The sequence below is a fragment of the Micromonospora taraxaci genome (assembly GCF_007830095.1).
GTDB lineage: Bacteria > Actinomycetota > Actinomycetes > Mycobacteriales > Micromonosporaceae > Micromonospora > Micromonospora taraxaci.
This window is the reverse complement of sequence record NZ_VIWZ01000001.1, coordinates 2,683,417-2,741,087: the sequence shown is the minus strand read 5'-3', so window position 1 is coordinate 2,741,087 and position 57,671 is coordinate 2,683,417. Positions and strand designations below refer to the sequence as shown.

Here is a 57,671-nt window from a genome sequence, read left to right as displayed (position 1 = left end):
AGCGTCCCGCCACCGAAGGGCACCATCGTGCTCATTCCCATCGGGAGGGCCTCCAGATCGTCGGCGAGGCCGGCCATACGCGCCGCATCCCAGACCTGGTCCAGGGGGAAGCTCCCGGCGCCGCAGATGTTGTCCCGTACCGAGCCGGCGAAGAGCTGGCCGTCCTGCAGAACCACCCCGCACTGTCGGCGGACCGCGTGCACGTCGAGTTCGGAGAGGTCCTGGCCGTCGTAGAGCACCGCGCCCTGCTGCTGGCGTTCGAAGCCGAGCAGCAGCCGCAGCAGGGTGGACTTCCCGCAGCCGCTCGGCCCGACGATGGCGACGAACTCACCGGGGCGGACGTGCAGGTCGATGTCGACGAGCACCGGCGGCTCGTCCGGCTGGTAGGCGAAGGTGACCCGGTGCAGCGCGATCTCGCCGCGCAGCTCGCCCGGGTCCACCTTGTCCGGCCGCGCCTCGGGGTCGGCGCGCAGGATGTCGTTCAGGCTGCGCAGCCGGGGCACTGCGGCGATCACCTCGACCCCCGCCGACACCAGCACCAGCAGCGCGCCGAGCAGCATCGCGAAGCCGACGTTGAGGATGAAGAAGTCGGCCGGTGCGATCCGGCCGGCCAACGGCCCCATCAGCACGGCGAAGAGGACCAGTTGCCCCGCGATCGGCAGCACGGTGGCGAAGGCGACCAGACCCGCCTGGCTTTGCCGGACCCGTTGCAGCGCCGCCCGGGCCGTCGCGGCCACCTCCGACCAGCGGGCGTGGGCCCGGGCTTCGGCAGCCGCCACCTTGATCTTGACGATGCCGCCGAGCAACTGGTTGGTCATCGCCGCCGCACGGTGCTCCGCCGGCAGCGCGGACCGTTGCTGGCGGATGATCAACACGGCGAACGCGCCGAAGGTGAGCAGTGTGACGGCGACGATCCCCGCCCCCCACAGCCCGAGCACGGGCTCGACCACGAGGAGCATGCCGAGGGTCACCGCGACGGTCGCCGCCGCCGAGACGAGCTGTGGCAGCAGCGCGCTCACCGCCTCACCGACGAACGAGATTCCCAACATCGAGTTCGCGATCTCGCCGCTGCTGCGGCCGGTGAAGAACCGGGCCGGCAGGCGCAGGAGCCGGTCCCAGATCGCCAACTGCGCGCCGGACTGCAACCGGCCGTCCAACCGCAGCAGCCGTAGGTTCTGCACCACGCCGACCAGCCCGGCGACCACCGCGGCGCTGAGCATCAGGGCGACGAAACCGACCAGGCCGTCCACCTCACCCTGCCGGGCCAACTGGCCGAGCACCTCGCCGGTGGCCAGCGGCACCCCCAGGCCGAGCAGCGCCACGCAGGCGGCGGCGAACAGCAGGCCGCGCACGTCGCGGCCCGCGCCGACGAGCCCGGCCCGGAGCAGGTGACGCATCCGGGCGCTCGGCGGCAGTGGCGCCTGCACCTGGGTCGCCTCGACGGCGAACGTCGCCGCGACCGCCGGGCTGATCGGACTGTGCGCGCGGGTGTCCGGGTCGACCTGGTGGTAGCGACGTCGCCGAAACACCAACGGCACCGCGACGGCCTGCTCCGGGTCGGCGCCGACCCGCCACCCCACCAGCGGCCCGAGGTCCCGCCGCCACCACCGGTCCGGCAGTCGCACCTCACGCAGGAACAGGCTGGACGCTCGGGACACCGCGTGCACCGCGGCGCGGTCGCTCAGCAGCGCGCCACTACGGTCGGCCGGCTCGTTGACCGGGCTGCCCATGCCCTCGGTGACCACCCGGACCACCGAGGCGGCCCGCCCGTACCTGTCGAATCCGGCCTCGGTGTCCGGCACCGGCACCGCTCCGCCCGCGCCGATCACCCCGATCGACCGGCGGGCCGCCGCGGCGAGCACCGCGGCGTCGACCTGCCGGCGCCGCTGCACCCCGCTCAGCAGGGCGGCGTCGGCCTCCTCGATCCGGCTCTCCACCATGCGCAGGAGCCGGGCAACGTGCTGGTCGACCGCCGGGCGGAGCTGGCCGGCGACCAGCAGGTCCCAGCTGCCGTGGCTCTCCACCGCGCACGGCGACTCGGCCACCACCCAGTCGCGTTCGGCGATCAGCAGCAGTTCGTGCTCCCCCGACATCTCCACCGGGCCACCGTCGTTGCGTCGCAGCTGTCCACCGGCGCTACGCAGCCACCAGGCGCCCCCGGTGGAGGTGAGGGCGCTCCCCTGCGCCAGCGAGACGATCTCGCGCCCGCTCAGGGTGGAGGCCTCCCGGGGCGCCTGCCCCCGACGCAGCGCGTCGGCGATGGTGACCAACACCAGGTCCACCGCCGCGACCATCTCAATCGCGGCAGTCCGCGCCCGAGGCGACGGCCCCTCGTCCGCCGGCCGGTCGAGCCGCACATGCCGCTCCAGCAGGGACAGGTGTCGCTGGGACAGCCCGCGCAACTCCGCGCCGGGCAACGGCACCAGGATCAACTGCCACGCACCGAGTGCTGTGGACGTCGGCGCCAGGCCACCCGCCGGCAGCCGGGCCACATGGTGGCGGCGCGACGGGCTCATCCCGGCCCGGCGCACCGCGAACAGGTCGGCCTCGCCGCCGGTCACCAGCCAGCCGGCCACCGGGCCGTCCAGGCGGCAGACCTGGCGTACGCCGTCGGCGCAGTAGCCGATCAGGCCGCCTACCGGGTCCTCCTCCACCGCGCCGCTCATCAGTGTCTCCTCGGATCGTCGTGGTCACTGGTCCCGGACCAGTCGCGCGTACGCGCCGTCGCGGGCGACCAGTTGCTCGTGGGTGCCGCGCTCCACCTCCCGACCGCCGTCCAGCACGACGATCAGGTCGCAGTCGCGGACCGTGGACAGGCGGTGGGCGACGATGAGGCAGGTCGCCCCCCGCCGGCGCAGATGCAGGTCGATCCGGCGTTCGGTCTCGGCGTCCAGTGCGCTGGTCGCCTCGTCGAGCACCAGCACCCGGGGGTTGCGGACGAGCGCGCGGGCGATCTCGAGTCGCTGCCGTTGGCCACCGGAGAAGTTGCGGGCGTTCTCCCGTACCGGACTGGCCAGGCCGCCCGGGCGGGCCGCGACCTCGTCGTAGAAACACGCGTCGGTCAGCGCGGTGACGACGTCCTCGTCGGCAACGGTGAGGTCCCACATGGTGACGTTGTCCCGGACCGTCCCCTCGAACAGCCGTTGGTCCTGGTCCACCATGGCGACAGTGGCCGCCCAGAGACCGTCGTCGGTGCCCGGACGGTCGAGGCCATCCACTGTGATCCGACCGGTCCACGGGCGGTAGAGCCCGGCGACCAGCCGGCCCACCGTCGACTTGCCGCTGCCCGACCGCCCGACGAGCGCCACCCGGGCACCCGGGGGCAGGTCCAGGCTGAAGTCCTCCAGCAGTGGGCGGCCCAGCGGGTTGTAGCCGAAGGTGACCTTCTCGATGCGCAGATGCCCCTCCATCGGCGTCAGCGGTCGGGCGGGTCGTTCCTCGGCGGACGGCAGTGGGTAGTGCTCCACGTCACGCAGCCGGTTGAGGTCGGCGCTCATGTCCTGCAACCGGGAACCCAGGGCGGTGAGGTTGCCCAACGGTCGGTTCATCGCGACGGCCAGGCTCTGCATGGCGACCAGCACGCCGACCGTCAGCGACTCCGCCACGACCTGTCGGCTGCCCAACCCGAGCAGCACCGCGGTCGTCCCCGAGGCGAGGAACGCGGGCAGGACGGAGAGCACCGCGGTGGGCACTCCCAGTCGCTGCTGCCGTGAGGCGACGGTGGCGTGCCGCGCCGCGAACCGGGCCACCGCCCGCTCCTCCTCGCCGCCCGCCTTCACCGTCTCGATCAGCTGGACCGTGGTGTACACGGTGGTCACCAGCTTGCTGCGATCCGCCTGGAGACCGGCGACGGCGATCGACCTGGTCGAGGCGACGTAGCGCAGCACGCTGACGTTCAACCCGGCGAGGACCACCGCGCACAGTCCGAGGAGAAGGTCGTACTGACAGAGCAGCGCCCCGTACGCCAGCACCAGGCCGGTGTCCACCACTGTGGTCGCCGCGCGACGGGTGAGCACCTCGGCGACCACGTCGTTGCCGCGGACCCGCTGGCCGAGGTCGGCGGCCTGGCGCTGGTCGAAGAACGACGGTGGCAGCCGGAGCAGATGTCGGAAGAACCGGGCGGCGCTGGCGAGGGCGAGCGCTGTCTCCGCGCGTACGGTCAGGCGTTGCTGGAGCAGGCTGGCCAGGAAGGTCAGCACGGTGGCCACCGCCACCGCCGCCACCAGGCCGGCGAACGCGGCCTGGTCCTCCTGCAACAGCACCCGGTCGACGAAGACCTGGGCCATCACCGGGATGGTCAGACCGACCACGGCGATCAGCAGCCCGAGCAGCAGCATCTGCGCGATCGCCGAGCCCGGGCCGCGCCACCGCTGGGCCAACGCCCGGACCATCCGGTAACGGGTGCCACCCGGACGGAACTCCGGCCCGGGTTCCATGGTGAGCACGATGCCGGTGAAGGCGCCGTCAAACTCCTCCCAGCTCACCGCCCGGGGGCCGGTCGCCGGATCGTTGATGAAGACCTTGTTCCGGCCGAGTCCTTCCAGCACGACGAAGTGCTCGAAGCGCCAGAACAGCACCGCCGGCAGCGCCACAGTGGCCAGGCCAGCCAGGTCCATTTGGAAACCCTTGGCCACCATCCCGTACCGGCGGGCACCCTTGAGCACTGTGGCGGCGGTGGAGCCGTCCCGGCTCACGCCGCACACCCGGCGCAACTCCTCCAGCGGCACATGCCGGCCGTGGTGGGCGAGCAGGATTCCGAGCGCGGCGGCGCCGCACTCCACCGCCTCCATCTGGATCAGGGTGGGCGTGCGGACCCGTCGACGCCGGATCCTGGGCAGCTCCGGTGCGTTCGGGACCGCTGTCGACGGCGCGCTCATCGCCGCAGCAACCAGTCGATCGGGTGTTCCTGGTCCACTGTGAACCAGGCGGTGACCTCGCTCGCCGAGTTGAGCTGGAACGGCGGCGGCGTCTTCGTCCAGCGCAGACCGCCCGGAGCTGCCGGGTCGGGCTCCAGGGCGACGGTCACCCGGATCACGCTGCCGTGCGCCAGCAGCCGCCGTACGTCCGGCCCGGTGCCCAGGAAGGCACGCAGCGACGCCTCGGTCTCCGGGAACGCGCCGACGGTGGCCACCTGACCGGCCAGGGTGCCGAACACGTTGCGCGGTGCCGCCGCGGCGGCCACTTCGACGGGTACACCGGGTTGCAGTAGCGGAGCGGCGACGGCCGGGGCGTACACGACGGCCTGCAACGCGTCCCCTGCGGTGTCGAGCCGCTCCAGATCCGCCAGGTGTGTGCCCGGGGTGACGATCTCCCCCTCCGACACCAGCCAGGCCACGACGTACGCGTCACCCGGCGCGTTCTCCACCACCACCTTGCCCTCCATCGTGCGCAGGCTGTAGAGAGGGGTGCCCTTGGCCACCCGTTGGTGTGGCGACGCCCAGACCTTGGTGACCTGACCACTGTCGATCGCGTCGAGGGCGGAGATCCCGTTGGAGTGGATCAGCACCCCGGCGGCCTCGACGGTGCGGGGGATCACGGTGCGTACCGACCAGACGCCCGCGGCGACCACGACGATGACCAGCGCGGCGGTGGCCAGCCAGTGCGGCACGGTGGTCAGCCGGACCGCCCGGTCCAACTGCTCGGGGGCCTCCAACTGGCGCAGCGCCTGCCGCCGGAACTTCATGACCGGCCCCCCGTTGCGGGCGGGCCGGCGGCGCGGCGCGAGCCGAGCAGGAAGTCGGCCACGCTCGGCTCGACCAGCGGATCGAGCCCGGACAACTCGGCGAAGGCCTGGGAGTCCCCGGCACCGAGGGCGCACGGCGCCAGCTCCATGGCGGTGGCGACGAGATACATCTGCTGGGTCAGCACTCCCGCGTCCTTGAGGATCATGGCGTAGCTCATCCCTTCGTACTTCCACATCAGCCGCTGGACCCGGGCGGTGACCACCAGGACCGTCTGCGGCGGCCGGGGCATGGCGCCGGCCGCCCGGGCGTACGCCAGCAACCGGTCGGCGGCCGCCCCCCAGGCGGCGACCGGTTCCAGCCGGTGCCCGACCGCGTCGTAGTGGTAGAGCCCGGGGTCGAGTCCGGCGCACCGCGCGACCAGCGGGTAGATCTCCAGCTCGTAGACCCCGCCGCCGCCCGGGTAGGGCCGATGACCGACCTCCTGCCCGCCGGCCTCGCCGGCGGCGCTGGTGTGCTGCGACCGGTACAGGAACTCCGCCAGTCGCTCCAGCGGCAGCGGCGCCCCGTCGTCGTGTTCGCGCACGCTGCGCCGCTCCGCCACGATCTGGCTGAAGGCGGGTTCAACCTTGGCGATCGTCGCCAGGTCCGGTAGTGGCAGGTCGATCGCGCGACCGCCGTCGTAGGGGCGGCGCAGCGGTTGTGGGGCGAAGCGTTCCCGCATCCGGTAGGTGCCTCCCACCGGCAGCGCGTGCCGGCCGGCCCGGGAGCGGTGGTGCAGCCGCAGTTCCTCGGGCGACCAGTAGGCCAGTGGCGCGTCGTCGCACTCCGCCTCGAACTCGGCTTCGGTGACCAGGATTCGGGCGGTGACCAACTCGTCGAGCACCCGGCCGGCGGCCGCCGGTCGCACACCGAGCGTGCGGGCCACCGTGTCGGGTCCGACGCCGGGCACGGCGGCGACCAACACCGCGCCGAGGGCGACGTCGGCGCAGCCGACGGTGAGGGTGCTCAGCGGCGAGGCGGCCACCAGCCTGCCTTCTTCGTGCTGGAGGGTGGCGAAGCGGGAGAGCCGGTGGCGCACCCCGGGTGTGTGCGGGCGGCTCTCCGGCAGGCTGCCCCGACCCAGTCCGGTGGGCACCAGGTCGAGCAGCGCGCGGTCGTCGACCTGGAGGCGGCGCTCCAGCCAGGAGTGGGCGAGCAAACGGCGCAGCAGCAACTGGGCGGCCAGCACCCGGCTCTCCCCCTCCAGGCCGCTGATCAGACGGCCGACCTCGACGTCGCTGACCCAGTCGGCGGCGAGTTGCAGGAGCAGTGCCCGTCGGCCCATGCCGGGTCGTTCCAGGGTGAGCTGGAAGCGGGTCTGCCGCAGGGTCAGCGAGCCGTCCTCGCCGAGGCGCAGTTCCGCGTCACGGCGCAGCCGGTACGCCTCCTGGATGGGCGGGCCGCCGACGGTGCCGCTCACGACGACCGCCGGCCGGCCGGTCTCACCACGGTGGTCATCTACGCACCCCTCGCTAGAAGAAGACGTTCAGCGGATTGGCCGCCGTCTCGTCGGCGGCCAGCGGGCCCCGGCCGAGGTGGGCCGGCACGTCCCACAGCCGACCGGGGCCGAGCCGGCGCCAGAAGTGCCGCAGACCCGGCACCACGACCTTCACCACCGCCAGGTCGACGTCCGGACGGGACTGGTCGACGACGATCACCTCCAGGCCGGCCCGCTCCGCCCGGCGTACGCAGTGCCGCACGTCGTCTCCGACGTCCCCGGTGGTCAGCGGCGGGTGGTCGGCGGCGGTGCGGGGCGCTCGGGTGTGGTCCGGGGAGAGCCACTGTTGATCGGCCACCCGTACGGTGCCGAACCACCGTGCGGTGTCCGGATCGTCGACGCCGTACCTGTTGCGCGCGGAGGTGGGCCCGGGAACGGCGGGCAGGAACTGGTTGACCTCGGTAAGCGCCCGGGTCAGCGCGACCCGGGCGTCCAAATGCGCGCCGAAGCCGACCAGGACGTCCTCCGGCCCGCCGTCGGATCGCCGGGACACCGCGGCGAACGTGGGCACACCGAGGTCGGCGGTCAGGTCGAGGGCCCACAGTTCACGGCCCAGGACGGTGGCATGGTGGTCGACGCAGGCGGCCGTCCACGGGTCGGCGAACGAGGCGAGGTCCACCCCGGGCATCCGCGAGCGGTGGTACCACCACAGGGCGACGCTGTCCCGCTCCACGAGTTCGCAGAAGCCCTGCAGGATCGCCTCGGACAGGTTGCCGCCGGCGGCGCAGCCGTTCGAGTCGGCCGAGCACACCCCGAGCCCGGTCAGCTCCGGATGCCCGTACCAGCAGTACGCGGCGGGCAGCTCGCGTGGCGTCCGCCGGGTCAGAGACCAGCCCGTGGTCCAGTCCAGCTCCACCTCGTCACCCAGCGGGCGGGGTACGCGGTGCAGGTGGCCGAGGTCGGCGTTGAGCCGGTCCCGATCGGCGTACTGGCGTTCCGAGAACAGCAGCAGCTCCCGCAGGTGCACGGCTCGGTCCGGACCCAGCTGGCGGTACGTCGCCCGGTGCACCGGGCGGTCGCCGCGCCACACCCCGCAGTAGCGCTCCACCGCCTCCCCGATCGCGCTCATCCGCGCCTGGAGGTCGGTGCGGCCCTTGCCGCCGCTCTGCCCGCGCAGGTTGCGCCGCAACCCGGCGAGCTGGCGGGGCTGGGCGAAATTGTGCCCAGCCGAGTAGGTGTGGGTGACGCCGTTGTCGGTCGCCTCCAACGGGGTCAGTCGGCTCACCACGCCCAGGTACCGGCTGACGTGGTGGGCCAGAGCGGCGTACGCCTCTGCCGGTTCCCGGGTGCGGGAGTCCTCGCCCCGGCTGGGCTGGGCGCCGCTCGGCGGCAGGTCGATCCGTGGCTCGGCCTTGCCGACGAGGTCCGGGTCGCCGCACGCGGGGCACTGCGGCTGGCGTACCAACTGGTGGCTTTCCATGCTCAGGTCCCGGGTGTCCAGGGCCACCATCCGGCCGGTGAGGCGGGGTGACGAGCCCCGGACGGCGAGCACGGCGAGTTCGGTGGCGAGCAGCCCGGCGGCCGCTGTGGCCAGTCCGGGCAGGACCGCCCGGCCCGGCTGCGGCAGGGGGTCGCTCAGGTCCTGCCCGTCCAGGAAGGCGTTCACCTGTTCGTTCTCCTGCCACCGTTGCCGCAGGCAGGCCCAGCAGCCGGTGCGACCCGGCACCAGGTGCGGGCCGAGGAAGACGACGTTGCCGTGTGGCCGGGCCAGGGTCCACGCACGACCGGCCGCCAGGTGGCGGTCGTTGACCAACGCCAGTCGGGGGTCGAGCATCGACGACGGCAGCACCAGCACCTGGGCGGTGACCGGCACGTCGTCGGTCTCGTCCGGTCCGACCACTGTGACGGCGAGCCCGAGGGCGCGCAGCGCGTCGGCGGTCTCCGTCACCCGGGGCGCCCCGAGGTCCACGATGGTGACGGATCCCTCGGCCATCCACCGGTGCCCTGCTTCGGGCGGGACACCGCGGGCATCCCATCCGGCGGCCTCCGCCGGTGCGGTGCCCGCCGGACCGGACACCAGTAGGCCGTGGTCGCGTAGCCGGGCGAGGGCGGCGGCGACGGCGGTGACCGGGTGCCGGGTGGCCAGCCGGTTCACCACGTCGGCCAACGGCTCGACGCCGTCGAGCTGGTCGGCCAGGTCCGCGGCGACCGGGTCGTCGATGATCAGGCTGCGGGTCTCCCCCAGCACCACCAGCGGGCCGTCGGGCAGCCGTACCTGCGCGTAGTCCGATCGGAAGCGCGGATGCCACATGGTTCCTCCCGAGCCTGGTGGCCGGACCGTGGCACCGCCGGCGCTCTGCCGGCGATCACGGCTGCTGCCATCGTCGCGGTCCACTGGTGCCTGGTCCGAGTGATGCCACCGGTTTCTGCCGTTGGCGGCCGACCGGGACGGTCGCGGTCGGGTCAGCCGGCGGTGACGGTCAGCGCGGTGTCGTTGAGCCCCAGCACCGATGTGCCGGTGGCCTGTGCCGGTACGAGCAGCAGGAAGGTCTCCACCCGGGTCACCCGGATCGACTTTCCGCTGATCGGCGTGCGATGACCGGTGGCGATCAGATCCGGGCTCTGCGGCACCATCTGGACGGTGGTCGGGCCGCCGGGGGCAGGGCGCAGCGTGTCGGTGGCGTGGATCGTCAGGAAGGCCAGCGTGCCGGTCGGCACGGCTACCGCGCAGTCGGACCATTCGGCCCGGTCCATCGTCCGCTGGACCGCCGCTCCGACACCGGCGAGCTGCTGTCCGTAGACCTCCCACCCGCCGGCGAACTGGCCGTCGAGCAGCGGACTCGACGCGACGAGGGACCGGTTGCTCGTCGTGGACCCGATGCTGCGGGCGAAGACCTCGGCGGCGACGGCCCGACGGCTGGTCTCGTCCAGGGCCGTACCGCCCTGCGTGGCGGGCCGGCCGTCGATGCTCCGGGCGACCACCAGCGAGGGTTGGGTGACCTGCACGTTGTGGCTGAGCTTCCACTGGCCGTCGTCGCCGAGCACGAACTGGCTGACGTCGGTGGGGGCCAGTTCCGAGCCGCTCAACTTGAGGGTGGCCGTGGCCAGGAAGCAGGCCGGGTCGCCGGGCGGCACGGCGAACGCCGGGTTGATGTGCTGGAACGACGGTTGCGGACGCTGGTTGTAGGTGGCCCGGCGGACCGCGGCGATGCTGAGGTCGAGCGAGGGCGACACCTCCTGGGTCCGCAGCGCCTCGACGTCACCGGCCACCGAGGCGGCCGAGTCGGCCTGGTCGAAGGCGGTGAGCACCAGCGCGGCGCGCTCGCGGCCGAACGTAGCCGGACCGTCGGTCGAAGGGGTGGCCGCGTCCACCGGCTCGCCACCACAGCCGGCCAGCACGAGCAGCGCCACCACGGCGGCGGCGAGCGGCACCGGCGCGGCGAGGGTACGCGGGCTCCTGACGGATCTTCTGCCCAGCATCTCGTCCTCCATCCACCACCGGTCGACGGGATTCGCGCCCGATGGAGTCGAGTATGTGAGCGACTCTCGGGCCATGCCGGGGGCGGCGCGGCCTCGTGCTGCCGGGCCCGTCGGCGTTGCACCGAACGACGTCATCGGGCCTGGTTCACGGTCACCGATCGGTGTCATCGAGCCGGGCGACCCAGGCGACCAGACCGGACCGGGAGGCGACGCCCGCCTTGCGGTAGATCCGGGTCAGGTGCGCCTCCACGGTGCGGGGGCTGATGTTCAACTGCCGCCCGATCAGTCGGCTGGTGGCCCCGGTCGCCGCCAGGCGTGCGATGTGCCATTCCCGGTCGGTCAGGGCGGCCACCTCGGCCGGACCTACCGGGCGGGCCAGTCGGAGGCCGACCCGTTCCGTGCCACACCATCCGGCCAGTTCCAGCGCCCGACGGCGGGCCCGCGCCGCCCGGCCGGCCTGGTCCTCGGCTTCGGCGGCACGGGCCAGGGAGGCCAGCGCGAGACTGCGCCGCAGCGCCATCCCGCCGGCGCGGAACAGGTCAGCGGCAGCCTCCAGGTGCAGCATCGCCGCCGGGACCTCACCACGGGCGAGCAGTACCTCGCCGTACGCCGATTCGGCGAAGCCGCGCTGCCCGGCGAGACCGATCTGGTCGGCCTCGGCCATCGCCCGCTGCGCCTGCTGTTCGGCCTCGGCCACCTCGCCGGCGGCGAGCGCGGCGGCGCTGAGCAGCTCGAACCACATCGGCCGGAGAGTGGTCTGCAGGTGGCTCAGCCGGCTGTCGCCGCCGGCTGAGCGCACCAGCTCGGCACAGGTCGCCGGGTCACCGGACAGCAGTGCCGCGGTCGCCAGCGCCAACACGGCGGTACGACCACACCAGGTGGCGAGGTCGGTGGCGATCCCGACGGCGCTGCGGGCCAGCGCCACCGCCCGGTCGTCGTCGCGAGGGCCACCACGCCAGGCCGTCGCCTCCGCCTCGAACGCTAGGGCGAAGCTCAGCAGGTGGTGGCTGCCGATGCGCCGGGCGACGATTCCCGCCTCGGTGGCCAGGCCGATGGCCGTGGTCAGGTGACCACCGTGGTAGGCGACCTGACTACGACCGAGCAGCAACTGGCACAGCCCGTCGTCTCGGTGCGAGGCGCGGACGAGGGTCAGCCCACGGTCGAGGTGCCGCGCCGCGTCGGCCTGCCGTTCGAGGTACAACTCGGTCAGGCCGAGCGCGGTGAGGCAGTCGGGGTGGTCGCGCACCTCCCGGTCCGGCAGCGCGTCGACGATCCGGGCGCCCGCGTCGAGCAGACCCCGGGCGTCGTCGAGTGCGCCGTCGTGCACAGCGGCCAGGCTGCGTACGGCCAGCAGGCCTGCTCGGTCGACGGCGGAGCCGACGCCGGGATCACCGGTCAGCGCGTCGGGCGGACCGGCGGCGGGACGGCGGCCGGCCAGGATGCCGGCGACGTCGATCTCGGTGGCGAGTCGGTAGCCGACGCCGGGTGTGGTGCCGGCCGGGAGGGCGGCCAGCTCGCGTCGGCTGATCGCCGCAGCCTCCGGGTAGTTGCCGAGCAGGCGTTCCACGCGCGCCCAGAGTGCGACAGCATGCGCCCGTCGTCCCTGCGGGTCGGCGGGGAAGAGCGGCACGATCTCCTGGAGCAGGGCCCTGCTCTCGGCCAGGTTGCCCGCCTCCCCGGTGATCTGGGCGAGCGCGAGCGCCACGTCTCGGCGACGCTGCGTCGAGCCGGCCGTCGGCCGTAGCGCCCGCAGCGCCAGCCGCAGCCAGCGGATGGCCAGGTCGGGTGTCTCGCGGCGGATCTCCTGGGCGGCCTGGCAGAGCACGTCGACGCAGCGTTCCGCCCAGCGGCCGTTCGGCAGGGCGAGCAGGCGCTCCGCGTAGCGGGCCTGGTCCGTTGGTGGCGCGCCCAGCTCGACCAGCGCGGTGAGCGCCCGCGCAGAAGCCTCCGCCCGCCACGCCGGGTCGGTGTCCTGCGCGACAGCCATCCTCAGCACCGGGTGCCGGAAGGCGAACCGTCCGGTGCCGGGCACCCGGCGGAGCAGATCGAGCCGGGCCAACCGCCAGCCGGCCTCGACCGCACGTGCCGTCGGCACCTGCGCGACCGCGGCGAGCAGGTCAGCGGTGAAGGGCGCGTCGACGACCGACCCGGCCCGCAGACAGGTCAGCTCGACAGACGGCAGGTCCGCCCATTCGCGGCGCAGCACGGCCACCACGGTGTCGGACAACCAGGCACCCTGCGCTTCCCGGATCGGGTCGACGCCGTCCGATGCGGGGCCGCCCGGCAGCGCTGCCAGGTAAACGGGGTTGCCGCCGGTGACGTCGTACCGAACCCGCAGTTCCGCTTCGTCGACGTGCGGGTGCAGCGCCGCGACCTCGGCGAGGCTGAGCGGGTTGAGCTCGATCCGGTCGTGGGCCGCCGGTTCCGCGTCGGCCTGCTCCCGGGAATCCGGTGGGCCGAACGGCATCGGGGTCGCCATCTGCCGTGGGCGGTAGACGAGCACGAGCAGGAGGGGTGCGGGCACCGGATAGCGCAGGAGGTGGGCGATCAGGCCGGCGGAGGAGGCGTCCGCCCAGTGCAGATCGTCGAGGACCAGCGCCAGACCGTCCCGGGCCGCCAGGCCGATCAGCCGACGGGCCAGTTGGTAGGTACGGAACCGCTGGGCGTCCGACGCCCGCACCGGACCCGGTGGCTCCGCTGCGGCGGACTCCATCCAGGTCTCCCCGGTGAACCGCCCGAGACGGAGCCCGCGGCGGAGGGGCTGCCCCTCCGTGAAGGCGTGTCGGAACACGTGGAAGGGAACGCCTCGCTCGTCCGGCGCGCACGTCCCGACGGCCCGGGGAACGGCGGGAACGCACCGTTCCAGTGCCTCGCGGACGAACCGGGTCTTGCCGATGCCTGGCTCTCCGACCACCTCGCACACCATCTGCTGGCCCCGGCTCAGGGCACTGTCCTGGGCTCTCTCGATACGCGCCAACTGTGGTCGCCGCCCGACGAAGCGCAGGCCTGTTGACGCATTTTCCAGCCCAGATGTCATCACGCAGATCAGACACTTTCCGGCACACTCAAAGGGGAATGGTCACTATACCGGAGAGCCATCGAATATCGAAGATGTGTTCTTCCATTCCATCACCCGCCACCGTGGTGCAGGTTCTTTCCGAGCTTGCCGCAGAACCCGTAGAAATGGACCGAACAATATCCCTGAAACCCAGTAAATCACCCCTCACCCACCCGGCCGGGACACACGCGACGAAGTCGAGGTCGAAATAGGAATCCCACGCAGGCCAGACGCGTTATTGCCCGATCTGCACCCGTCCGGATACCGCCGAAATCATGAACGCCTATGCAAAACACCCGAAGGTGTCAGTTCCACACCGGACCTTCACCCGGAGGACACAGTCATTTACAAAGACCTGCCCGCAAGACTTTTGTCAACCACCGAATGACTTGAACCACGTCGCCTTCTGCCCGCCTTCGGCTGACCTTCACGGCACTATGACGGCCCAACCGGCAGCCGGGAGACAAAGACCGGAAAGCGCGTGGGGAAACAACCGGAGCACCCTCCCGGGAAACCGGTCGACCGGGTCGTACGACGAACCCCGCAGCCCGTTCCGTCAGGCTGTGGCCAGCCGGACCATGAACTGGCAGCCGTCCGAGGTGTTGCGCACCTCGACCCGACCTCCGTGCGCCTCCACCAGACCGTGGACGATGGCCAGGCCGAGCCCTCCGGACGCCCCACCGTCGCCCGGGCCGGGGGTGCGGGCAGGTTCACCTCGGAAGGCGATGTCGAACACTCGCGGAAGGTCGGCCGGGGGAATGCCGCCACAGGTGTCGGCGACCGACAGCCAGGCGTGGTCCTCCTCGCGGCCGGCTTCGATGCGTACCGTGCCGTCCTCCGGGGTGTAGCGGACCGCGTTGAGCAGCAGGTTGGCGACGACCCGCGCCAGCTCCGGCTCGCTCGCGGCGACCGTCGGCCACCCTGACTCACTGGCGACCAGCTTGATCCGGCGAGCGTCGGCCAACGGGAAGGTGGTGGCCAGCGCGTCCGACACCACCTCACCGAGCGGCACCGCCGTCAACGACAACCGCAGCGCTCCCGCGTTGATCCGGGACAGCTCGAACAGGTCGTCGACGAGGCGGGTCATCCGGTCGGTCTCCAGCCGGATCCGTCGGTGGTAGTCGTCGACAGTGTCCGGGTCACGGACCACCCGGTCCTCCAGCGCCTCGGCCATGGCCCGGAGCCCGGCGAGCGGCGTACGCAGGTCGTGGGAGACCCAGGCGACCAGGTCACGCCGACCCTTCTCCAGTTGTCGTTCCCGCTCGCGGGCCTGGTCGCGCCAGACCGCGGCGCGTGCCAGCCGGCGGCCGACGTGCCCGCCGACGGCGAGGCTGACCACCGCTGCCGCCGCGACGGTGATCAGGACGACCTCAAGGTCGTGCGGGGAGAGGAACATCGCCTCCGCGACCGCCATCACCCCGACCGCGACGGCACCCACCGTGGTGGTGAGCAGAACGTTGAGGTGCACGGTGATCGACCTGCGCCGAAGGGCACGGAGCAGCACCGCGCCGGCGAGTCCGATACCCAGCGCCGCGCCGAGGGCGATCGCGAAGATCAGCAGTAGGTCACGCATGGGTCGGCTCGTAGCGGTAGCCGACGCCCCAGACGGTCACGATCCGCTGCGGATCGGCCGGGTCGGCCTCGATCTTCTCGCGCAGCCTGCGGACGTGCACCGTCACGGTCGAATGGTCCCCGAAGTTCCATCCCCAGACCTGCTCCAGCAGTTCGGCCCTGCCGAACACCGTGGACGGGTGCCGCATGAGGTGGACGAGCAGGTCGAATTCGCGCAGCGTCAGCGCCAGTTCGCTGCCGGCGAGGTGGGCGGTTCGGGAGGTCGTGTGCACCACCAGGCCGCCGTCGGTGAGCGCCTCCGGCCGCTCGGGTGCCGGCCCGCCGGCGGCGCGACGGAGCACCGAACGGACCCGCAGCACCAGTTCCCGGGGGGAGAAGGGCTTGGTCAGGTAGTCGTCCGCGCCGAGCTGCAACCCGAGGATCCGGTCGGCCTCGTCCCCCCGCGCGGTCAGCATGACGATCGGTACGCCGTCCGGCCGTACCCGCAGCTGCCGGCACACCTGCAGACCGCTGATCCGGGGCAGCATCAGGTCGAGCACGACCAGGTGGGGCTTCTCCCGCTCCACCGCCTCCAGTGCCGCCGCGCCGTCCGCCGCCAGGCTCACCTGGAAGCCGTCGTTCTCCAGGTAACGACGGATGACGTCACTCACGGTCTGATCGTCGTCGACCACCAGCACCCGCTGTGTCACCGTCAACTCTTCCCCCGCAGGTCCATCGGGCCAGCGTAGCCACGCGCCGAGGTGCGCTCCCACCACGCAGACCTTGCGAGGTTCTTACGGCCGCGTCCACACACCCACGTGGGGGTATGGCAGGCCATACCGTGACCGGAATGCGGATACTCGTCACCGGTGCGGCCGGATTCGTCGGCTCACACATCGCCGACCTGCTCACCGAACACGGGCACGAGGTGGTGGCCCTCGACGCGCTCCTGCCGGAGGCGCACGGCGCGACGGCACCGCCCTGGACCGATCGGCACGACCTCGTGGTCGGCGACGTCCGTGACGCTGACCTGCTGGCCCGGCTACTGGCCGGGGTCGACGCGGTCTGCCATCAGGCGGCCATGGTCGGCCACGGCATCGACCCGGCTGACGCTCCCCGGTACGCCGCGCACAACGACCTCGGCACGGCCACTCTCCTCGCGGCGATGCACGCCACCGAGGTACGCCACCTCGTGCTGGCCAGTTCGATGGTGGTCTACGGCGAGGGCCGCTACCACTGCCCGACACACGGAATCGTCCGGCCCTCCGGCCGCCGGGCCGCCGACCTGGCCGCGGGCCGGTACGAGCCGACCTGCCCTCGCTGCGACCGTGCGCTCTCCCCCGGTCTCGTGCCGGAGGACGCGCCGTTGGAGCCGCACAGCACGTACGCCGCCACCAAGTTGGCTCAGGAACATCTCGCCGGTGCCTGGGCCCGGCAGACCGGCGGGTCGGTCTGGGCGCTGCGTTACCACAATGTCTACGGACCGCGGATGCCCCGCGACACCCCGTACGCCGGGGTGGCGTCGATCTTCCGGTCGGCCCTGGCCGCCGGGCAGCCGCCCCTGGTCCTGGAGGACGGACGGCAACGGCGCGACTTCGTGCACGTGACGGACATCGCCGCGGCCAACCTGCTGGCCCTGACGACACCGGCACCGGATCCTCTGGTCCCGATCAACGTCTGCTCCGGTGAACCGCACACCGTCGGCGAGTTGGCCCACGAGCTGGCTGCGGCGATGAACGGACCATCGCCCGTCACTGTCGGGGGCGGGCGGGCGGCGGACGTACGGCACGTCGTGGCCGATCCGGCCCGCGCCACCCGCCTGCTCGGCTTCACCGCCCGAATCGGCTTCGCCGCCGGCATCGCCGACTTCACCACAGCGGTAATGAGGGATCCGGCAGCGGTCAGGACACCGTCCACAGTAGGTGGTTAACGGCGAGAGCCGTGGCTGCCTGTCCCGCCAGCCACCACCGTTGGTGCCCTCTGGGCAGGTGGGCGGTCGCGACGAGCAGCCAGACGGCGAACGGCAGCCAGATCCGCTCCACCTCGGCTTTGCTGAGCCCGGAGAGATCCGCCGCGAGCACGGCAACCGCCGCCGCGACGGGCAACCACACAGTGGGTCCGGCGTCGGCGATCCGCTGGCGGACGGCCGTCGCCAGTGGCGCTGGCGGTCGCCGGACCGACACGGCGGCCACCGCCCGCCGCAACGCCGGCCCGACCACCGGGCCGGCCGAGAGCAGAAGGGCGGCGAGGTTGGCCCAGACCCAGTAGCCGTACGGCCGATCCGCCGCCCAGCCCTGGTAATACCGACGGGTCACCAGGTGGTAGCCGTCCAGCCACCAGAACCCGGCCACTGTGAACGCGGCCACGACCGCCGCTCCCGCCGTAGCCGCGACCAGGAGGACGGCGAGGCGGTCCCGCGTCCGGAGCAGCACCACAGTCAGCGCAAGCAGCCCGACCAGGACGAAGCCGTACGACAGGTAGAGCGCGAACCCGAGCAGCAGCCCGCCGAGTACGGCCCCGGGTCGGCCTCCCACCGCCAACAGCGCCAGGCCGCCCGCGACCACCGCGGCGAAGATCCCGTCCGCGGACACGCCCACCCAGACCGCCCCCGGAAAGAGGACCAGGAACGGCCAGACCGCCCGAGCCGCATCCTCCGCGCCGAGTGCCCGCAACGTCACCGGAACCGACACCGACACCGTGGCCCCGAGCAGCACACAGGCGAGCCCGGCGGCGGCCCCGCCGCCCAGGCCGATCCGGTCCAACCCGACGAAGAACAACAGCGCCCCCGGCGGATGAGCGGCGGTGTGGGTCGACCACGAGTGCGGTTGGAAGTCGAGGATGCGGTCGGCGAAGCCGGACAGCATCAGGCCGACGTCCGCCACCCGGGGCACCTCGTGCAGGTACTCGGCCTGCACGGTGAGCCGCTCGGTCAATCCGGCCGACCAGCCGTCCACCAGCGCCAGGGACAGCGTCCAGAGCACCGAGGTGAGATAGCCGACGACCAGCAGCCGCGTCCAGCGCGTGTCGGCTCCCCAGCGCGTAGCGCGCCAGACGAACAGCGCCCCGACGAGGAACGCGACGGGGGTGCCGAAGCCCAGGTGGGGCTTCCAGGTGGCATAGAGCGGGGCGGCGTCGGCGTAGAGCCGTACGCCCCGGTGGTTGAGCAGCGCGCCGATGCCGACGGCGGCGGCGAGCACTGCCACCTCGACACCGAGGACGATCAGGTCGGCGTACCGGGTTCGTCCCGGCCGGGTCATCGTGGTCATGGTGACGGCCGACGATACGACCCACGACCAGGGTCTCGACAGCGGAACGAGGGGACGTCAGGGACTTGTAAGATCCGTTGCCGCGTAAGCGATTCGTAAGGCGGCACGACGATCCGGACGGTCCGTCGCGGGCCTAGCGTCGCCGGTATGCGCACAACGATCGACGTGGTGTTGCCGTGTCTGGACGAGGCGGCCGCACTGCCTGCCGTACTGAGCGGGCTGCCGCCCGGCTATCGCGCCATCGTGGTCGACAACGGCTCCACGGACGGCTCGCCGAGGATCGCCGCCGAACACGGGGCTCGGGTCGTCCACGAGCCACGACGCGGGTACGGCGCGGCCGTACACACCGGCCTGCTGACTGCGGACGCCGAGCTGGTCTGCGTCCTCGACGCGGACGGCTCGTTCGACCCGGCCGAGTTGCCCAGACTGGTCGCGACGGTGCTCGACGGCCGGGCGGATCTCGCCGTCGGGCGGCGTCGGCCGGTTTCGGCGGACGCCTGGCCGTGGCATGCCCGAACCGGAAACGCCCTGGTCGCCGCGCTGCTGCGGCGCCGGGGCGTACCGGTCCACGACATCAGCCCGATCCGGGTGGCCCACCGGGCGGCGCTGGTGGGACTCGGCGTCGACGACCGCGCGTTCGGTTATCCGTTGGAACTGCTGCTCCGCGCGGCCCAGGCAGGCTGGCGGATCGTCGAGCTGGACGTCGCCTACGCTCCCCGGGCCGCCGGAACCAGGTCGAAGGTCTCCGGGTCGGTCCGGGGCACGGTGCGGGCGGCCCGGGACTTCGCCGGAGTGTTACGCGCCGACGCCGGTGGTGACCGGTGAACGTCCTGCTCGTGGTCGCCAAGGCACCGGTTCCGGGGCTGGCCAAGACACGACTCTGCCCGCCGGCGAGTCCCACCCAGGCGGCCCGTATCGCGGCGGCGGCGTTGTTGGACACCCTCGCGGCGGTGCGCGCCACACCGTCGACGATCCCCGTGCTGGCGTACACCGGCCGGTTCGCCGACGCCGAGCACGGCGCGGAACTGACCGCCGCGCTGGCGGGTTGGCACCTCCTTCCACAGCGCGGCGACACCTTCGCCGACCGCCTCGCGAACGCGCACTCCGACACCGCCGCGGCCTTCCCCGGCCGCCCGGTGCTGCAGATCGGAATGGACACGCCGCAGATCCGCCCGCCCCTGCTCACCACCGCGCTGGAACGGCTCGCCGACCACGAGGCGGTGTTCGGACCGGCGCTCGACGGCGGCTGGTGGGCGCTCGGGCTACGCGACCCGGCGGGCGCGAGGGTGTTACGCGACGTGCCCATGTCGACCGACGACACCGGTCGACGTACTCGCGCCGCGCTCCGCGGCCACGGCACAGACCCGGCGATCCTTCCCGTTCAACGGGACGTCGACGACTGGCCGGCCGCGCTGGCGGTCGCGATCGACCTGCCCGGCACCCGGTTCGCCGACGCCGTCGAGTCGGTGGCTGGCCACCTGTCGAACGGACGCCTCAGGTGACCTCGACGATCGCCCTCGATGGCTTCGATCTCCTGTGGGGCAGGCTCGACAGCCGGTCCGCCGACCAGGGCGCCTGCGGTACGCCTGTCGCACCGCCACCTGAGGCCGACCACTGGCTCGTGCACACCGACGGGCGACGTGACCCGTTGCCGGTGCGGCGCTGGCACGGCCCGCCCGAACCGGCCATCACGTCCATCGCCGCACGCTGCTCCGGCCCCACGATCGATCTCGGCTGCGGTCCCGGGCGACTGACCAGGGCGCTCGTCCAGCAAGGGCTCGTCGCGCTGGGCGTGGACATCTCCGCCGAGGCGGTACGACTGACCCGGGGCCGAGGTGTGGTAGCTCTGCGGCGCGACGTCTTCGAACCACTTCCCGGCGAGGGCCGGTGGGCGCACGCCCTGCTCGTCGACGGCAACGTCGGCATCGGCGGCGACCCGGTCCGGCTGCTGCGCCGGTGCGGCACGTTGATCGCGGCGGACGGAACGCTCGTGGTCGAGGTCGAGCCCCCGGGCGCCGGGCTGTGGCAGGGGCAGGCGTACGTCCTGTCCGGAACCTGCGACGAAGGGGCACGACAGGGACCGACGTTCCGCTGGGCGCGAGTCGGAGCGGAGGCGGTGGCCGGTGCCGCAGCCGCTGCCGGCCTGCGGGTCGTGGACACGATCCGACTCGGCCCGCGCTGGTTCGCCGAGTTGGCGATCGCATGACCCGCCGCCCCCGCATCCCCGTCCCCGAGGACTTCACCGCCCCGTCGCACTCGTCGCTGGTCGCCGCCCGGCTCGGTCTCTGGCTCGGGGTGGCGTTCGGGCTGTGCTTCGTGACCGGTGTCCTCAGCCACTACATTCAGCACCCGCCAGGCTGGTTCACCTGGCCGAGTCGACCGGTCAACCTCTACCGGATCACCCAGGGCACCCACGTGCTCTCCGGAATCGCCGCGATCCCGCTGCTGCTGGCCAAGCTGTGGAGCGTCTACCCCCGACTGTTCGCCCGTCCGCCAGTGCGCCACCCGATCCGACTGTCCGCGCACGCCCTCGAACGGATCTCCGTCCTGGTTCTGGTCTGCGCCGCGTTCTTCGAACTGGTCACCGGCCTGTTCAACGTCGCCCAGTCGTACCCGTGGGGGTTCTTCTTCCCGGCAGCGCACTACGCGGTCGCCTGGCTGCTGGCGGGCGGGGTGCTGCTGCACATCGCGGTGAAGCTCCCGATCGTCCGCGCGGCGCTGAACACGCCTCTGCGACGGGACGACCGAGACTCGTCCGGACGGCGTGCGTTCCTGCGTACAGCGGCGGGCGTCGCCGGAGTCGCCGTGCTGGCCACGGCCGGGGTCACCGTGCCCTGGTTGCGTCGGGTGTCCCCGCTGGCGTGGCGCTCCGCAACCGGGCCGCAGGGCGTCCCGATCAACCGGACGGCGGCAGCCGCGCACATCACCGTTCCACCCGACTGGCGGCTGGAGATCGTCTGGACGGGTGGAAGGAATGTCTTCTCCCTTGCCGAACTGGCAGCCCTGCCCCAGCGCACAGCGAATCTGCCGATCGCCTGCGTCGAGGGCTGGAGCGCCTCCGCCGACTGGACGGGCGTACCCGTCGTCGACCTGCTCCGGCTGGTCGGCGCGCCGACCGACCGGGCGGTTCGGATCTCCTCGCTGGAGACCCACGGCCTGTACGCCACCAGCACGCTCCCGGCGACCCACGTCGGTGACCTGCTCACCCTGCTCGCGCTGAGGATCAACGGCGAGGAACTGTCCCCCGACCACGGTTACCCCTGCCGTCTCATCGCTCCGAGCCGACCGGGGGTCCTCCAGACCAAGTGGCTGGCCCGGCTGGAGGTGCTGCGGTGAGAGCTGTCCGACTGCTCCTGCTCGTACTCGGCGTCGCGGCGGCGGCGTACGGCGGTTGGCTGCTCCGTCCTCACCTCGACACCACACTGCCGTGGCTGATCGGCGGCCCGGTGCTGCACGACCTCCTGGTGGCACCGCTGGTCGGGCTGGTCGGGCTTGCGCTGGGCCGACTGGTGACGAACCGACTGCGGCGGGCCTGGATCACCGCAGGTCTGATGGCGAGCGCAACGTTGCTGCTGATCGCGGTGCCACTGCTGTGGCGACCGTCCTCAGCGCCGCCGAATCCGGGCCTGCCGGACCGCGACTATCCGCTCGGGCTGACCGCCGGGCTGGCCGTCCTCTGGGCTGTCGTCGCGATCGTGCTGCTCGTCGACGCCATCGTCAGTCACCGCGACCCGGCTCGGCGATCCGAGCAACCCTCAGACCACACAGAGAGGAGAAGTCCCCATGTCTGAACGACGAAGCGGTCGTCCGCCGGTCGGGGTCATCGGTGGGTCGGGTCTCTACGAGTTCCTCGACGATGTCACCGAGGTAACTGTCGACACCCCGTACGGGCCGCCGAGCGACTCACTCTCCATCGGGGACATCGCCGGGCGGACGGTGGCCTTCCTGCCCCGTCACGGGCGTCGGCACACCCTCCCCCCGCACCGCATCAACTACCGGGCCAACCTGTGGGCGCTGCGAACAGTCGGCGTCCGCCAGGTGCTCGCGCCGGGCGCTGTGGGCGGCCTGCAACCGGAGCTGGGCCCCGGCACCCTCGTCGTGCCGGACCAACTGGTCGACCGCACCAACTGTCGCGAGCAGACCTACTACGACGGGAAGCTACGCCCGGACGGGCAGGTCCCCCGGGTCGTCCATGCTCCGTTCGCCGATCCCTACTGTCCGGTCGGACGGGCCACAGTCCTCGACGCCGCCCGCACCAACGGCTGGCGGCCGGTCGACGGCGGAACCATGGTCGTCATCGAAGGGCCGCGGTTCTCCACCCGCGCCGAATCACTGTGGTACGCCCAGGCGGGTTGGTCGACCGTCGGCATGACCGGCCACCCCGAAGCGGTGCTGGCCCGCGAACTGGCAGTGTGCTACACCGCGCTGTCACTGGTGACCGACCACGACTCGGGCGTCGAGGTCGGTCACGGCGTGACCCAGCAGGAGGTGTTCACCGTCTTCGCCCAGAACCTCGATCGCCTGCGCGTCCTGCTCGCCGACGCGGTGAAGGCGTTGCCACCGGACCAGGGAGGCTGCGCCTGCGCGGATGCTCTCGCCGGCACGGAGAGCGGCCTCACGCTGCCCTGACGCCTGCCGGTCCAGGCCGTAAGGGTTCCGAAAGGGTTCGCGACCGGTGCGACGGCGGTGACGACCGTACGCTCTGCTGGTGGGAAAATGGATCCTCCGGTCGCCGCTGGCGCGGGCCGGTCTCGCCGCCGCTGTCGTCGTGGCCATCGTGGCCCTCTACTGGTTCCAGCCGTGGAAGCTGTTCACCGACACGTACGTCGACGACGCGCTTCCCCCCGCCGAACCGACACCGGTCACCTCCGCCCCGTCGTCCACTCCGGCGGCCGCGACCCCGAGCCCAGTGGCTTCGGCGACCGCACCAGCGGCGGACCAGGTCCTGGCCGCCGGCGAGTTCGTCACCCACGAGCACGACACCACCGGCAGCGCCGAGATCCGCCGGCTGGCCAACGGGCGTCACCAGCTCGTCATCCGCGACCTGAACACGTCGAACGGTCCGGACCTGAGGGTGTGGCTGACCGACCAGCCGGTCATCCGCGGCACGGCCGGCTGGAAGGTGTTCGACGACGGGAAGTGGGTCGAGCTGGCACGGCTCAAGGGCAACAAGGGCAACCAGGTGTACGACCTGCCAGCGTCGGCTGATCCCGCCGACTTCCGCAGCGTCTCCATCTGGTGCAAGCGGTTCTCGGTCTCCTTCGGCGCGGCCGATCTCACGACGACCTGACCGGAGGCCTCCGGTCAGTGTCCGTACGCGTGCTGGGCCTGCCACTCCTCGGCCGGGGTGAGCGGGACCGGCGCGGGCCGCTCCGCCGTCGTCGTCAGCTCGATCCGCCGGCCTTCGGCCGCCGAGCGGAGCAGGGTGGTCATCGTTTCGAGCACGTGCAGCGCGAGGTCACCACCGGCGCGCGGCGGACGCTGACCGTCGGCGCCGACCAGGTCGATCAGGCCGATGCCCCGCGAGCTTTCGGCGTAACCGGCCTGCGGTTCGAGGACGCGCCACTCGCTGCCGCCGAGCGCGAAGAGTCGGACCTCCCCGTCGAAGTAGTTCGGGTCGGGCACCGCGAGTGTGCCGGTCTCCCCGTGGACCTCGATCGGCGCGGCAGTCGTCGTGACGCCGTCGAAGCTCGTGGTGATGGTGGAGAGAGCCCCGTTGACGTGTTCGAGCACGCCTGTCACATGGGTGTCCACCTCGACCGGGATCCGCTGGCCGGCGCGCGGACCCGAACCGATGACACGCTCGGCGCGCAACCGGCTGGCGGCTCCGGTCACCGCGCGGACCGGCCCGAGCAGGTGGATGAGCGCCGAGATGTAGTACGGCCCCATGTCCAGCAACGGGCCGCCGCCCGGGGCGTAGTAGAAGTCGGGGTGGGGATGCCAGCGCTCGTGCCCCGCCGTGACCATGACTGCCGACGCGGACATCGGTCGCCCGATGAGGCCGCCGTCGATCGCCGCCCGTGCCGTCTGCGTACCGGTGCCCAGGACGGTGTCCGGCGCGCACCCGACGAGGACGCCGGCCGATGCGGCCCGTTCGACGATCGAGCGACCGTCATCGAGCGTCACCGCGAGCGGCTTCTCCACGTACACGTTCTTGCCCGCGTCGATGGCGGCGAGCGAGATCTCGGCGTGGGCCGCGGGGATCGTGAGGTTGAGGACCGTCTGCACGTCCGGGCGGGCGAGCAGGCTCTCGACGCTCACCGCCTCGGCGCCGGGGATCTTGGCTGCGGCCTCGGCCGACCGGGTGGCGTCGAGGTCGGCCAGCGCGACGATGCTCACCGCGGGATGGTTCGCGAGGGTGTCCAGGTACGCGCGGGAGATGACCCCGAGACCTATGACGCCGACGCGGTGCGAGTCGCCCACACCATCCCCCTCTCGATCACGGTACGGACGCTCGGGTGCTCCAGCACGTCGAGGCTGTGCCCGGGGGTCGTCACGACGACGCGCCCGGCACCCCACCGTCGGGTCCAGATCGCCGGCGAGGTGACCGGCCGGTGCCAGGGGTGCCACTCCTGGGTGGGGTGGGTGGTCACGGCCAGTACGTCGATCAGGTCGTCGTGCAGCACCCAGTACTGCTCGGTGACCAGGTCGAAGTCCTCGACCCCGGTGGTGATCGGGTGCTCCCGGCCCAGGTCCGTGACGTGCACGGTGTGCGGCAGGAAGTTGTCCTCCGCCTCACCGTGACGCTCGCACGGCTCCTTACCCGGGTGGGTCGCGAACTGACCGCCCACCAGGTGCAGGTAGTCGGACGACGCGCGGAACGAGTCGACGATGCCGCCGTGCCAGCCGGTGAAGCCCGTGCCGGCGATGACCGCAGCGCTCAGGCCCGCCACCTCGGCCGAGGTGATCTGCGACATCGTCATGCACTGCACGACGAGGTCGGTGTCGGCCATCTCGGCGGCGTCGGCGTAGACCTCCGTCGACTCCTCGACCCGTACGGCGTAGCCGCTGTCCTCGAGGAAGGGGATGAACAGCTCCGTCGCCTTGACCGGCTGGTGTCCCTCCCACCCGCCCCGAACCACCAATGCTCTGCGCTGCGCCACCCTCGCTCCCTCCTCCGGTCCGTCGCCACCGGGCTGGCCGTTCCCGCCCCGGAGACGTGCCGTCGACACGCGTACGTGTCGGGCACCGAAACCGTACTCGGTTGTCGATGATGTCGACATTGGTCGGCTCCGCGGACGTGGAGGTGGCCCTCTCTGGGATTCGCCGTCGGTCAGACGGCCGTACGCGACCACTGCTGGTTGGCACCGGTATTGCACGTGTACTGCTTGAGGATCACGCCATCGGCTGTCGACGCGGCCGGAACGTCCACGCACTTGCCGCTGTGTCGGGCGCGCAGCTGGAAGTAGCTGCCGTTGGTGACCATCTGGAACTGCTGGTTGGTGCCGGTGCCACAGGTGTACTGGATGAGCTCGGCGCCGTCGGCGGTCGACGCGCTCGCCACGTCGAGGCACCTGCCGCTGTGCCGGCTGACGATGCGCCAGTAGCCGCTGCCGGCGTCCTGGAACTGCCACTGCTGCCACGCGTTGCCGCCGTAGGTGTACTGGCCGACACGCGCGCCGTTGTCGGTGTTCGGTTGCTGGACGTCCATGGCCTTGCCGCTGTGCCGCACGGTGATCCGGTAGAACGTCCCCGTCGCCGGTGGAGGCGTCGTGGGGTCGCTCCCGACGGTGTCGCCCCACGCGTACCGGATCCGGTCGGCGCCGGAGGTGTTGCGGACGCTCAGGTCGAGGCTGGTGCCGCTGCCACTGAGGGAGAACATCGAGTACCAGTCGTACCCGATGGTGCCCGGCTTGCCGCCGAGGGCGGGCCAGTAGGTGCCGCCCATCTGGTTGTCGCGCATGACCTGGGCCATGGCCCGGATGTGGCGGACGAAGTTGTCGGTGCTGTTCGCGTCGGCGTAGTTGCGGCCGTCGTTCATGGGAGCGCCGAACTCGGTCGCGACCGCCCGTGAGGCGCAGTTGCCGAGCCGGGTCTGGATGTGGCTGCGGAAGGCGTCATAGGTCATCGCGCCGTAGAAGAAGGCGTAGTGGTGGAACGAGAGCAGCGTGGAGTTGAAGCGGGTGTCGTTGCAGATGTCCCGCAGGTCCTGGCTGAAGCCGGTGCCGCCGATGAGCACCCGACCGGGCACCGCGGAGTAGTGGTAGCTGAGCCAGTTCGCCGCCACGGTGCGCCACTCCGCCGAGCTGTAGCCGTGCGGCTCGTTCATCGGCTCGAAGTAGACGTTGGCGTTCGCACCGTACGTGTTGGTCACCGTGGACCACATCGCGTTCCAGGCGGCGAGGTTGGTGATCCTGCCGCCGGAGGCGGCGCCGTCCTCCCAGTACGCCAGGATCACCTTGAAGCCCCGCGCGGTGGCCGCGTCGATGGCGCCTCGGTAGGCCTCCCACCAGGCCGTCCCCACGGTGTGGGTGTTGATGGGCAGCCGGACGGTGTTGACTCCCATCGTGGAGGCCATGTCGTCGTAGAGGGCGTTCGCCTTGGCCCGAACCGTCGCGTTGCTGTCCGACGAGCTCAGGCCCTGCACGACGAGCGGGCCGGTACTGAAGTTGTCACCCAGCACCGCCCAGTTCATACCCCGGAACTGGTTGGTGGCGGCGGTCGCCGGCGACGACGTGACGACGATGACGCCGGCCATCGCTGTCAGCGCGGCCACCAGGGCGATCAGCGGCCGGCGCAGCGATCGCGTGCTTCGGGTCATGACATGTCCAATCGGTGCGGAGGTCGGGGTCAGCTGGTCACCCGGAACGTCGCGTCGGCGCGGCTCTGCGCGTCGGTCACCGCGTCGAGCCGGAGCAGGTAGCTGTAGTGCCGGATGTGGCGGTCCGGGTGGCTGTAGGACTGGAACGACGTCCACGACGAGTTGGCCAGCCCGGCCACCTGCCGGAAGGTGGCGTCGGCGGCGAAGGTGGCGGAGCCGTCGTTGGCCTCCAGCCGGAAGTCGAACCCGTAGTGACGCAGGTAGTGACCCGGGTAGTTGACCGACTGGATGGAGACCGTTCCGGAGCCGGCCAGGCCGGGCACGAGCCGCCACTGCCCGTCCTGGGCCGGGCTGACATTCGGGTCGATCCGCGCGTCGTAGTCGGCGTGCCGCACGTACCGGTCCTGGAAGTTGTACGACTGGATCCGGTTGACAGCGGTGTTGGGCCAGCGGTTGAGCACCCGCGTCTGCTCGGCCGCGGTCAGGTTGAGGATCGAGCCGTGCCGCTTCTTGGTGCCACCCATGGTGTACGAGCCGGAGGCCGGCAGCCGGTAGGCGCCCGGGCTCGACGGGTTGGTGGTCAGCACGGGCAGGTAGCCGCGCCCGCTGGAGTACTGGTCCAGGTAGAGCACCCACTCGTTGCGGCCGTTGAACGGCATCCACATCGGGCCCTCGACCTGCGCGCCGGTCAGCCCGATGCCGGACAGGTTGCCGAGGGTGGTCCAGGTGCCGAGAATGGAGTTGCTGCCCTCGATGGTGATCTGACCGTCCCGGGACGCCCGCACGTAGCGGTACGCGCCGACGCCGGCCGGCACCTCGACGATCTGGGTGTCGATGATCTCCTGGCTGCCGGGCCGGTTGATGTACGTCTGGGGCGTGGTGATGCTGCGGAAGTTCGAGGTACGCGCGGAGTAGATGCGGTGCTTGGTGGCCCCGTTGAGGGGGACGTTCGTCGCCCAGTAGAGGACGTAGTCGCCGGTTGCCGGGTTCCAGATCGCCTCCGGCGCCCAGGCGTTGCGTCCGTCCGGGATCGCGCCGGCGACGTTCAGCAGCCACGGCGCCGACCAGTTGACCAGGTCGGTGGACTCCCACACGACGAGGTTGCGGCTGCCGTTGTTGATGGCGGCTGACCAGTCCTGGCCGCAGCCGATGCACAGGTCCGTGGCGATGATCCAGTACCGGTCCCCAGCGGGTGAGCGGACCAGTGCGGGGTCCCGGACGCCGCGGGTGCCGACAGTGGAACGCAGGACGAGACCGCCGTTGTTGAGGTCGTTCCAGCGAAGGCCGTCGGTGCTGTGCGCGAGGTAGATCTGCTGGTCGGTCGACGATTCACCGGTGAAGTGCGCCATCAGGTATCCGACGGTCGGGTCGAGCGCGGCCGCGGGCTTCGGTGTCGCCGCCGACCAGGTGGTGAACAGCAGGCACGCGGTGACCACTACCGCACAGAGCCGGGAGAGGACTCTCGACATGGGTCAATCTCCTTCGCGCAGGGGCGTACGAATCGGCTAGAGAGTCGGTACGACGGGGCGGATGGTGCCGTCGGCGTTGAACTCCATCCGGTCGACGGCGGTCTCGCGGTTGGTGCCGTTGCCGGCGGGCACCGCGAACCGGTGGTAGGCGATGTGCCAGGTGTCGGTGTTGGGTGCTCGGACCACCGAGTGGTGGCCGGTGCCCTTGATGCCGGCCTCCAGCCGTTTCTGCAGCACGACGCCCCGACTGGTCCACGGCCCGAGAGGCGATGGGCCGGTGGCGTACGCGACGCGGTAGTCCTCGCTGCGCGTGTCGTTCTCGGACCACATGAAGTAGTAGAGGCCGTTGCACTTGAACACGAACGGGGCCTCGTTGTAGCCGGATGGCGTGATCACCCTCGCCTGAGCCGGGTCGAAGGAGACCATGTCGGCGTTGAGTCGTACCGCCCGTGCGACGCCCTGACCCCAGTAGAGGTAGGACTGCCCGTCGTCGTCGGTGAAGACCATCGGGTCGATCGCCTGCCCGCCGGAGAACTGGTCGCTGCGGACCAGCGGCCGCCCGAGCGCGTCGCGGAACGGCCCGACCGGGCTGTCGGCGACGGCCACGCCGAGGTGTTTGGCAGTGTTGCCGCTGGCCGCGCCCCCGCTGAAGTAGAGGTAGTAGCGGCCGTTGGCACCCGCGACCGCCGGTGCCCAGGCCGAGTTGTCCGCCCAGGTGACGTCCGGGCCGTGATCGAGGATCACACCGTGGTCGGTCCAGTTGACCAGGTCGGCGGAGGAGAACGCCTTGTAGTAGGTGCCGGCCCAGCTCGCGTAGCCGTCGGTGGTCGGGTACAGGTAGTAGCGGCCGTTGAACATCGCGAGGTGCGGGTCGGCGAAGAGGCCCGGGATCACCGGCCCCTTGGTGGTCCTGGGGGCCCACGGCGCGGCGAGGCGGAACGAGCTGTCCGCCCGGAACGCGGCGGTGTCCTGGTAGGCGTCGAGCCAGAGGGCGAAGTCGCGGTGCCGGATTCGCCGGTCCGGATAGTTGTACGAGGTGAGCGCCACCGATCCGGAGACCGAGCCGTCCACCGCGCAGAAGGTCGCGTCGGCCCGGAACGTCGCATCACCGGTGTTGGGGTCGACCCGGAGTCGGTAGTCGCGGTGCCGGAGGAACATGCCGGCCCTGGTCTGGAACGAGTAGCACTTGGGCGACGCGAGGCCATTGACCACTGTGAAGGTGGCATCCAGCTTGACCTGGTTGGCACTGCTGGAGGTCACCGGGTCGAGCCGGCCCAGGTAGTCCATGTGCCGCACGTACCGTCCGGCCTGATTGACCGCCTCCAGCGAGCGCGCGCCGGTGGACAGCGTGGCGGCATGGGCCGGTTCGCCGGCCGCCACCACGAAGGCGGCAGCAGCCACGGCGGAGAGCACGAGGATCCGGACGGTGCCAACGCCGTTGACCCGGTACGAGGGCCTGCCGGTGACCGACGACGCCGGGCTTCGCCATGCGACCATGATCCGGATCCTCCATTCTGGAAGGTCATCTATGTTAGCGTTAACAAGATCAACCCTTGCGGTACGTGGGCTTTTCCGGCTGCGAGGGGCGGGGATTTCCGGTCGGGGCGTGCTAGCCACAGGTGGCCGTGCAGATGTTTTCTGCTCGTTAACATCGCGTTGCGGACAGTGTTAGCGATAGCATCGATGAGTGTCAAGGAACCAGGCGTCCGCACCCCTGCCGCCCGGAAGAGCCCTGCCCGCCCACCCCTGGGCATCGGGTCCGCAACCCGCCGGACACAACATTGACATACTTCACTGCGTGATTTAGCGTCGGGTCGAATCGATTCGACGACCGGTGGTCCCGCTCGGGCGGCGAGGCCACTGGCGGGATCGTGTGCCGATGAGCCGGCCGGGCGCCGTGGCACATCGCGTCTCCCCCGAGGTTCCGCGTGCGTCCACGTGGTCGGCGGGTGCAGCCGGCAGCCACGCGTGTGGTCACCACGGCCTCTTCTACCTGCATCAATTCGTGCCGAGTGGCGGGAGTCCCCTCATGACAAGACGTAGACCCATCCTTGCTTCGCTGACGACGGCGGCTGTCGTCGTGGCCGCTGGCGCGGCGGCACTGACCGGTGGCCTGAGCACCACAGCGTCGGCCGCGGACGTCGTGCCGGCCGCGGCGACCGCCGGCTGCGGCAAGGCCCCGACGTTGACCAGCGGCCAACGGTCCATCCAGAGCAGCGGCCAGAACCGCAGTTTCATCCTGCGGATCCCGGACAACTACGACCGCAACCACCCGTACCGTTTGATCTTCGGGTTCCACTGGAACGGCGGGACCGCCGGCGACGTCGACGGCGGTGGGTCGGACGGGGCGGCCTGGTCCTACTACGGGCTGCGGCAGCAGGCGAACAACAGCACCATCTTCGTCGCCCCCCAAGGCAACGGGAACGGCTGGGCCAACCCCGGCGGCCAGGACGTCACCTTCGTCGACAACATGATCAGCCTGATCGAGGCCGACCTCTGTGTCGACACGACGCAGCGCTTCGCGCTCGGCTTCAGCTACGGCGGAGGCATGAGCTATTCGCTGGCCTGCTCCCGGGCCGGTGTCTTCCGCGCCGTCGCGGTCTACGCCGGCGGGCAGCTCAGCGGTTGCAGCGACGGCACCCAACCTATCGCGTACATGGGCATCCACGGCATCGGGGACTCGGTGCTCAACATCTCCGCCGGACGGTCCCTGCGGGACAGGTTCGTCCGCAACAACGGCTGCACCGCCCAGAACCCACCCGAGCCGAGGTCCGGCAGCCTGACGCACATCACCACCACCTACTCCGGCTGCCGGTCCGGCTATCCGGTGGTGTGGGCCGCCTTCGACGGCGGGCACACCCCCGGTCCGGTGGACGGCGGCGGAGACAGCGGAGCCAGGACCTGGACCAAGGGCGAGGTGTGGCGGTTCTTCACCCAGTTCGGCAGCACCGACCCGACCACCCCACCCACGACCCCGCCGCCGACCACCCCGCCGCCGGGCAGCACGTCGGCGCTGCGCAGCACGTCGTCCGGCCGGTGCCTGGACGTCAACGGCGGGTCCCAGGCCAACGGCGCGGCCGCGATCATCTGGGACTGCCACGGCCAGAGCAACCAGAGCTGGACCTCGACCTCGGCCCAGGAGCTACGTGTCTTCGGCGGCAAGTGTCTCGACGTGAACGGCGCCGGCACCGCCAACGGCAGCTCGGTGATCATCTGGGACTGCAACGGCCAGTCCAACCAGAAGTGGCGGCTCAACTCCGACGGCTCGATCACCGGAGTCGGTTCGGGCCGCTGCCTGGACACGGTCGGCAACGGCACGGCCAACGGCACCCGCGTCCAGATCTGGGACTGCAACGGCGCGGCCAGCCAACGATGGAGCCGGAGTTGAGTTCGGCGAACGCAGAAGGAGGCTCAACCATGCGGCTTCGCAAACTGTCCACCCCCTGGCTGGGGGCGGCCATGGCGGTCCTGGTCCTGTTCGCCATCGGGGCGTACGTCCTCACGACCGTCAGCTCGGCGGCCGCGGCCACCACTGCCGGCTGCGGCAAGGCGCCCGGACTGAGCAGCGGTACCCACACCATCCAGAGCGGCGGCAAGAGCCGCAGCTTCATCCTTCGGCTCCCCGACACGTACAACAACACCTACGCCCACCGGCTGGCCTTCGGGTTCCACTGGTTGGGCGGCACCGCCACCCAGGTCGCGTCGGGCGGCACCGACGGAGCCGCGTGGGCCTACTACGGCATGCTCTCGCAGGCGAACAACACCACGATCTTCGTCGCCCCGCAGGGCCTCAACAACGGCTGGGGCAACTCCAACGGTGAGGACGTGACCTTCACCGACGACATGATCCGTACCATCGAGAACGCCCTCTGTGTGGACACGACCCAACGTTTCTCGGTCGGGTTCAGCTACGGCGGGGCGATGAGCTACTCGTTGGCATGCTCCCGACCCACAGTGTTCCGGGCGGTCGCGGCAATCGCCGCCCCCGGAGCGATCAGCGGATGCAGCGGCGGCACCCAGCCGGTCGCGTACCTGGGGATTCACGGCATCAACGACAACATCCCCAGCGGACGATCCTTGCGCGACAGGTTCGTCCGGAACAACGGCTGCGCGGCGCAGAACCCGCCCGAACCGGCGTCGGGCAGCCGGACCCACATCACCACCGCGTACTCGTGCCAGGCCGGATATCCGGTGCTCTGGGCCGCGTTCGACGGCGGCCACCAGCAAGGTCCGGTGGACGGGTGTGCCGGCTGTGAGAGCGGCGCGCGGAGCTGGGTCAAGCAGGAGGTGTGGCGGTTCTTCAGCCAGTTCGGGTCCACCGTGCCGCCCACCACTCCCCCGCCGTCGACCCCGCCGCCCGGCCAGCAGAACGTGCTGATCGCGGGGACCCAGTCCGGCCGATGCGTCGACGTCCCCAACTCCAGCACGACCAACGGCGCCCGCCCCCAGCTCTGGGACTGTCACGGCGGCACCAACCAGCGCTGGACCTACACCACCAACCGCACCCTGACCGTGTACGGCAACAAGTGTCTGGACGCCACCGGAGGCGGCAGCAGCAACGGCACCGCTGTCATCATCTGGGACTGCAACGGCCAGGCCAATCAGCAGTGGAACCTGAACGCCAACGGCACCATCACCGGAGCCCAGTCAGGGCTGTGCCTGGACGCCGTCGGCTCCGGCACCGCCAATGGGACGCAACTGCACCTCTGGGCCTGCCACGGCGGCGCCAACCAGCAGTGGAGCACGCGCACCTAGACGACTGCGCCCCGACCCTGGCTCAGGCTGCGAGCGCAGCCGGCCGCCGGCGGTGACCATCGGTCACCTCGATGAGGGCGGATGCGGTAGTGAGCGGTATACCTCAGAGTCATATTCATACCTCTGAGGTATACCGCTCACCAACACATCGACATGGCTGGGAGCACTCCTGCCTCGACCGGACCGAGCAGGCCCCATTCCATGCAACCCTCACCTTAGACATTCACAGCCTTCTATGCTTTGCGCTCTGGGCGGGTGGCCCGGACCAATCTGTGAAGGAGCTTCAATGGGAGGAAGAATCCGCGCTGCCATCGTCGCCGCGACGGTGCTCGGGATGGTCGTGGCGTCGGCCGGTGTCGCGCAAGCCGGCCCGCCGTCGCAGCCGTCGATGCGTGACGCGCGGGCCGCCGCAGCGACGTCGGGCGAGATCGGCGTCGCCGCGAACGGCGGTTTCGGCACCGCCGCGACCTGGTTCACCGGCACCGTCGCGGTTGGTGGCACGCAGGGCTGGACCTGGCAGAACGCCCCGGCCGACGCCGCGTACGTGGTCGGCTACAACCCGGCCGGCGCCACCACCTCGACCATGTGCCAGTTCGAGACGATCAGCAGCCAGTACGTGCAACTGTGGGGCGGGCAGAGGCAGTTCCAGTTCACCCTCAAGAACGTCGGCTCGATCGCCTGCGGCGCGACGGTCCAGCTCGCTGCGGTGAGCAGCACTGCGTACGCCTCCACCGGCGGCGTCAGCCCGGGTGGCACCCAGACACACCTGTGGAACATCCCCTGGCACACCAACTGGGTGGTCGCCCTCAACCCGAATGGCGCCACGAGCACGGCGGCGTGCCAGTTCCGGGTCACGCGCACCTGGTTCGTGCAGCCGGGCGCAGCGGGCGCGCTCCGCCAGTTCTGGGTGGAGGTCAAGAACGTCGGAACCGTCGCCTGCCAGACCGACATCCGGCTCGCCTCCACCGCCGTCAGCTACAGCTTCACCATCGCGTCCATGGCCTCCGGTGCCACGTGGTCCACGACCTGGAACAACGCGAACCCCGTCACCTCGGTCTACCTGGTCGGCGCGTCACCTCAGGGCAGTTACCCCATCACGTGCCAGTTCGAGGTCACCCGCATGATCTACCGCCAGCGCATCAACAGCAACGGCTCATCCGAGCGCCAGATCACCATCTCGTTCAAGAACCTCGGCGGGACCACCTGCGGAGGGCTGGCCGAACTGCAGACCCTCGCGGCCTGATCCCGCAGCCGTCGCTGCGGCCATCGCCCGACAACCACAGTGGTCGGGCGGTGGCCGGTGACCGGTCAGGGTGTCCAGCGCACGTTCGGGTTCACCCGCCCGGACCAGTCGAAGACAGCCATGTTGTCCCACTGGTTTCCGGTGCCATTGATGTTGGCCGGGTCCCAGCCGTTGCCGCGGACGGCGTACCAGGTCGGTTCCCAGTAGAAGACACCGATGGCCCCGGCGTTGCGGGCGGTGTTCTGGACCCAGTCGAACTCCTGGGCCTGGCCGGACCAGGTCGCGCTGATGCCGTCACAGGTCGCGTCGCCAATGGCGTTCGGCTCGCTGTCCGCGTTGTCCCGGGTGAAGGGGTACGCGGTCTCCGCGATCACCACCGGCTTACCGTAGCGGCCGCGTAGATCGACGATGTTGTTGTAGAGGTTCGCCAGGCTGCCATGCCACATGCAGTAGTACGACTGGGCGGTGATGTCCCACTGCACGCCCTGGGCGCGGATCCCGTCGTAGAACCATCGGGCGTTGGCGTTGCTGTCGGCGTTCGCGGTGTGGATCATCACCGGGATGCCGCTGCCGCACGCCTTTGTCGCGTTGTAACCCTGCTTCAGCAGGCCGGCCAGCGGGGCGAAGTCGTTGTTGACGACCTTGCCCTCGTTCCACAGCATCCCGACGTTGATCTCGTTGCCGATCTGCACACTGTCCGGCAGGGTGCCCTGTGCCCGCAGGCTGGAGCAGACGTCGTAGGTGAAGGTGTACACGTCGGTGCGCAACTGGCTCAGGCTGTGGCCGGCCCAGGCCGCCGGCTTGTACTGCTTGCCGGGGTCGGCCCAGGTGTCGGAGTAGTGGAAGTCGATGAGCACCTTGAGGCCCTTCGCCCTGGCCACCCTCGCCTGGGCCAACACCCTGCTCTTGTTGTTGTAGCCGCTGACCGGGTTGTTCCACACGCGCAGCCGGACGTAGTTGACGCCGACGGACTTCAGGATGTCCAGTGGGTCGCGGGCGACACCGCCGGCGTCGTAGTACCTGGCACCCAGGTCCAGGCTGCGCTGCAACGAGGAGACGTCGGCGCCCCGCATGCTGAGCGTGTTCGCGGCGGAGGCGGGCGCGGGGGTGGTGGGGACGGCGAGGATGCCGGCGAGGGCGGCCCCGAGCAGGGCCCTGGTGCGGCGACGGGGTGTGGGCGAGTGGGTGCTCACGAGACTCCTTCCGGAGCGGGACGGGCGGCGCTCAGCCCACGGCGCAGGGAGCGCCGTTCAGCGAGAAGGCGGTCGGTGGCGCGTCGCTGGCGCTCCACCGGCCCTGGACGCCGAACGTCGCCGTGCCGTCGGGCGCGAGGACACGGTTCCAGCCGACGTCACGAGCGGTCACGGTGGCACCGGTCTGGCCGACCGTGGCGTTCCAGTGCGAGGTGACCTGCTGGTCTCCAGGGAAGGCGAAGGTGACGATCCAGCCGTCGACAGGCGCCGTCGCGATGTTCTGGACGGTCACCGTGGCCACGAAGCCGCCCTGCCATTCGGACTGGTTCCGGTAGGTCACCCGGCAGGTCGAGGGCGGCGAGGTCGGCGGGGTCGACGTCGTGGGCAGTTCGACGGTGTTGGACGCGATCGACACGTTGCCCGCCGCGTCCCGGGCCCGCACGTAGTACAGGTTCCGCAGCGGCACCGACTGGGGCAGCGACGCCGTGTACGTCGTTCCCGGCACGGTGGCGATCAGGGTCGAGGTGTACCAGCCGTCGAACCGGTAGACGTTGTATCCGAGGACGCCGACGTTGTCGGTCGACGGCGACCAGGACAGCGTGCCGGTCGAGGCGGTCACCTCGCCGACGGTCAGGCTCTGCGGGGCGCTCGGTGGCGTGGTGTCAGGGCCGGTGTCCGTCACCGGAGTGACCACGATCAGCGGGTCCGTCGAGCGGGAGCGGTGTCCGAGGCTGTCCCGAGCGGCCACCTGGAACGAGTACTGCCTGCCCGGCTGGACGTAGGTGGTGATCGTGGTGGTGGTGACGGCTCCGACGCTGGCGCTGTAGTAGACGTCGTTGAACACCTGGTAGTACGTGATGTCGTACCCGGTGATGGCGCAGCAGCCGGGCGTGGCGGCGGTCCAGGTGAGGGTGATCGACCCGGTCCTGACCTCGCTCGCGGTCAGGTTCGTGGGCGTACCCGGTGGGAAGGGTGAGGTGCCCGGCGTGCTCGGGGCCGTGGTCGGCGCGGCTGACGCGCTGCCGGCATCGGCCGCCGGTGCGGCGCTCAACACGGTGCCCAGCACCACCGTCGCCAGCACGGCGGCGGCCAGCGAAGCCAGCCCCATCCGGCGGACCAGCGAGAACGAGTGAACGCCTGTCATACCTCGACGATGCCGCCATGACATCGATGATCGCCAACGTGTCTCACCACCCGGTCAGCGCGGCACGTCCACGAATGCCTCGTCTAGCAATCCGGGACGGAGACGTGGGCGGTGACGATCCGCCAGCCGACGGGCAGGCGTATCCAGGTCTGGGTCTGCCGCCCGGTTGCGGCGGCGTCGGCGTACCCGAATCGGGTTGTCACGACCGCCAGGTCCGGGCCGAAGGTGGTGATGACGGGGTCCACCAGCCGGCGACCGGGCGGCAGTGGTGGCTGCGCGGCCCGCCACTTGCGCTGCTCGTCCAGCCCGTACTGATGGTCGGCGAGGCCGAACCGCACGGTCCGCTCGGAATCCCAGAAGTACCCGCAGATCCGGTCGGCATCGCCGTCGGCCAGAGCCCGCTCGTAGTCGGCGAAGGCCGCCGTCACCTCGGCGACGACGTCGGCTCGGTCGATGTCCATGCCTCTCGTACCTCCGATCCGTCGTCCTCGTCAGGGTCGGGTTCACGGGGATCGGGGCGACCGAGCGCGAAGACCGCGCAGATCGCCGCGACGAAGAGGTAGCCGAGCGCCACCTGGCCGTTGGCGTTCCACTCGATCCGCTCGCCGTGGATCAGCCCGACGAACGACAGCAGCGCGCCCGAGCCGGCGAAGATGGCGGCTCGGACGAACCGCTTGTCGATGATGAAGACCACCACCGCGCCGAGCACCAGGCCGGCGAGGATCGCGCCCTGACCGAGCACCAGCAGACCGTCGTACACCACGCCGGCACCGTTGAGCGCCTCGTCGCCGACCGCGGCGGCCGTCGTACCGGCCGCTGCCAACGCGTTGTCGATCTGCCCGGTCGCCCAGGCCGCGATGTTCGGGATCAGCGCGGCGACCACCGCGGCGGCGTGCGCCCGGGGCGTCGCCTGGAACGCCTGTGCCCCGATCAGCAGGCCGATGTACAGCAGGATCGGCACGATGGCCGCCGTCGGAAAGATCGCGCCGAGCAGGCCGAACATGCCCAGGAAGCAGAGCACCGCGATCACCACGCCGGTCGCCATCGAATAGCCGCTGCGCCCACCCGCCGCCTTCCAGCCCGGGTGTCCGACGTAGACCGCCGGTGGGAACGGCGAGCCGAGAGCCGCGCCGACCACCGCGCCCGCGCCGTCGGCGAGCAGCACGCTGCGCAGGTTGTAGTTGTCCCCCGCAGTGGCGGCGCTCTCCACGTTGGTCATGCCCTCGGTGAAGTTGTAGACGCCGAGCGGGATCGCCGTCGCCAACAGCGGCGCCATGTCGGCCAGCCCGGCGAGGAGCAGGTCGATCTTGAACGAGGGTACGGCGATGGCGATGTCCCGGGCTGCCGCCGTGACGTCCGGCACCGACATCGCTCCGCCGGCCCAGCCGATCGCGGTGCCGAGCAGCAGCGCGGCGAGCCCGATCGGAAAGTTGAACGGCAGCTTCACGTCGGTGAGCAGGCCGATCAGCAGCAGGGCGAAGACGGGCAGGGCGACCCAGGCCAGCCGCCACATCTGCCCGGCCGGGTTCATCGAGATGAACGTGATGGAGATCCCCGCGAGGGTGCCGAGCAGCGCGGCCCGGGGCGCGTACCGGCGGATGTAGGGCCCCACGAACGCGCCGATCAACACGATCACGCCGATGATGAAGGCCCACGCCAGCCCGGCCTCCCAGGCCCGCACGGGGTCCTGGGTACGCAGGTAGATCGGGAGCATGATGACGAAGATGACGATGAACATGTGCGGCACGCTCGGCCCGTACGGCAGGGCCGTCACGTCGCTGCGGTTCTCCCGTCGGGCCAGCCGGCGGGCCAGGTAGGTGTAGTAGATGTTCCCGGCGACCAGGGCGATGCCGAGCGCCGGCAGGATGGTGCCGAACACCTCCCCCTCGGGGAGGTTCACCACGGCGAGGCAGAGCCCGGTCAGGGTGAGCACGTTGACCAGGACGTTGACGCCGAAGCCGAAGAACGCGTTGGTGTCGCCGCGTACCCAGTAGGGCAGCGGGGCGACTGAGGGTCTGGTGGAGGCCATGACTGCTCCCGGTCAGGAGGAGGGCTGCAACACGGGGGTGGTGGGCAGCGCGGCGCGCACCTGCGCCGAGTCGGCGACCCAGCCGAAGATCCCGCCCTGGGCGGCGATCATGTCGAGCCCGACCCGCTGGAACTCCGGGAAGTAGGACCCGACGCAGTCGGCGAGCACGAGGCACTCGTACCCGCGGTCGTTGGCCTCCCGGACGGTCGTGTGCACACACACTTCGGTGGTGACCCCGGTGACCAGGAGACTACGGATGCCCCGCTCGGCGAGCAGGGCGTCCAGGTCGGTGGCGTGGAAGGCGCCCTTGCCCGGCTTGTCGACCACCGGCTCGCCGGGCAGTGGCGTCAACTCGTCGACGATGTCGTGGCCGTACTCGCCTCGGATCAGGATCCGACCGTTCGGCCCGGGGTCACCGATCCGTTTGCTGGGCGTACCGCGACTCAGCTTGGCCGGCGGGCAGTCGGACAGGTCCGGCAGGTGCCCCTCGCGGGTGTGCACGACAGTCAGGCCGGCGGCGCGGGCGTCGGCCAGCAGCGCCGTGAGGGGGGCGATGGTGCGGCGAAGCTGACCGACGTCGTTGCCCAGGCTCTCCCCGAACCCGCCGGGTTCCAGGAAGTCACGCTGCATGTCGATGACGAGCAACGCCGTGGTCGAGAGGTCGAAGGTGTACGGGGTGGGCCGCGCGGCGGCGATGGTCAGCATGGGCACCTCACGTGGTCGTGGCGGCGATGACGTCGTCGGAGGTGGTGACGCAACCGAAGACGCCGCCCTGCATGGTGACCATGTGCAGCGCCGCGTCGTGGTTGGCCTTGTCGGTGGCGCCGGTGCAGTCGGAGAGGATCAGGCACTCGTACCCCCGGTCGTTCGCCTCGCGCATGGTGGTGTGCACGCAGACGTCGGTGGTGATGCCGGTGAGGATCAGGTGGGTGATGCCCCGGGTACGCAGCACCAGGTCGAGGTTGGTGGCGTAGAAGGCGCCCTTGCCAGGCTTGTCGATGACCACCTCGCCGGGGGCCGGTGCGACCTCGGGCACGATCTCCCATCCCGGCTCGCCGCGAACCAGGATCCGACCGGCCGGCCCGGGCGCGCCGATCTCGGCACCGATGCGCGCCGACCGCCACCGCTTGTTCGCCGGAAGGTCGGACAACTCCGGGTCGTGTCCCTCCCGGGTGTGTACGACGAGCATCCCGAGTGAACGGGCGTGCTCCAACAGTCGGGCGGTGGCCGGTAGGCCGGCCCGGGTGAGGCCGATGTCGTAGCCCATCGCGTCCACGTAGCCGCCCGGTCCGCAGAAGTCGGTCTGCCAGTCGATGCAGAGCAGTGCGGTGTGCGCGGTGTCCGCCGTACCGTCGTACGGCCACGGGTAGGGGTTGGCCGGTACCGGCCCGATGCTGCCCATCTTCTCGCCTCCTGTCGTTCTCGCTGGTGCCTGCCGCCCTACCTCCCGGCGGCGGCCTGACGGTAGGCCCGCCACCCACCGGCGGCGCTGATGTCCACAGCCGGCGGGCCGGCGGCGTACGCCTCGCACAGAAAGCCGAGCACGTCCCGCCCGTCGTGCAGCCGGACCCAGCCGAGCGACAGCGGAGCCGGCACTCCGGCCAGCAGCTCACCGACGGTGGACGACGGCAGACTCCAGAGCTCGACGTCGATCGGCTGACCCTGCGGGTCGTCCGGCGTCACCCGGACCAGGCCGGGCAGCCCCTCACCGTCCGGAGACTCCATCCGGTACAGCCGATACAGCGGTGCGGTCCGTGCCGCGCCGACGAAAGTGGCCCCACGTCCGGTGAGCTCACCGTTGCGGGACTCGCCGCTCAGATGCCGGCCCACGACGGCGATCAGCGTCTGGGCCGCTGCCGGCGGCGCGTCGCCCGCCGCCACCACCGGTGGCGCCTCAGCGCCGGCGGTGAGAGCGGCGGCGAGCCGGGCCAGGGTGAGGTCGCTGAACGCCGGGCCGAGCAGGGTCAGGCTCGCCGGTCGGCCGCCGTCGGTGAAACCATTGGGTACGGTCACCGCGGCCAGGTCGAGGAGGTTGGCGAACTGGGTGTAGCGGCCGAGCATGGCGTTGCGCCCGATGGGATCCTCGGCGATCTCGTCGAGTGTGAACGTGGTGCCGACGGTGGGCACCACCAGCACGTCGATCTCGCGCCAGAGCCGGTCGACCCGGGCGCGCAGTTCGCGCAGCCGATGCTGACCCCGGAAGGCGTCGACCGCGTCGTAGCGCCACCCGGTCTCCAGCACAGTCCGGGTGACCGGGAGCACCGAGTCGGGGTGCCCCCGGAGGAAGTCGCCCAGCCCGACGAGCCGCTCGGCCACCCAGGGGCCCTGGTAGAGCAGGTCCCCCGCGGCGAAGAAGTCGTCGAGCGGCACTGGCAGCGCGGTGGCGACCAGCGTGCTCAGTCGTCGTACGCCGGCGTCGAACCGCTCGCTCTGCCCCTCGTCGCCGAAGAACTCGAGATCCTCGGCGCGAGGCACCCCGAGGCGTAGCGTCCCCGGTGCGTCGCCGCTCGCCCGTTCGGCCGGCAGCGCGCGCCCCCACGGGTCGGCCGTCGACACACCCCGGGCGGCGTGCAGCACCTCGACGGCATCCGCGACGTCGGTGGCGAAGACCGACACGCAGTCCAGCGAGCGGCAGGCCGGGACCACACCGGCCGTGCTGAGCAGGCCCCGGGTGGGTTTGAGGCCGACGATCCCGTTCAGCGCCGCCGGGACGCGACCGGAGCCGGCGGTGTCCGTACCCAGGGCGAAGCTGACCTGGCCCGAGGCCACGGCGACCGCCGAGCCGGAGCTGGACCCGCCGGAGACGAGCCCGCCGCCGAAGACGCTCTCGCAGCTGCCGTACGGCGAGCGGGCGCCGGTCAGGCCGGTGGCGAACTGGTCGAGGTTGGTCTTGCCGACGAGGAGAGCACCGGCGTCGAGCAGTCGGCGTACCACCGGAGCGTCCTCGGCAGGGCGGTACGCGAAGTCGGGGCAGCCGGCCGTGGTGACCATGCCGGCGACGTCGATGTTGTCCTTGACCGCGAAGGGGATTCCGTACAGCGGCAGGTCGGCGGGGTCGCGGTGGCGGGTGAGCCAGGCGGCGTGGGCCCGTAGGTCGTCGGCCGCGACGGTGCTGATCCAGACCGGCCCGCCGTCCCGGCCGGCCAGCTCGGCCATCACACGTTCGGCCTGCTCGACGGGGGTCGTCGCGCCGCTGAGGTACGCCGACCGCAGCGCCGAGAAGGGGCCACCTGGCTTTGACATACTGTCGATTGTCGACAGTTCTGTTACGAGCGACGGCGCGATTCGTAACGAGCCCATGTCGGGCCGCCCGTGGTGGCTACCCGAGGTACGAGCGCGCGCCGTGCGCGGAGAGCACTGTCAACACCTCCTCCGGGTCTCCCCCTGCGACGGCCTCGAACAGCCGCTCGTGCCGGTGGACGCCGTCCAGCGGCTGCGCCAACTCCGCCTCCCGACGCAGGTTGATCGCCATGTAGAGCTGCAACTTCACCAGAATCGAGTCGTACACCGCTGACAACTGACGGTTGTCCGCGAGCGCCACCAGCGCGACGTGGAACGCGCGGTGCGATTCGGCCACCGCCATCCGATCGCCGAGGCGGACCGCCTCCACCATCCGGTCCAGGGCCGCCCGCAGGCCGACCAGGTCGCTTTCCCGGCCCACCGGGATGCCCGCGCGCACTGCGAAACGCTCCAACACGTCCCGCAACTCGTACAGCTCCCGCACGTCCCGCTCGGAGAGCGTGGCGACGCGGACCCCCCGCCGTGGCACGTGCTCGACCAGCCCTCGCTGGGCCAGCAGCCGCAGCGCCTCGCGCAACGGTGCCCTACTGATCCCCAACCGCCGGGTCAGCTGCTCCTCCACCAGGCGTTCACCTGGGTCGCTCCTGCCGCTGAGGATCTCCCGGGTGAGCCGGGTGACGGCGAGGTCCACCAGGCTGACACTCTCCAGCTCACCATCCATCGGCGATGCGGCCACGTCGTTCACCCCGCCGAGTCTGCCACCTGCCCCACGACGACCGGCGTGGACGCGGTCCCCTCGGCCCGGCGCGGACGGGCCGCGCGGTCCCCGGTTCCCGTGACGCAGCCGGGGATCGCGCGGCGCCCGACCACCCCCGCCCTGTTGATCATGAGGTTATCGCGCCGACGCGCCGCCTGTGGCAACAACTTCATGATCGACGGGGGTCGCATCCGAGGTTGGCTGAACCGATTCCGGGTGGGGTCCGTGTGGATGCCGAACGGCCTCCGGGCGTGCGGGGGCCGGGATAGGAACTGGGAGACCCCGAGATGATGCGCAAGTACGTAGTGCCCTTCGTTGCACTGATGACTGCCAGCGCGGTGGCGTTGACCGCGTGCAGTTCGACAGCGGAGGCACCCGCGCCGGCGAGGGCGTCCGCCCCGGCCGGCGGGGAGGCCACCGCGCCCACCGACGGCGCGGCGGGCGGCGACTTCGCGCTGCTCTCGGGCACCGCGAAGTCGAACAGGTCGGAGCCCAACACCGGAGACTGGGCGGTGCCGAACGGTGGCGTCGCGTCCGCAGCGGCCCGTCAGTCGTCGCAGCGGTGGGTCCAGTTGACCGCCAGCAAGGCCGGCGACCTCGATCCCGTGGTCGTGAACGGCGCGGGGCTGACGCTCTACCGCTTTGACAAGGACAGCAACAACCCGCCCACAGCGACCTGCAACGGCGAGTGCGCGCAGACCTGGCCGGCGGTCACCGTCGCGCCGCGCGGCAAGGTCTTCATCGCGGGGGTCAAGAAGTCGGCGGTCGGCACGGTCAAGCGCGCCGACGGCACCCTCCAGGTCACCATCGGCGGCTGGCCGGTGTACCGGTTCGCCAAGGACACCAAGCGGGGCGACACCCTGGGCCAGGGCGTCGGGGGTACGTGGTTCGGCGTGACCCCGACCGGCGGCAAGGCCGGCGCGCCGCAGGGTGGTCAGGACGACAACAACCCGGACACCGGTGACGCGACCGCTCCGCCCGCCACCAGTGCCGTGTTCTTCGACGAGGCCAACTTCAGCGACAACGGCGCCTCCCAGGGTGTGTCCGGCAGCGGTTGTCAGAACCTGCCCCGCCCGGGCGCTCCCTCCTCGGTCGCGGCCCCCGGCTCGCTGAAGATCTGGGCGGGCCCGAACTGCACCGGCCGGGTGCAGGTCATCAACGGTGACGTGGCCGACCTCGCGACGATCGGTTTCGACAACGCCGTCGTCTCGGTCCGCTTCAGCTGACCGTCCGATCCCGACCAACGGGTGTGTCGGCCCGGCTTCCGCCGGGCCGACACACCCGCTTTTCGTATCGGCCGCGCTGTGGCCCGACACGCCCCCGGTCGGCCTGCGCCGATCGGGATTCCGTGTCGACGTCGACGCCGAGAAGGTGATGAATGACTACTCCCAACCGGCGGATGGCACCGACCGGACGGGCGCTGGCCGGCGGAGTGTTGGCCCTCGGGGTGGCGGCACTGCTCGGCGGCTGCGTCCGTCCCGTGGAGGGTGTCGGCGCCGCCGAACGCTGGAGCGCCACCCGGATCGCCGGTCTGGAGATCACCACGGGACCGAGCGGCCCCCGGGCGGATGTGACCGACGCACGCCTGGTCGTCGTCGGCGGTGACGGCGGCGAGGCGGACCGGCTCGCCCGCAACGCCGTGGACGACGTACAGAGGTACTGGGCGGATGAGCTGCCGGCCACCTTCGGCCGAGGGTTCGACCCGGTCGCGCGGCTCATGTCGTACGACTCCACCGGCCCGGGCGGCACCGTCTGCGGCAGCGACACGAGAGGGGCGGTGAACGCCTTCTACTGCCCGGCCGACGACACGGTCGCCTGGGACCGGGGGCGACTGCTCCCCATGCTCGACGACTCGTTCGGACCGATGGCGGTGGTGGCCGTCCTCGCCCACGAGGTGGGGCACGCCGTGCAGTTCCGCCTTCGCACTGTTGACGGACGCACCAGCTCGATCGTGAAGGAGCAGCAGGCCGACTGCTTCGCGGGTGCCTTCTTCCGGTGGGTGGCCGAGGGCAACGCCCCGCACTTCCAGCTGTCCACCGGCTCCGGCCTCAACCAGATCCTCGCCACGCTGTTCTTCATCCGCGACAGCACGGAAACCGGCTTCGAGGCGGAGGGCGCGCACGGCAACGCGTTCGACCGGGTGTCCGCGTTCCAGTTCGGCTTCGGCGACGGCCCGGTCCGGTGCGCCCGCATCGACGACGCGGAGGTACGACGGCGGATCACGCAGCCAGCCGGCGGACGACGATCGGCCAGCGGGGAGGCGACCGGCAACCTACCGGTCATCGACCGGGGTGCCCTCGCCGCGCTGGAAAAGACACTGCGTGCGGCCTTCGACCGCGATGGCGTCACCCGGCCGACGATCGACCTGTCCCCGCCGGCCTGCCCGGAGGTGACCGTCACCGCGCCCGCCACCTACTGCCCGGCCACCAACACGATCGGACTCGACCTGGCTGAGCTGGCCCGCCTCGGGACCTCCCCGGAGCAGGGGCAGGGCGGCATCGGCGACTTCGGCGCGTTCGCGGAGGTCGCCTCCCGGTACGCGCTCGCGACGCAGCACGGAGCTGGCTTCCCGCTCACCGGGCTGGCCACGGCGCAGCGTACGGCGTGCCTCAGCGGGGTCTGGGCGGCGACGGTCCGAGCTGGGCGGGGCGCGGTCCTCCAGCTCTCCCCCGGCGATCTGGACGAGGCCGTCGCCGAGATGTTGGCGCCGCGGAGCCTCATCGCCGCCGACGTCAACGGGGCTGGTGTCCCCTCCGGGTTCGCCCGCGTCGAAGCGTTCCGGGACGGCTTCACCGCCGACACGCCGGCCCTCTGCCTGAGCAAGTATCGGTAGACAGCTCGCCGCACCGACCAGGACGGCCGGTGCGGCGACGCCCTACAGCCTCGCGGTGACGAACACCTTGCCGTCGGTGTTCTCCACGCGGACCTCGCCGACCTGCGCGGGGTCGATCAGGGCACTGCCGTCCAGCGTGGTGCCGTCGGCCGCCCCGCCCTCGGACACCAGCCAACTGCCACTCAGCACGGCGTTGCCGTCCTTGCCGACGACCAGCAGACGGCAGCGCTCCCCCCGGGGGATCCCGGACACCGCCGCGTTGACCCGTACCCAGCCGGGGGCCGGGGTCACCGCGACGGTGAGCCGGGCACCAGTCCCCGGGTCGGTCGTGGTGGCGTTGCGGGTAGCAGGGTTGGTGGCGGTCACCGTGGTCGACGGGGCCGGCAGGGCGCGTGTGTCGGGTGCGTCGTCAGTGGTGCGACCCAGCAGGACACCGCCGGAGACGGCGGCGGCGAGAGCCACCACCGCGGCGGCGCTCAGGATCGCCCGGCGGCGTTGGCGATGCCCGGACGATTCGCTGCGAACCTGGCGCAGGGTGCGCTGCAACAGCAGGTCGCCGCCCTCGGGAGGGCCGTCGAGCAACATCGCCTCGGGTACGGCCTCGAGCGCGTGCTTCCACTCCTGGAGTGACTCGACCTCGGTGCGGCACTCCGCACAACTCGCCAGGTGCTCCTCCACCCGTCGGAGCTGCTCCTGGTCGAGCTCGCCCATCAGATATCCGCCGATGTCCACGTGGTCACCGGCCGGTACCGAGCTGTCCGATTTCATGAGGCAGACCGTTCCACTCGGTTCAGTGCGCCGCGATGTCGCGTAGCGCCCGGAGTGCGTAGTAGGAGCGTGATTTGACCGTTCCCGGCGGGATACCCAGCGCTTTCGCGGCTTCCGCGACTGTACTCCCGAGTAGATAGACCTGCTCAAGGACCTCGCGGTGCTCCTGCGAAAGGCGATTGAGGGCGTCCACCACCACCATCGAGTTGACCACCTGGTCGGCGTGGTCCCGCTCGACGGCGACGTCCGTCGGGCTCTCCGGCACCTCGGGCGGTCGCGCCATTCGGGCGCGCACCGTGTCGGTGATGAGGTTACGTACCACGGTGAGCAGCCACCCCCGCACCGATCCCTTGCCGTTGACCAGGCTGTCCGGGTGGCGCCAGGCGCGTACCAAGGCCTCCTGGACGATGTCCTCGGCGATGGCCCGGTCGCGGGTCAGTTGCGTCGCGTACGCGAGCATCGCGCGGCCGTGTTCCTCGTACAGGGATCGGATCAGGGCCTCGTCCGCTACGTTCTGCCGACGATCGGGCCGCAAACCCGCCATGAGTACCGTCCTCCGTTGACCCCGGCCCGGCGGTCGCCACCGGTGCATCCGGGTACCCAGGATGCCTGCCGCACTGCCGAATGCCGGCAATGCGGAACCAATGTGTTTGTAGGCTCACCTGGGTGAACTTTCGGGCTTTTGGCCGATCGGCGCTGCGGCTTTGCCTCCGTCCGGAGCGACCACGAACCAGAGCCCGTCGGCCCCCTGACCGGCGGCCTGGCCGGGCACCCGGTCGTCCACGAAGCGGTAGACCGGCCGCCCACCCACTGTCACCTGGCGGGTCCCGTCTGAGCGGGGCACCGCGCCGAGCCGGGAGGGATCAAGGTCCTTGAACTTGACCTTCTCGTTCACCAGGACCGGCAGCCACGCGGTCAGACACTGTTCCGTGCAGTTCGACTGCGGGGGTGCGGCGCTGTCCTGGTCGAACCGATAGAGCGTGAAGCCCTGCCCGTCGAGCACCACCGGGCCGAGTTCCGGGTGTTCTCCAAGCTGGACCGACGCGGGCCAGTAGCCCCCGTCCGGGCTGCGCTGCCCCAGGTCGCTCTGCGGGTTGGCGGCGCCCGGCTGCTGCGGAGCACCCGCTTGCGTGTTGGCGGCGACGTCGGGGGCGGGCAACGCGACCGGGTCGCGCACCACTGTGGTGCATCCGCTGACGAGCAGCGCTCCGGCCAGCGTCAGTGCGCCGAGCAGTCGATGGGAAACGGGCGCTTTCATCGGCACACCAATCGTTTGCGAGGTTCGGGGTACGAGGATCAGCGGCCGAGGGCCGGGATGAGCCGACCGCGCGGGGTGGGACGGTCGAGGTGCAGGCCGAGCACCCCGACGTCGAGCGCCCCGTTCGCGTCGATGTCGAACCGCCAGACGGTGTTCGGCGCGTCGCCGACGACCACCACGGCCGCCGTGCCGTCGGAGGCCGCCGCCAGCGCGCCGAGGCGCTCCCACTCCTCCGGCGGAAGCGGGGCGGTGACCACCACCAGGTGGTCGCGAAGCGCCGAGGACCCGTGGACGTCCTCGGCGTCGTCGCCGGGCAACGTCAGGACGGAACGCAGGTCGACGACGACCCGAACCCGTTCCGGGACCGGCCAGGGCGGCGGTGGTGGGCCGACGACACTGATCGCCACCGACGTCGCGGCGTAGCGGCTGATCTCGTCGAGGAACGCGCCCGCCAGGCGGTACGCGGCTGCCGGCTCCCCGGTGAGCGCGACGATTCCGGGCGCTCGTCCCAGGTTGACGACTGTCAGTTCACCGCCGACGGTGCCGACGGTGGCGAGCATCGGCAGCCCGCCGCCGTCAGCGGTCACCTGCTGGTCGAGGTCCCAACTCGGCGCCTCCCAGATCGCACCCTGCTGCCGTGCCCGCCACGGGGGCGGCGGGTCCGGCAGCGCCGGCGACAGCCGGAGCGACACCCGGTCCGCACCGACCATCGCCGCGTACACCGGGGGCTGGGATGCGGATGCGGCGATCTGCCGCAGGGCGCGGTCCAACGCCTGTCGTGAGCCCGGCGCGGGTCGCGGCGGCTCAGCCGCGCGGCGGCGTCGGACCAACCGGATCAGCACCGGTACGACGACCGCCAGCACCACCGCGCCGATGCCCAGCAGCGTCACAACGACCGGTCGGAGCCCGAAGGTCCCGCCGCCGCCGACCGGAGGAGCCGGGGGCGCCGCTGCCGGCCCTTGCTCCGGTTGGTCGACCGGCGGAGCTTCTGGTTGCTGGCCCAGGTCCGGCGTGGCCGACGGCGGCGGGCCGACGCGGATCTCACCGGAGGTCGCGCCCTCGGGGAGGACGAAGACCCAGCCGGCGCGGATCGGCTGCGCCGGATCCGTCAGCGTGCCGCCGTCCGGCTGGGTACGCCCCTGGTTCAGCTCGAAGATCTCCGGCCAGCGCCGGCTGTCGCCGAGCACCCGGTCGGCGACCCCGGGCAGCGTCAGCTCGCTCTCCGCGCCCGGTTGCCCGGGTACCACCCAGTACGGCACCGACGGTTCGACGGCGTCCGCCCCGGTCGGGGCCGCCAGCAGGAACGCGGTCACCACCGCCAGCACCAGTCCGGCGTACGCCCTGGTCAGGGACATCTCACTCGGCTCCGTCGGCGTCGACCGAGTCGCGCAGGGCGCTCGCCTGCAGGCGCATGGCCCGTGGCCCGCCCGGGTTGACCAGCACGTCGAGCCCGTCCGGGAGCAGCTCCAGCAGTTCGGTCAGACCGACCTGCCGCCACTGTGGCGCGTCGACGCGCGCCTGGTCGAGAGCGCCGGAGGCGACCACCACGCAGGCCACCCCGTCCGGGGCGGACGTCACGGCCGCCTCGCCCGCCTCGTCGAGCGCCACCGCCACCAGGCTGTCCCGCAGCGTCCGCAGCACCAGGCCGACGTCGGCCCGGTCGGTGGCGACCAGCTTCGCCGCCGCGTCCACGGCGCTGGTCGGTGAGTCGGCGTTGCGCGGCTGGTACAGCGGGTTCGCCTCGAACCGTCCGATGGTCCCGTCGTCCTCGACCAGCCAACCGCCGACGATCGTCTCCACCGGAGGAGCCTCGGTCGGCTCCTCGTCGTCGCTGTCCAGCAGCAGCATCCAGTTGCGCTGCACGTCGGACTCGTCGTGCTCGTTCATCAAGCCCTTCCCCTCGGCGTCGGAGTGATCTTTCGGAATTCGCCCCTGCCGTCCTTCGGGTCGTCAGTGCTCTCCACGGCCAGGGACGCGATGGTCTCACCGGGATTGGTGAGCAGGCCGACTTCATCAACGCCCCGGGCCGCGTGCACGGTGTTGTTCGCCGCGAAGATCTGCCGCCTGTTGCCGAGGTCGCGCATGACGTCCGCGAACTGCTGCCCGGCCTCACCCTTGATGTTGGCGAAGTTGCAGGAGATCATGGCGATCGCGGCCTTCGGGTTGGCCTCGGCGAGCGCCTTGAAGTTCGAATCGTTGCTGAGGATCTTGGCCATGCTGGCGCCGGGGACGCTCACCACCTTGCCGCTGGACAGGGTCACCGCGGCGCTGTCCGGGCTGCCGTGGGCGAAGATGAACATCGGGTCGCTCCTCAGATTGCTCCACGGAGCCGGCAGGAACTGGTTGCCGGCGAGGGTGGGCTCATTGCCGGGCAGCTGTCGGATGACCTTCAGACCCTCGATGTCCATCGAACCGCCCAGGTTCTTACCGGTGGCGAGGTTGGCCTTCTGCGCTCCCCAGTCGGTGAAGTTCTCGACGTCGGTCGACCTGCTGGGGAAGATGACGCCGATCTGCTTGCCGTCGCTGTCGCGCAGGGGCACGGACTGGACGTCCTCGGGACGGAACGTCTTCAGGCGGCCCTTGTCGGTCATCCCGGCCAGGAGGCTGGGGTCGGCAGCGCGCCTCTCGTTGGAGATCCTGAGGTCGCGCGCGAAACGCATGTCATCGATCTTGTTGCCGATCGACGTGAACACGCCCTTGATGGTCTTGCCGAGGCCGACACTGGTGACTGCGGTGTCGATCCCCGCCCCCGGCGTGGGAGCCTTGCCCACGCTCCGGGTACTCCCCGGCGCGCCGCCGAGGCCCTTGATGCTGTTCTTGATCCCCTCCGAGACGCTGCCCGGCAGCTTGTTGCCAGCACTCCCGGCGATCTTGACGATGCGACTGACGAGCCGCCCGCCCGGCACCAGACCGAGCAGCAGGCCTCCGGCGGCCAACCCGATCGCGGCGGGATCACCGGTGAGCGCCGCCGCCGCGAGGTCGATCGCACCGGAGAGGAAGCCGATCGCCTGGCCCAACGGCGGGAAGATGAACGAAGCGATCACCGACAGCGCGTCCAGGATCAAGGTGATCCACTGGATGACGGTGCTGCGGAGGAAGTCGATGAACGCCTGGAACGCCTCGACGATCTTCTCCCAGAGCGAGCGCTGCGGCGCGTCCTTCGCCAACCCCCGCAACGTCTGCGCCGCCGTCCGGGCAGCCTGATCACGTAACGCCGTCGCCTGGCCCAGCAGCGCCTTCGCCTGGTCGAGCGCCTGCTGGGCGTCGGCCGCGCGGTTCTGTGCGGCGGCGTCGTCGTCACTGGCCTTGTCCTTCGCGGCCTGGTCCGCCGCCGGATCGCCGCCCAACGCGGTGATCGCCGCCTGCGCCGAAGCGACCGCCGCCTGCGCGGCGGCCTGGTCGCCGGACGCCTGTCGGGCCTGGTCGAGGGCCCGCAGCGACATCGCCTGCGCCTCCTCCAGCGACGGCAGGTACCGCACGTACGCGTCGGCCGCCGCGGCGTAGGAGTTCGCCATCCGATCCAGCCGCCCGGGCAGCTTGCCGATCAGGTCACGGAACGCCTCCATCGCCTTGCCCTGACCCAGCTGGACCTGGCCACCGGAGGCGAGCAGGTCGTGCGCCTCCCGCGTGGTGGTGGACAGCTCCTGGTAGGCCCGCGTGATCTCGTCGAAGGACTCCGGATCACCGGGTACCGGGTCGGAGTCCACCTGCAACACCGACCACTCGGCGTCTCCCGGACGCGTCATGACCAACCTCCCCCATCGCACCGACCGCTTCCCGCTCCGGCCAATGCCGTGAGCCGACTCGCACACGTAGCGATCGTGGAAACGGTTCAGCCGGACTGAACCGATCCGACCGGCCGTCCGTGTACGGCGCGGAGTCATTGACCGGACCGGGGAGGAGAGCGGGGATGGGCAAGCGGAGCAGGCTCGACGCCGGGGTGGCGCGATGAGCGTGATCGACGTACCCGGCACGGAGCTGATGCGGGTGCACGACCTGTTGCAGCGCACCAAGGAGCTGATGGACAGCTCACCGATCAGGTCGATGGGTCCGGTCGTCGACACGCTGGGGCAGCGTGAGTTGGAAGGGGCCGCCCGCGAGTTCGAGAAGCGCTGGGGCGACGGCCGGTACGTCGTGGCCAAGGACCTCGAAGGGGTCCGCGATGCCGCGAAGGCGGTGGCCGACGCGTTCCGGGAGACCGACGACCAGACGGCGGCCTCACTCGAGTCGGACGGAGCGACGAGTTGACCAGCGCAGGGGGCACTGCGGTAGCTGTCCCGACCGGATTCGAGCTGCGTACGCCGCACGACTGGGTCGACTTCTCGGTCGCCGACGAGGCGAGCGAGAACCGCGTCGCCGACGACGTGTGGACCCGGGCCCGCGATGGTGGGTTCACCGAGGAGCAGGCGGGACAGTACGCCGAGCAGCTGCGCCGGTCGGTGCGGCAGGCCCGCAACGCCGGCGCGGTGCACGCCGCCGGCACGTTCCAGGTGTACGAGGACGGCGCGCTCATCGCCACGGTGCTCGTCTCCGTGGTCACCCCGCCCGCGACCGGGGACATCATCGGGGCGTTGACCGCGGTGGCGCAGCCCGCCCACGCCGACGGCACCTGGCGTCGGGTGAGCACCGCACAGATCCCGGCGATCGGCACCGTCGGTCGGGTGCACGGCATCCAGAACGTCAGCCAGGACGGCGTCACCATGCGCTGCGCCGTGATGCACACTGTCGTACCGCTGCCGGGGGCAACGAACGTGCTGGTGGTCACCGGTTCGAGCCCGAATCTCGCGGAGGCGGAGGAGATCTTCGAGCTCTTCGCCACGATCACCGCGACATTGACCTTCTCGTATGAGGGGGAGGCTTCCGCGCTCACGCCGCCGGCGGCCTCCCCGGGGGAGGTCGGCAGCTAGGGGTAACTGCCGACCTGCGTTGGGGGGACACCGTTGGGGGTGTCCCCCCAACGTCGTTTGCGTACCCGGCGGGGTCTGGGCATTGTCGTGTCCGGCCCCCGAATGGGAGCCGGACTCCGTCGTCGCGGTCGTGCCTACCGGGCGTCGCCGGTCCCGGCCAGCAGCTCCCGCAGCCCGGCCGGTTCGGTGCGGGGCACCTGCACCAGGTGCAGCTTGCCGTCACCGAAGTGGGCGTGCACCCGGCCCGGCCGACCGCCGCCGAGCTGGCTGCGGGACAGCTTCACGCCGATCAGCTCACCGTCGCCGAGGCCCTGCGGGCTGAGCAGCGCGCCCTGCCGGTTGCGGCGAGCGTCGACGTGCCAGCCGCCGAAGCCACCGGAGAGACCGTCGATGGAACCGCCCATGATCAACCCGAGGCCCTGCTCCGCCCCGACCCGGGCGATCTCACCGAGGTCGCTGCCGGCGTCGCACTTGAGCAGCTGCTCGGCGTCGTCCAGGACGACCACGGCGGGTCCGGAGCGCCCGGCGAGGGCCGCGGCGAGCCCGGCGGAGGTGAAGTTCTCGCTCGTCACCAGGTCGAGCACCCCGGGCACCCCGGCCAACTCCCGCAGCGGCGATCGGCGGGGTGCCGCGATCACCACGGGTGTCCCCTTCTCCAGCAGACCGGCGACCATCGTCAGCAGGGTGGTGCTCCGCCCCGATCGGGGCGGTCCCGCCAGGATGAAGGAGGGGTTGGTCTCGAGGTCCGGGCCGATGGCCGAGAGCTCGTCCCCGCCGACTCCGAGCATCGTCCACAGCGGACCGTTCGGCCGCGCCAGGACGCTCGCCTGCGCCAGGGTCAGCTCGTCCGGCAGCACGTCGATCCGGAACGGGCGCCCGGCGGTACCGACCGCGGCGTCCCGCAGCCGCGCCGCCTCGGCGATCGCGGCGAGCGCGCGGGCCTGACCCTGCCCGGAGCTGTCCTGCGTGAGCAGGGCGATCTGCGCCTCCGCGCCGTCGACCGCCCGGATCGCCCGGCCCGTGCCGATCTCGTCCGGCAGCTGCCGGTAGTTGATGCCGACCATGCTGTAGTCGCTGCGTTCGGTCAGTCGGAGCACCAGTTTGTCGTCGGTCGTCGACGAGATCCGGGTGGTGAACATGCTCCGGTCGCCGGCCATCACCACGTGGATTCCGGCCCCGGCGCCTTCGCGTAACAGGGTCAGCAGGGCCGCCATGACGCTGCCGTTGTCGTAGTCGGCGAACGTCTTGTCGAAGACCTCGAACCGGTCGAGCAGCACCAGGATGTGCGGCGGACGGTCGGACTCGGCCGCCCCGGCCCGGTACTCCACCATCCCGGCCGAACCGGTGGAGGCGAGCACCTGCTGGCGACGCCCCAGCTCCGCGACGAGGCGGGTGAACAGGCGACCGAGCCGTTCGGCCTCGGTCCGCTGCACCACAGCGCCGCAGTGCGGCAGCTCGGTGAGGGCGAGCAGGGCGCCGTTGCCGCAGTCCACGCCGTAGAGATGGACGTCGGCGGTCGAGTGCGCGCCGGCCACGGTGCCGGCGATCGTCCGCAACGCCTGTGAACGGCCGCTGCGCGACGAGCCGATGATGTGCAGGTGCCCCAGCGTCCCCAGGTCCAGCTCCAACGGCGCCTGCTCCTGCTCGGCCGGCAGGTCGACCAGGCCGTACGCCACCGGGGGCAGGTGGTAGCCGCTGCCGCGCGGCGCGGGAAGTTCGTCGACGGTGAGGGTGTCCGGGAGGGCCGGCAGCCACGGGCTGTGCGGCGGCTCGATGGCGAGCTGCTCACTGGCACCCCGGACGGCCTCCACCAGCACGGCGAGGTCGGTGAGTTCGGCCGATGGCGCGGCCTTCACACCCGGACGGCTGGGCCTGGGCCGACCCAGGTCCTTCCAGGAGACCGGCGCGAGCCAGGGTGCCTGCCGGGCCTCGGTGCGAGCGCCCGGACGGAACCCACCGACCCGCCCGGCCTGGAACGGCACCAACGACGACTGGGCGAGGCGTACGAAGGCCCGGCCCGGCGTCGACTTCAGGATCGAGGCGGCATCCGGGGCGTTCAACACGTCCTGGCTCTCGCTGGTGTCGGTCACCCGCAGAGCGATCCGCAGGTTGGTGTTCGCCCGGATCTCGGGTGACACCACTCCACCCGGACGTTGGGTGGCCAGCACCAGGTGGATGCCGAGCGACCGTCCCCGCTGCGCGATGTTCACCAGACCGGTCACGAAGTCCGGCAGGTCCCGGATCATCGACGCGAACTCGTCGATCACGATCAGCAGTCGTGGCATCGAGGTCCGGGTCGGCTCCCGACGCAGCAGGTCGACATAGTCGTCGATGTCCTTGGCACCCGCCTCGGCGAGGATGTGCTCCCGCCGCTTCAGCTCGGCCGTGAGCGAGGTCAACGCCCGACCCACCAGGTGGGTGTCGAGGTCGGTGACCATGCCGACGGTGTGCGGCAGCCGGACGCAGTCCTTGAACGCGCTGCCACCCTTGTAGTCCACCAGCACGAACGTCATCGCGTCCGGCCGGTTGGCGACGGCGAGCGAGGCGACCAGAGTCTGCAACAGCTCCGACTTGCCCGATCCGGTGGTGCCGGCGACCAGCGCGTGTGGACCGTCCCGCTTGAGGTCCAGGGCGAACGGCCCGTCCAGCGAGACACCGAGCACCGCCTCGGTGGTCCGGCCTCCGGTGGTCCACCTGGCCGCGACCGCGTCCGGCTCCGGCGGTTCCATGCCCAGCACGTCGAGCAGCCGACTCGCGTCCGGCAGTGCGGCGCCGTCGTCCGCGCCGCCGGTGTCGCGCAGCGGCGCGAGTGCACGCGCCACCGTCCGCAGCCACTGCGTCGAGAGCAGGTCCGGGTGCACAGCGGAGATCGGCGCGGCGAGCGTCCGGGTCACCAGCAGCGACCCGTCGGACTGCTCGGCGACGACGGCCTGGCACTCCTCCGGCAGCAGCTTCTCCTCGGCGTCGACGCAGATCGCGTACACCCCGACGGCGGGTCCTTCCCGCAGAATCTGCGTCACCCCGGGCAGGGACCGCAGCCGGCGTGCCCCGTCGAGCACCACGAGGATGTCGCGGAACGTCCCGTCGGTCCGCTCGGCGGAGCGGGCCGCGATCACCGCACTCAGTTCGGCCACGCGGCGGGCCATGGTCTGGGTGTCGGCACCAACGGTGGCGACGGTGTCCTGGCCGTCGCGCGGTGCCGCGTGCGGCAGCCAGCCGACCCACGACCAGCCCTCCTCGTCTCCCGCGCCGGCGAGCAGGTAGATCTGCAGGTCCTCGGGGCTGTGCAGGGTGGCGGCCTGCGCGACCATCCACCGGGCGGTCACCCGGGCGACGGCGACGCCGGCGATGCCGACCACTCCGTGCTTGCGCACCGACACGGTCGCCGGCACGTCGAGGGCACTCCACCGGACCTCCCGTCGATGCTCGTCCTGGCTCGGATCCCGGAGCACCACCTCGGACGGTAGGTCGGCGCTGCCGGCCCGCAGTTCGAGGAAGTCGGGGTCGGTGCGGCGCCGTTCCCAGAGGCGGCGCTCCGGTCCGACAGCGATCAGCCGTACGGCGGCGGGGTCGGGGAAGTTGTCCCGCCGGGCCAGCCGCTCGGCGGTCAGCGCCGCCTGCGCCTCGGCGCTGATCCGCGTCCGTTTCGCCTCGTACTCGGCGAGGCGGGTGCGGTGGCTGGCCTTGCCCAGCCGTCGGGAGCTGATCTGACCGGCGATCAACGCCACGGGCGACAGGATGGCGAAGAGCAGGGTCAGCGGGTTGCCGGTGATGAGGTACGCGGCTCCGGAGACCACCAGCGGGGCCAGCACGGTGATCAGGACGAGCGGTCGTCGCTCCGGCGGGGACGGCGGCGACGGCAGAGTGAACTGGGTCAGGCGCACCTCCGGCAGCAGCCGTGGTGGACGGTTGTAGTCCAGCCCGGTGCGGTCCTCAGAGATCTGCAGCGCGGCCTCGGCCCGGACCGGAACGCGGAGTTCCAGCAGGGACGAGCCGACCGCGAGTTGTCCACCGGGGGGCCACGCCTGTTCCCCGTCGAGCTCGACCCGGTCGAGCAGGAGGCCCTGTTGCTCCGGCCGCACCCGGCATCTGCCGTCCGGAAGGACCCGGACCGACGCCATCACCGGGGCGAGCGAGGGGTCCGTGAGGCCGACCCGGCTGACGCTCGCGGTGCCGATGGTGTGCTCACCGAGGTCGAGCTGATAGGTCGCACCGGCGTCGGTGCCGCTGACCACCCGCACCTGCACCAGTCCTGGCGGCTGCGTCGGGGGCTCGGGCACGGGCCGATCCAGCCCGAGCACCGTGCCCTGGCGCAGCGGGGCCTCGGCGAGGGTGAGCAGTGGGTCCAGTGGTGCCCCGGCGACGAAGATGGCCGGTGGTGTGCCGGCGGGCTCCGGCCGACGCGCGGCGAGCGCCTCGGCGAGTTCCCCCACTGTGTTCTCGGGGGCCGCCTCGACCTGGTATTCGATGACGGCGGTGGACGGATCCGCAACGGTGAGCTGCAGGCGCACGAGGGTCTCCTGGTCGGGTGGTCCGTCGGGAAAGACGGGCGGGGCCGCGCGGTGATTCGCTCACCACGCGGCCCCGGCCCGTCCGGTCGTTCAGCGGCCGAGGCTGGCCCCGGTCTGGTTGTCCGTCTCGGAGAACGCGTCGCTGACCTGCGAGAGGTACTGGCTGATGCCCTCCATGCCGTTCAGGGTCTGGTCGACGCTGCCCTTGTACTCGTCGAAGTACGGGCCGAACTTCTGCTGGGCGGCCGGGGTGTTGTAGCCACCCTGGATCAGGGTGTCGATCTTGC

General features: G+C 71.3%; 46 protein-coding genes (2 of these 46 only partly in view). 15 read left to right on the top strand and 31 right to left on the bottom strand.

Annotated elements, in window-relative coordinates; genetic code table 11:
- From FHU34_RS33240 to FHU34_RS12725, 9 genes are all read right to left on the bottom strand, one after another.
- Positions 1-2,666, bottom strand: partial view of an ATP-binding cassette domain-containing protein gene (locus FHU34_RS33240; RefSeq protein WP_208744976.1) — the 5' portion only. 370 nt of this gene lie to the left of the window's left edge; the window shows 2,666 of its 3,036 coding nt (coding positions 1-2,666); it begins with the start codon at positions 2,664-2,666; its stop codon lies beyond the left edge, outside the window.
- 24 nt (positions 2,667-2,690) lie between these two features.
- Positions 2,691-4,877, bottom strand: coding sequence for an NHLP family bacteriocin export ABC transporter peptidase/permease/ATPase subunit (locus FHU34_RS12755; protein ID WP_145780155.1), 2,187 nt, complete (start codon positions 4,875-4,877; stop codon positions 2,691-2,693).
- Positions 4,874-5,683, bottom strand: a complete 810-nt coding sequence (locus FHU34_RS12750; RefSeq protein ID WP_145780154.1) for an HlyD family efflux transporter periplasmic adaptor subunit — start codon at positions 5,681-5,683, stop codon at positions 4,874-4,876. Before FHU34_RS12750 ends, FHU34_RS12755 begins: the two co-directional genes overlap by 4 nt.
- On the bottom strand, positions 5,680-7,143 hold the full coding sequence (locus FHU34_RS12745; protein ID WP_145780153.1) for a SagB/ThcOx family dehydrogenase: 1,464 nt from the start codon (positions 7,141-7,143) through the stop codon (positions 5,680-5,682). Before FHU34_RS12745 ends, FHU34_RS12750 begins: the two co-directional genes overlap by 4 nt.
- 52 nt (positions 7,144-7,195) lie before the next feature.
- Positions 7,196-9,472 carry a TOMM precursor leader peptide-binding protein gene (locus tag FHU34_RS12740; protein ID WP_167524815.1) on the bottom strand — a complete coding sequence of 759 codons (2,277 nt, stop codon included), beginning with the start codon at positions 9,470-9,472 and terminating at the stop codon, positions 7,196-7,198.
- A 152-nt stretch (positions 9,473-9,624) separates the two neighbouring features.
- Positions 9,625-10,641 (bottom strand): hypothetical protein, encoded by a 1,017-nt coding sequence (locus FHU34_RS32950; protein ID WP_167524814.1) that lies wholly within the window; start codon positions 10,639-10,641, stop codon positions 9,625-9,627.
- Positions 10,642-10,792: 151 nt separating this feature from the next.
- Entirely contained in the window at positions 10,793-13,678 is a 2,886-nt protein-coding gene (locus FHU34_RS12735) for a helix-turn-helix transcriptional regulator (protein WP_145780151.1), read from the bottom strand.
- Between the two features lie 577 nt (positions 13,679-14,255).
- A complete protein-coding gene (locus FHU34_RS12730) occupies positions 14,256-15,272 on the bottom strand; it encodes a sensor histidine kinase (RefSeq protein WP_145780150.1) in 1,017 nt (338 codons plus the stop codon).
- Positions 15,265-15,960 (bottom strand): response regulator transcription factor, encoded by a 696-nt coding sequence (locus FHU34_RS12725; protein ID WP_145780149.1) that lies wholly within the window; start codon positions 15,958-15,960, stop codon positions 15,265-15,267. The genes FHU34_RS12730 and FHU34_RS12725 overlap by 8 nt, the downstream gene beginning before the upstream one ends.
- Positions 15,961-16,100: 140 nt before the next feature.
- On the opposite strand from FHU34_RS12725, the gene FHU34_RS12720 reads away from it, so the two are divergent.
- A complete protein-coding gene (locus FHU34_RS12720) occupies positions 16,101-17,180 on the top strand; it encodes an NAD-dependent epimerase/dehydratase family protein (protein ID WP_145780148.1) in 1,080 nt (359 codons plus the stop codon).
- Here the strand turns inward: FHU34_RS12720 and FHU34_RS12715 are convergent.
- Positions 17,152-18,516: a hypothetical protein gene (locus FHU34_RS12715; protein ID WP_145780147.1), complete on the bottom strand. Its 1,365-nt coding sequence runs from the start codon at positions 18,514-18,516 to the stop codon at positions 17,152-17,154. The two genes, FHU34_RS12720 and FHU34_RS12715, sit on opposite strands and share 29 nt — an antisense overlap.
- A gap of 147 nt (positions 18,517-18,663) precedes the next feature.
- Between FHU34_RS12715 and FHU34_RS12710 the strand changes: the two genes are divergently transcribed.
- From FHU34_RS12710 to FHU34_RS12680, 7 genes are all read left to right on the top strand, one after another.
- Entirely contained in the window at positions 18,664-19,341 is a 678-nt protein-coding gene (locus tag FHU34_RS12710) for a glycosyltransferase family 2 protein (protein WP_145780146.1), read from the top strand.
- On the top strand, positions 19,338-20,018 hold the full coding sequence (locus FHU34_RS12705; RefSeq protein WP_145780145.1) for a TIGR04282 family arsenosugar biosynthesis glycosyltransferase: 681 nt from the start codon (positions 19,338-19,340) through the stop codon (positions 20,016-20,018). Before FHU34_RS12710 ends, FHU34_RS12705 begins: the two co-directional genes overlap by 4 nt.
- Complete coding sequence (locus tag FHU34_RS12700; protein ID WP_244311643.1) at positions 20,015-20,722, top strand: methyltransferase domain-containing protein; 708 nt, start codon at positions 20,015-20,017, stop codon at positions 20,720-20,722. Before FHU34_RS12705 ends, FHU34_RS12700 begins: the two co-directional genes overlap by 4 nt.
- Positions 20,719-21,852, top strand: a complete 1,134-nt coding sequence (locus FHU34_RS12695) for a molybdopterin-dependent oxidoreductase (RefSeq protein WP_145780144.1) — start codon at positions 20,719-20,721, stop codon at positions 21,850-21,852. The genes FHU34_RS12700 and FHU34_RS12695 overlap by 4 nt, the downstream gene beginning before the upstream one ends.
- Positions 21,849-22,307 carry a hypothetical protein gene (locus FHU34_RS12690; RefSeq protein ID WP_208744975.1) on the top strand — a complete coding sequence of 153 codons (459 nt, stop codon included), beginning with the start codon at positions 21,849-21,851 and terminating at the stop codon, positions 22,305-22,307. The genes FHU34_RS12695 and FHU34_RS12690 overlap by 4 nt, the downstream gene beginning before the upstream one ends.
- Entirely contained in the window at positions 22,300-23,145 is an 846-nt protein-coding gene (locus tag FHU34_RS12685; protein WP_145780143.1) for an S-methyl-5'-thioadenosine phosphorylase, read from the top strand. Before FHU34_RS12690 ends, FHU34_RS12685 begins: the two co-directional genes overlap by 8 nt.
- Positions 23,146-23,224: 79 nt before the next feature.
- Complete coding sequence (locus FHU34_RS12680; RefSeq protein WP_145780142.1) at positions 23,225-23,806, top strand: DM13 domain-containing protein; 582 nt, start codon at positions 23,225-23,227, stop codon at positions 23,804-23,806.
- 14 nt (positions 23,807-23,820) lie between these two features.
- Here the strand turns inward: FHU34_RS12680 and FHU34_RS12675 are convergent, their stop codons facing one another.
- From FHU34_RS12675 to FHU34_RS12655, 5 genes are all read right to left on the bottom strand, one after another.
- The gene (locus tag FHU34_RS12675; protein ID WP_145780141.1) at positions 23,821-24,939 is read right to left on the bottom strand and encodes a Gfo/Idh/MocA family protein; all 1,119 of its coding nucleotides are present in this window, start codon (positions 24,937-24,939) and stop codon (positions 23,821-23,823) included.
- Positions 24,909-25,619: a ThuA domain-containing protein gene (locus FHU34_RS12670; protein ID WP_145780140.1), complete on the bottom strand. Its 711-nt coding sequence runs from the start codon at positions 25,617-25,619 to the stop codon at positions 24,909-24,911. The genes FHU34_RS12675 and FHU34_RS12670 overlap by 31 nt, the downstream gene beginning before the upstream one ends.
- Before the next feature lie 170 nt (positions 25,620-25,789).
- Complete coding sequence (locus tag FHU34_RS12665; protein ID WP_145780139.1) at positions 25,790-27,277, bottom strand: RICIN domain-containing protein; 1,488 nt, start codon at positions 27,275-27,277, stop codon at positions 25,790-25,792.
- Between the two features lie 29 nt (positions 27,278-27,306).
- Entirely contained in the window at positions 27,307-28,746 is a 1,440-nt protein-coding gene (locus FHU34_RS12660; protein WP_145780138.1) for a glycoside hydrolase family 43 protein, read from the bottom strand.
- 36 nt (positions 28,747-28,782) lie between these two features.
- On the bottom strand, positions 28,783-30,243 hold the full coding sequence (locus FHU34_RS12655) for a family 43 glycosylhydrolase (protein WP_145780137.1): 1,461 nt from the start codon (positions 30,241-30,243) through the stop codon (positions 28,783-28,785).
- A 532-nt stretch (positions 30,244-30,775) separates the two neighbouring features.
- Here FHU34_RS12655 and FHU34_RS12650 point away from each other — a divergent pair.
- The 3 genes from FHU34_RS12650 to FHU34_RS12640 all read left to right on the top strand — a co-directional run bounded on the left by FHU34_RS12650 (position 30,776) and on the right by FHU34_RS12640 (position 34,744).
- Positions 30,776-32,134 (top strand): lectin, encoded by a 1,359-nt coding sequence (locus tag FHU34_RS12650; protein ID WP_145780136.1) that lies wholly within the window; start codon positions 30,776-30,778, stop codon positions 32,132-32,134.
- Positions 32,135-32,163: 29 nt separating this feature from the next.
- On the top strand, positions 32,164-33,501 hold the full coding sequence (locus FHU34_RS12645) for a ricin-type beta-trefoil lectin domain protein (RefSeq protein WP_145780135.1): 1,338 nt from the start codon (positions 32,164-32,166) through the stop codon (positions 33,499-33,501).
- Between the two features lie 286 nt (positions 33,502-33,787).
- Positions 33,788-34,744: a hypothetical protein gene (locus FHU34_RS12640; protein WP_145780134.1), complete on the top strand. Its 957-nt coding sequence runs from the start codon at positions 33,788-33,790 to the stop codon at positions 34,742-34,744.
- Positions 34,745-34,809: 65 nt separating this feature from the next.
- On the opposite strand, the gene FHU34_RS12635 is transcribed toward FHU34_RS12640, so the two are convergent.
- The 8 genes from FHU34_RS12635 to FHU34_RS12600 form a co-directional block, all read right to left on the bottom strand.
- Complete coding sequence (locus tag FHU34_RS12635) at positions 34,810-35,937, bottom strand: glycoside hydrolase family 53 protein (RefSeq protein ID WP_145780133.1); 1,128 nt, start codon at positions 35,935-35,937, stop codon at positions 34,810-34,812.
- 31 nt (positions 35,938-35,968) lie between these two features.
- Positions 35,969-37,081 (bottom strand): cellulose binding domain-containing protein, encoded by a 1,113-nt coding sequence (locus FHU34_RS12630; RefSeq protein WP_145780132.1) that lies wholly within the window; start codon positions 37,079-37,081, stop codon positions 35,969-35,971.
- Positions 37,082-37,164: 83 nt separating this feature from the next.
- Positions 37,165-37,542: an AtzH-like domain-containing protein gene (locus FHU34_RS12625; protein ID WP_145780131.1), complete on the bottom strand. Its 378-nt coding sequence runs from the start codon at positions 37,540-37,542 to the stop codon at positions 37,165-37,167.
- A complete protein-coding gene (locus FHU34_RS12620) occupies positions 37,506-39,110 on the bottom strand; it encodes a SulP family inorganic anion transporter (protein WP_145780130.1) in 1,605 nt (534 codons plus the stop codon). Before FHU34_RS12620 ends, FHU34_RS12625 begins: the two co-directional genes overlap by 37 nt.
- Positions 39,111-39,122: 12 nt before the next feature.
- Positions 39,123-39,815 (bottom strand): cysteine hydrolase family protein, encoded by a 693-nt coding sequence (locus FHU34_RS12615; RefSeq protein WP_145780129.1) that lies wholly within the window; start codon positions 39,813-39,815, stop codon positions 39,123-39,125.
- 7 nt (positions 39,816-39,822) lie between these two features.
- Positions 39,823-40,512, bottom strand: a complete 690-nt coding sequence (gene biuH / locus FHU34_RS12610; RefSeq protein ID WP_145780128.1) for a biuret amidohydrolase — start codon at positions 40,510-40,512, stop codon at positions 39,823-39,825.
- A 38-nt stretch (positions 40,513-40,550) separates the two neighbouring features.
- Positions 40,551-42,353 carry an allophanate hydrolase gene (gene atzF, locus FHU34_RS12605; RefSeq protein ID WP_145780127.1) on the bottom strand — a complete coding sequence of 601 codons (1,803 nt, stop codon included), beginning with the start codon at positions 42,351-42,353 and terminating at the stop codon, positions 40,551-40,553.
- A gap of 76 nt (positions 42,354-42,429) precedes the next feature.
- Entirely contained in the window at positions 42,430-43,095 is a 666-nt protein-coding gene (locus FHU34_RS12600) for a GntR family transcriptional regulator (RefSeq protein ID WP_145780126.1), read from the bottom strand.
- A 335-nt stretch (positions 43,096-43,430) separates the two neighbouring features.
- Here FHU34_RS12600 and FHU34_RS12595 point away from each other — a divergent pair, with 335 nt between their 5' ends.
- Both FHU34_RS12595 and FHU34_RS12590 read left to right on the top strand, forming a co-directional pair.
- Complete coding sequence (locus FHU34_RS12595; RefSeq protein ID WP_244311642.1) at positions 43,431-44,333, top strand: hypothetical protein; 903 nt, start codon at positions 43,431-43,433, stop codon at positions 44,331-44,333.
- A 152-nt stretch (positions 44,334-44,485) separates the two neighbouring features.
- Complete coding sequence (locus tag FHU34_RS12590) at positions 44,486-45,940, top strand: neutral zinc metallopeptidase (protein WP_208744974.1); 1,455 nt, start codon at positions 44,486-44,488, stop codon at positions 45,938-45,940.
- Positions 45,941-45,982: 42 nt separating this feature from the next.
- On the opposite strand, the gene FHU34_RS12585 is transcribed toward FHU34_RS12590, so the two are convergent.
- The 6 genes from FHU34_RS12585 to FHU34_RS12560 all read right to left on the bottom strand — a co-directional run bounded on the left by FHU34_RS12585 (position 45,983) and on the right by FHU34_RS12560 (position 51,712).
- Positions 45,983-46,708, bottom strand: coding sequence for an anti-sigma factor family protein (locus tag FHU34_RS12585; RefSeq protein WP_145780124.1), 726 nt, complete (start codon positions 46,706-46,708; stop codon positions 45,983-45,985).
- Positions 46,709-46,730: 22 nt separating this feature from the next.
- Positions 46,731-47,252 carry a sigma-70 family RNA polymerase sigma factor gene (locus FHU34_RS12580; RefSeq protein WP_088988846.1) on the bottom strand — a complete coding sequence of 174 codons (522 nt, stop codon included), beginning with the start codon at positions 47,250-47,252 and terminating at the stop codon, positions 46,731-46,733.
- Between the two features lie 114 nt (positions 47,253-47,366).
- Positions 47,367-47,966 carry a hypothetical protein gene (locus FHU34_RS12575; protein WP_145780123.1) on the bottom strand — a complete coding sequence of 200 codons (600 nt, stop codon included), beginning with the start codon at positions 47,964-47,966 and terminating at the stop codon, positions 47,367-47,369.
- Positions 47,967-48,004: 38 nt separating this feature from the next.
- Positions 48,005-49,321 (bottom strand): LysM peptidoglycan-binding domain-containing protein, encoded by a 1,317-nt coding sequence (locus FHU34_RS12570; protein ID WP_145780122.1) that lies wholly within the window; start codon positions 49,319-49,321, stop codon positions 48,005-48,007.
- A 1-nt stretch (position 49,322) separates the two neighbouring features.
- A complete protein-coding gene (locus FHU34_RS12565) occupies positions 49,323-49,853 on the bottom strand; it encodes a type VII secretion system-associated protein (protein ID WP_145780121.1) in 531 nt (176 codons plus the stop codon).
- The gene (locus FHU34_RS12560; protein WP_145780120.1) at positions 49,853-51,712 is read right to left on the bottom strand and encodes a hypothetical protein; all 1,860 of its coding nucleotides are present in this window, start codon (positions 51,710-51,712) and stop codon (positions 49,853-49,855) included. Before FHU34_RS12560 ends, FHU34_RS12565 begins: the two co-directional genes overlap by 1 nt.
- A 202-nt stretch (positions 51,713-51,914) precedes the next feature.
- On the opposite strand from FHU34_RS12560, the gene FHU34_RS12555 reads away from it, so the two are divergent.
- Positions 51,915-52,214, top strand: coding sequence for a hypothetical protein (locus FHU34_RS12555; RefSeq protein ID WP_088988841.1), 300 nt, complete (start codon positions 51,915-51,917; stop codon positions 52,212-52,214).
- Positions 52,211-52,873, top strand: a complete 663-nt coding sequence (locus tag FHU34_RS12550) for a hypothetical protein (RefSeq protein ID WP_145780119.1) — start codon at positions 52,211-52,213, stop codon at positions 52,871-52,873. The genes FHU34_RS12555 and FHU34_RS12550 overlap by 4 nt, the downstream gene beginning before the upstream one ends.
- 134 nt (positions 52,874-53,007) lie before the next feature.
- Here the strand turns inward: FHU34_RS12550 and FHU34_RS12545 are convergent, their stop codons facing one another.
- Together FHU34_RS12545 and FHU34_RS12540 are read right to left on the bottom strand one after the other, a co-directional pair.
- Positions 53,008-57,384, bottom strand: a complete 4,377-nt coding sequence (locus tag FHU34_RS12545; RefSeq protein ID WP_145780118.1) for an FtsK/SpoIIIE domain-containing protein — start codon at positions 57,382-57,384, stop codon at positions 53,008-53,010.
- Between the two features lie 90 nt (positions 57,385-57,474).
- Positions 57,475-57,671, bottom strand: partial view of a WXG100 family type VII secretion target gene (locus FHU34_RS12540; RefSeq protein WP_145780117.1) — the 3' portion only. The gene runs 100 nt beyond the window's last position; the window shows 197 of its 297 coding nt (coding positions 101-297); its start codon lies beyond the right edge, outside the window; its stop codon occupies positions 57,475-57,477.

What these genes read in the sequence shown, in the direction of transcription:
- FHU34_RS12755 (WP_145780155.1), bottom strand. Translation starts at nt 4,877, where the DNA reads ATGAGCGCGCCGTCGACAGCGGTCCCGAACGCACCGGAGCTGCCCAGG.
- FHU34_RS12750 (WP_145780154.1), bottom strand. Translation starts at nt 5,683, where the DNA reads ATGAAGTTCCGGCGGCAGGCGCTGCGCCAGTTGGAGGCCCCCGAGCAG.
- FHU34_RS12740 (WP_167524815.1), bottom strand. Translation starts at nt 9,472, where the DNA reads ATGTGGCATCCGCGCTTCCGATCGGACTACGCGCAGGTACGGCTGCCC.
- FHU34_RS32950 (WP_167524814.1), bottom strand. Translation starts at nt 10,641, where the DNA reads ATGCTGGGCAGAAGATCCGTCAGGAGCCCGCGTACCCTCGCCGCGCCG.
- FHU34_RS12735 (WP_145780151.1), bottom strand. Translation starts at nt 13,678, where the DNA reads ATGACATCTGGGCTGGAAAATGCGTCAACAGGCCTGCGCTTCGTCGGG.
- FHU34_RS12730 (WP_145780150.1), bottom strand. Translation starts at nt 15,272, where the DNA reads ATGCGTGACCTACTGCTGATCTTCGCGATCGCCCTCGGCGCGGCGCTG.
- FHU34_RS12720 (WP_145780148.1), top strand. Translation starts at nt 16,101, where the DNA reads ATGCGGATACTCGTCACCGGTGCGGCCGGATTCGTCGGCTCACACATC.
- FHU34_RS12715 (WP_145780147.1), bottom strand. Translation starts at nt 18,516, where the DNA reads ATGACCACGATGACCCGGCCGGGACGAACCCGGTACGCCGACCTGATC.
- FHU34_RS12710 (WP_145780146.1), top strand. Translation starts at nt 18,664, where the DNA reads ATGCGCACAACGATCGACGTGGTGTTGCCGTGTCTGGACGAGGCGGCC.
- FHU34_RS12695 (WP_145780144.1), top strand. Translation starts at nt 20,719, where the DNA reads ATGACCCGCCGCCCCCGCATCCCCGTCCCCGAGGACTTCACCGCCCCG.
- FHU34_RS12685 (WP_145780143.1), top strand. Translation starts at nt 22,300, where the DNA reads ATGTCTGAACGACGAAGCGGTCGTCCGCCGGTCGGGGTCATCGGTGGG.
- FHU34_RS12665 (WP_145780139.1), bottom strand. Translation starts at nt 27,277, where the DNA reads ATGACCCGAAGCACGCGATCGCTGCGCCGGCCGCTGATCGCCCTGGTG.
- FHU34_RS12660 (WP_145780138.1), bottom strand. Translation starts at nt 28,746, where the DNA reads ATGTCGAGAGTCCTCTCCCGGCTCTGTGCGGTAGTGGTCACCGCGTGC.
- FHU34_RS12655 (WP_145780137.1), bottom strand. Translation starts at nt 30,243, where the DNA reads ATGGTCGCATGGCGAAGCCCGGCGTCGTCGGTCACCGGCAGGCCCTCG.
- FHU34_RS12650 (WP_145780136.1), top strand. Translation starts at nt 30,776, where the DNA reads ATGACAAGACGTAGACCCATCCTTGCTTCGCTGACGACGGCGGCTGTC.
- FHU34_RS12645 (WP_145780135.1), top strand. Translation starts at nt 32,164, where the DNA reads ATGCGGCTTCGCAAACTGTCCACCCCCTGGCTGGGGGCGGCCATGGCG.
- FHU34_RS12640 (WP_145780134.1), top strand. Translation starts at nt 33,788, where the DNA reads ATGGGAGGAAGAATCCGCGCTGCCATCGTCGCCGCGACGGTGCTCGGG.
- FHU34_RS12630 (WP_145780132.1), bottom strand. Translation starts at nt 37,081, where the DNA reads ATGACAGGCGTTCACTCGTTCTCGCTGGTCCGCCGGATGGGGCTGGCT.
- FHU34_RS12625 (WP_145780131.1), bottom strand. Translation starts at nt 37,542, where the DNA reads ATGGACATCGACCGAGCCGACGTCGTCGCCGAGGTGACGGCGGCCTTC.
- FHU34_RS12620 (WP_145780130.1), bottom strand. Translation starts at nt 39,110, where the DNA reads ATGGCCTCCACCAGACCCTCAGTCGCCCCGCTGCCCTACTGGGTACGC.
- FHU34_RS12615 (WP_145780129.1), bottom strand. Translation starts at nt 39,815, where the DNA reads ATGCTGACCATCGCCGCCGCGCGGCCCACCCCGTACACCTTCGACCTC.
- biuH (WP_145780128.1), bottom strand. Translation starts at nt 40,512, where the DNA reads ATGGGCAGCATCGGGCCGGTACCGGCCAACCCCTACCCGTGGCCGTAC.
- atzF (WP_145780127.1), bottom strand. Translation starts at nt 42,353, where the DNA reads ATGTCAAAGCCAGGTGGCCCCTTCTCGGCGCTGCGGTCGGCGTACCTC.
- FHU34_RS12595 (WP_244311642.1), top strand. Translation starts at nt 43,431, where the DNA reads ATGACTGCCAGCGCGGTGGCGTTGACCGCGTGCAGTTCGACAGCGGAG.
- FHU34_RS12590 (WP_208744974.1), top strand. Translation starts at nt 44,486, where the DNA reads ATGACTACTCCCAACCGGCGGATGGCACCGACCGGACGGGCGCTGGCC.
- FHU34_RS12585 (WP_145780124.1), bottom strand. Translation starts at nt 46,708, where the DNA reads ATGAAATCGGACAGCTCGGTACCGGCCGGTGACCACGTGGACATCGGC.
- FHU34_RS12580 (WP_088988846.1), bottom strand. Translation starts at nt 47,252, where the DNA reads ATGGCGGGTTTGCGGCCCGATCGTCGGCAGAACGTAGCGGACGAGGCC.
- FHU34_RS12575 (WP_145780123.1), bottom strand. Translation starts at nt 47,966, where the DNA reads ATGAAAGCGCCCGTTTCCCATCGACTGCTCGGCGCACTGACGCTGGCC.
- FHU34_RS12570 (WP_145780122.1), bottom strand. Translation starts at nt 49,321, where the DNA reads ATGTCCCTGACCAGGGCGTACGCCGGACTGGTGCTGGCGGTGGTGACC.
- FHU34_RS12565 (WP_145780121.1), bottom strand. Translation starts at nt 49,853, where the DNA reads ATGAACGAGCACGACGAGTCCGACGTGCAGCGCAACTGGATGCTGCTG.
- FHU34_RS12560 (WP_145780120.1), bottom strand. Translation starts at nt 51,712, where the DNA reads ATGACGCGTCCGGGAGACGCCGAGTGGTCGGTGTTGCAGGTGGACTCC.
- FHU34_RS12555 (WP_088988841.1), top strand. Translation starts at nt 51,915, where the DNA reads ATGAGCGTGATCGACGTACCCGGCACGGAGCTGATGCGGGTGCACGAC.